The 57671-nt window shown below is 67.3% G+C and carries 47 protein-coding genes and 1 riboswitch (2 of these 48 cut by a window edge); of the genes, 21 read left to right on the forward strand and 26 right to left on the reverse strand.

Features of this window, described 5'->3' with window-relative positions; genetic code table 11:
* Nucleotides 1-2702, forward strand: partial view of an MMPL family transporter gene (locus AWB92_RS15125; RefSeq protein ID WP_085186685.1) — the 3' portion only. 235 nt of this gene lie to the left of the window's left edge; the window shows 2702 of its 2937 coding nt (coding positions 236-2937); its start codon lies off the left edge, out of view; the stop codon is at nt 2700-2702.
* Here AWB92_RS15125 and AWB92_RS15130 read toward each other — a convergent pair.
* The 3 genes from AWB92_RS15130 to AWB92_RS15140 all read right to left on the reverse strand — a co-directional run bounded on the left by AWB92_RS15130 (nt 2650) and on the right by AWB92_RS15140 (nt 5048).
* Complete coding sequence (locus AWB92_RS15130; RefSeq protein ID WP_085186687.1) at nt 2650-3081, reverse strand: SRPBCC family protein; 432 nt, start codon at nt 3079-3081, stop codon at nt 2650-2652. The genes AWB92_RS15125 and AWB92_RS15130 overlap by 53 nt on opposite strands.
* A gap of 139 nt (nt 3082-3220) precedes the next feature.
* Complete coding sequence (locus AWB92_RS15135; protein WP_085186689.1) at nt 3221-4024, reverse strand: SDR family oxidoreductase; 804 nt, start codon at nt 4022-4024, stop codon at nt 3221-3223.
* A gap of 4 nt (nt 4025-4028) precedes the next feature.
* Nucleotides 4029-5048, reverse strand: coding sequence for an SDR family NAD(P)-dependent oxidoreductase (locus AWB92_RS15140; RefSeq protein ID WP_085186691.1), 1020 nt, complete (start codon nt 5046-5048; stop codon nt 4029-4031).
* 222 nt (nt 5049-5270) lie between these two features.
* On the opposite strand from AWB92_RS15140, the gene AWB92_RS15145 reads away from it, so the two are divergent.
* Complete coding sequence (locus tag AWB92_RS15145; RefSeq protein ID WP_068104970.1) at nt 5271-5675, forward strand: group 1 truncated hemoglobin; 405 nt, start codon at nt 5271-5273, stop codon at nt 5673-5675.
* Here the strand turns inward: AWB92_RS15145 and AWB92_RS15150 are convergent.
* Together AWB92_RS15150 and AWB92_RS15155 are read right to left on the reverse strand one after the other, a co-directional pair.
* On the reverse strand, nt 5672-6877 hold the full coding sequence (locus AWB92_RS15150) for a DUF6596 domain-containing protein (protein ID WP_241523462.1): 1206 nt from the start codon (nt 6875-6877) through the stop codon (nt 5672-5674). The two genes, AWB92_RS15145 and AWB92_RS15150, sit on opposite strands and share 4 nt — an antisense overlap.
* 13 nt (nt 6878-6890) lie before the next feature.
* Nucleotides 6891-7271: a YciI family protein gene (locus tag AWB92_RS15155; RefSeq protein WP_085186693.1), complete on the reverse strand. Its 381-nt coding sequence runs from the start codon at nt 7269-7271 to the stop codon at nt 6891-6893.
* A 78-nt stretch (nt 7272-7349) separates the two neighbouring features.
* Between AWB92_RS15155 and AWB92_RS15160 the strand changes: the two genes are divergently transcribed.
* Nucleotides 7350-8108 carry a class I SAM-dependent methyltransferase gene (locus tag AWB92_RS15160; RefSeq protein ID WP_085186695.1) on the forward strand — a complete coding sequence of 253 codons (759 nt, stop codon included), beginning with the start codon at nt 7350-7352 and terminating at the stop codon, nt 8106-8108.
* A 111-nt stretch (nt 8109-8219) separates the two neighbouring features.
* Here AWB92_RS15160 and AWB92_RS15165 read toward each other — a convergent pair whose 3' ends face one another.
* Together AWB92_RS15165 and lspA are read right to left on the reverse strand one after the other, a co-directional pair.
* Complete coding sequence (locus tag AWB92_RS15165) at nt 8220-9146, reverse strand: RluA family pseudouridine synthase (protein WP_085186697.1); 927 nt, start codon at nt 9144-9146, stop codon at nt 8220-8222.
* Complete coding sequence (lspA, locus tag AWB92_RS15170; protein WP_085186699.1) at nt 9146-9703, reverse strand: signal peptidase II; 558 nt, start codon at nt 9701-9703, stop codon at nt 9146-9148. Before lspA ends, AWB92_RS15165 begins: the two co-directional genes overlap by 1 nt.
* 58 nt (nt 9704-9761) lie before the next feature.
* Between lspA and AWB92_RS15175 the strand changes: the two genes are divergently transcribed.
* The gene (locus AWB92_RS15175; RefSeq protein WP_085186701.1) at nt 9762-10721 is read left to right on the forward strand and encodes an asparaginase; all 960 of its coding nucleotides are present in this window, start codon (nt 9762-9764) and stop codon (nt 10719-10721) included.
* On the opposite strand, the gene AWB92_RS15180 is transcribed toward AWB92_RS15175, so the two are convergent.
* Nucleotides 10686-12074 carry a DNA polymerase IV gene (locus tag AWB92_RS15180; protein ID WP_173817428.1) on the reverse strand — a complete coding sequence of 463 codons (1389 nt, stop codon included), beginning with the start codon at nt 12072-12074 and terminating at the stop codon, nt 10686-10688. The genes AWB92_RS15175 and AWB92_RS15180 overlap by 36 nt on opposite strands.
* Nucleotides 12075-12123: 49 nt before the next feature.
* Between AWB92_RS15180 and AWB92_RS15185 the strand changes: the two genes are divergently transcribed.
* Nucleotides 12124-12693: a class I SAM-dependent methyltransferase gene (locus AWB92_RS15185; RefSeq protein ID WP_085186705.1), complete on the forward strand. Its 570-nt coding sequence runs from the start codon at nt 12124-12126 to the stop codon at nt 12691-12693.
* Nucleotides 12693-13175, forward strand: coding sequence for a hypothetical protein (locus AWB92_RS15190; protein WP_085186707.1), 483 nt, complete (start codon nt 12693-12695; stop codon nt 13173-13175). The genes AWB92_RS15185 and AWB92_RS15190 overlap by 1 nt, the downstream gene beginning before the upstream one ends.
* A gap of 61 nt (nt 13176-13236) precedes the next feature.
* On the opposite strand, the gene AWB92_RS29815 is transcribed toward AWB92_RS15190, so the two are convergent.
* From AWB92_RS29815 to AWB92_RS15220, 6 genes are all read right to left on the reverse strand, one after another.
* Complete coding sequence (locus AWB92_RS29815) at nt 13237-14295, reverse strand: hypothetical protein (RefSeq protein WP_158090377.1); 1059 nt, start codon at nt 14293-14295, stop codon at nt 13237-13239.
* A gap of 129 nt (nt 14296-14424) precedes the next feature.
* Entirely contained in the window at nt 14425-17550 is a 3126-nt protein-coding gene (gene ileS / locus AWB92_RS15200) for an isoleucine--tRNA ligase (protein ID WP_085186709.1), read from the reverse strand.
* A 287-nt stretch (nt 17551-17837) separates the two neighbouring features.
* Nucleotides 17838-18068: an Rv1535 family protein gene (locus AWB92_RS15205; protein ID WP_068104990.1), complete on the reverse strand. Its 231-nt coding sequence runs from the start codon at nt 18066-18068 to the stop codon at nt 17838-17840.
* Nucleotides 18069-18353: 285 nt separating this feature from the next.
* Nucleotides 18354-18523: riboswitch (M-box (ykoK) riboswitch) on the reverse strand.
* A gap of 94 nt (nt 18524-18617) precedes the next feature.
* Nucleotides 18618-19262, reverse strand: coding sequence for a TetR/AcrR family transcriptional regulator (locus tag AWB92_RS15210; RefSeq protein WP_241523463.1), 645 nt, complete (start codon nt 19260-19262; stop codon nt 18618-18620).
* On the reverse strand, nt 19259-20383 hold the full coding sequence (locus tag AWB92_RS15215) for a nitronate monooxygenase family protein (RefSeq protein WP_085186711.1): 1125 nt from the start codon (nt 20381-20383) through the stop codon (nt 19259-19261). Before AWB92_RS15215 ends, AWB92_RS15210 begins: the two co-directional genes overlap by 4 nt.
* 39 nt (nt 20384-20422) lie before the next feature.
* On the reverse strand, nt 20423-20998 hold the full coding sequence (locus tag AWB92_RS15220) for a carboxymuconolactone decarboxylase family protein (protein WP_085186793.1): 576 nt from the start codon (nt 20996-20998) through the stop codon (nt 20423-20425).
* A 987-nt stretch (nt 20999-21985) separates the two neighbouring features.
* On the opposite strand from AWB92_RS15220, the gene pks2 reads away from it, so the two are divergent.
* Genes pks2 through AWB92_RS15235 form a run of 3 tightly spaced genes read left to right on the forward strand, consistent with a single transcriptional unit; the run spans nt 21986 to nt 31083 of the window.
* Nucleotides 21986-28279, forward strand: coding sequence for a type I polyketide synthase (pks2, locus tag AWB92_RS15225; protein WP_085186713.1), 6294 nt, complete (start codon nt 21986-21988; stop codon nt 28277-28279).
* A 58-nt stretch (nt 28280-28337) separates the two neighbouring features.
* The gene (locus tag AWB92_RS15230) at nt 28338-29783 is read left to right on the forward strand and encodes a condensation domain-containing protein (protein ID WP_081665165.1); all 1446 of its coding nucleotides are present in this window, start codon (nt 28338-28340) and stop codon (nt 29781-29783) included.
* Nucleotides 29784-29832: 49 nt separating this feature from the next.
* Nucleotides 29833-31083 carry a glycosyltransferase gene (locus AWB92_RS15235; RefSeq protein ID WP_085186715.1) on the forward strand — a complete coding sequence of 417 codons (1251 nt, stop codon included), beginning with the start codon at nt 29833-29835 and terminating at the stop codon, nt 31081-31083.
* Nucleotides 31084-31096: 13 nt separating this feature from the next.
* Here AWB92_RS15235 and AWB92_RS15240 read toward each other — a convergent pair whose 3' ends face one another.
* The 3 genes from AWB92_RS15240 to AWB92_RS15250 are packed head-to-tail and all read right to left on the reverse strand — an operon-like array spanning nt 31097 to nt 33979.
* Nucleotides 31097-31930 (reverse strand): glycosyltransferase family 2 protein, encoded by an 834-nt coding sequence (locus AWB92_RS15240; RefSeq protein ID WP_085186717.1) that lies wholly within the window; start codon nt 31928-31930, stop codon nt 31097-31099.
* Complete coding sequence (locus AWB92_RS15245) at nt 31930-33177, reverse strand: glycosyltransferase (RefSeq protein ID WP_085186719.1); 1248 nt, start codon at nt 33175-33177, stop codon at nt 31930-31932. The genes AWB92_RS15240 and AWB92_RS15245 overlap by 1 nt, the downstream gene beginning before the upstream one ends.
* Before the next feature lie 16 nt (nt 33178-33193).
* The gene (locus AWB92_RS15250) at nt 33194-33979 is read right to left on the reverse strand and encodes a phthiotriol/phenolphthiotriol dimycocerosates methyltransferase (protein ID WP_085186721.1); all 786 of its coding nucleotides are present in this window, start codon (nt 33977-33979) and stop codon (nt 33194-33196) included.
* A gap of 178 nt (nt 33980-34157) precedes the next feature.
* On the opposite strand from AWB92_RS15250, the gene AWB92_RS15255 reads away from it, so the two are divergent.
* Nucleotides 34158-37883: an RND family transporter gene (locus tag AWB92_RS15255; RefSeq protein ID WP_085186723.1), complete on the forward strand. Its 3726-nt coding sequence runs from the start codon at nt 34158-34160 to the stop codon at nt 37881-37883.
* 2 nt (nt 37884-37885) lie between these two features.
* Here AWB92_RS15255 and AWB92_RS15260 read toward each other — a convergent pair whose 3' ends face one another.
* Nucleotides 37886-39640 carry an AMP-binding protein gene (locus tag AWB92_RS15260; RefSeq protein WP_085186795.1) on the reverse strand — a complete coding sequence of 585 codons (1755 nt, stop codon included), beginning with the start codon at nt 39638-39640 and terminating at the stop codon, nt 37886-37888.
* A gap of 160 nt (nt 39641-39800) precedes the next feature.
* Between AWB92_RS15260 and AWB92_RS15265 the strand changes: the two genes are divergently transcribed.
* Nucleotides 39801-41117 carry a hypothetical protein gene (locus AWB92_RS15265; protein ID WP_085186725.1) on the forward strand — a complete coding sequence of 439 codons (1317 nt, stop codon included), beginning with the start codon at nt 39801-39803 and terminating at the stop codon, nt 41115-41117.
* Here AWB92_RS15265 and AWB92_RS15270 read toward each other — a convergent pair.
* Together AWB92_RS15270 and AWB92_RS15275 are read right to left on the reverse strand one after the other, a co-directional pair.
* A complete protein-coding gene (locus AWB92_RS15270) occupies nt 41070-42035 on the reverse strand; it encodes a glycosyltransferase (protein WP_085186727.1) in 966 nt (321 codons plus the stop codon). The two genes, AWB92_RS15265 and AWB92_RS15270, sit on opposite strands and share 48 nt — an antisense overlap.
* Nucleotides 42036-42053: 18 nt before the next feature.
* Nucleotides 42054-42815: a GAP family protein gene (locus tag AWB92_RS15275; protein ID WP_085186729.1), complete on the reverse strand. Its 762-nt coding sequence runs from the start codon at nt 42813-42815 to the stop codon at nt 42054-42056.
* 201 nt (nt 42816-43016) lie between these two features.
* Here AWB92_RS15275 and AWB92_RS15280 point away from each other — a divergent pair, with 201 nt between their 5' ends.
* Nucleotides 43017-43964: a glycosyltransferase family 2 protein gene (locus AWB92_RS15280; protein WP_277622298.1), complete on the forward strand. Its 948-nt coding sequence runs from the start codon at nt 43017-43019 to the stop codon at nt 43962-43964.
* Here the strand turns inward: AWB92_RS15280 and AWB92_RS15285 are convergent.
* Nucleotides 43951-44931 (reverse strand): rhamnan synthesis F family protein, encoded by a 981-nt coding sequence (locus AWB92_RS15285; RefSeq protein ID WP_158090378.1) that lies wholly within the window; start codon nt 44929-44931, stop codon nt 43951-43953. The genes AWB92_RS15280 and AWB92_RS15285 overlap by 14 nt on opposite strands.
* Before the next feature lie 76 nt (nt 44932-45007).
* On the opposite strand from AWB92_RS15285, the gene AWB92_RS29820 reads away from it, so the two are divergent.
* The 3 genes from AWB92_RS29820 (at nt 45008) to AWB92_RS15295 (ending at nt 47101) form a co-directional block, all read left to right on the forward strand.
* Nucleotides 45008-45157, forward strand: a complete 150-nt coding sequence (locus AWB92_RS29820) for a hypothetical protein (RefSeq protein ID WP_158090379.1) — start codon at nt 45008-45010, stop codon at nt 45155-45157.
* A 136-nt stretch (nt 45158-45293) separates the two neighbouring features.
* Nucleotides 45294-46103 carry a TylF/MycF/NovP-related O-methyltransferase gene (locus tag AWB92_RS15290; protein WP_241523464.1) on the forward strand — a complete coding sequence of 270 codons (810 nt, stop codon included), beginning with the start codon at nt 45294-45296 and terminating at the stop codon, nt 46101-46103.
* A 242-nt stretch (nt 46104-46345) separates the two neighbouring features.
* On the forward strand, nt 46346-47101 hold the full coding sequence (locus AWB92_RS15295; RefSeq protein WP_085186733.1) for a class I SAM-dependent methyltransferase: 756 nt from the start codon (nt 46346-46348) through the stop codon (nt 47099-47101).
* Between the two features lie 6 nt (nt 47102-47107).
* Here AWB92_RS15295 and AWB92_RS15300 read toward each other — a convergent pair whose 3' ends face one another.
* From AWB92_RS15300 to AWB92_RS15310, 3 genes are all read right to left on the reverse strand, one after another.
* The gene (locus AWB92_RS15300) at nt 47108-48679 is read right to left on the reverse strand and encodes a DUF2029 domain-containing protein (protein ID WP_085186735.1); all 1572 of its coding nucleotides are present in this window, start codon (nt 48677-48679) and stop codon (nt 47108-47110) included.
* A 308-nt stretch (nt 48680-48987) separates the two neighbouring features.
* Nucleotides 48988-49479 (reverse strand): GtrA family protein, encoded by a 492-nt coding sequence (locus AWB92_RS15305; RefSeq protein ID WP_085186737.1) that lies wholly within the window; start codon nt 49477-49479, stop codon nt 48988-48990.
* A gap of 55 nt (nt 49480-49534) precedes the next feature.
* A complete protein-coding gene (locus AWB92_RS15310) occupies nt 49535-50425 on the reverse strand; it encodes a class I SAM-dependent methyltransferase (protein ID WP_085186739.1) in 891 nt (296 codons plus the stop codon).
* Nucleotides 50426-50741: 316 nt separating this feature from the next.
* On the opposite strand from AWB92_RS15310, the gene AWB92_RS15315 reads away from it, so the two are divergent.
* Nucleotides 50742-51602 (forward strand): glycosyltransferase family 2 protein, encoded by an 861-nt coding sequence (locus AWB92_RS15315; protein WP_158090380.1) that lies wholly within the window; start codon nt 50742-50744, stop codon nt 51600-51602.
* 14 nt (nt 51603-51616) lie between these two features.
* Here AWB92_RS15315 and AWB92_RS15320 read toward each other — a convergent pair whose 3' ends face one another.
* On the reverse strand, nt 51617-52534 hold the full coding sequence (locus AWB92_RS15320) for an NAD-dependent epimerase/dehydratase family protein (RefSeq protein ID WP_085186743.1): 918 nt from the start codon (nt 52532-52534) through the stop codon (nt 51617-51619).
* A gap of 3 nt (nt 52535-52537) precedes the next feature.
* On the reverse strand, nt 52538-53521 hold the full coding sequence (locus AWB92_RS15325) for a glycosyltransferase (RefSeq protein ID WP_085186802.1): 984 nt from the start codon (nt 53519-53521) through the stop codon (nt 52538-52540).
* 529 nt (nt 53522-54050) lie between these two features.
* Between AWB92_RS15325 and rfbF the strand changes: the two genes are divergently transcribed.
* The 5 genes in view from rfbF to AWB92_RS15350 are tightly spaced (each overlapping or abutting the next) and all read left to right on the forward strand, a layout consistent with a single transcriptional unit that may run on beyond the window.
* Nucleotides 54051-54824 carry a glucose-1-phosphate cytidylyltransferase gene (rfbF, locus tag AWB92_RS15330; protein WP_085186745.1) on the forward strand — a complete coding sequence of 258 codons (774 nt, stop codon included), beginning with the start codon at nt 54051-54053 and terminating at the stop codon, nt 54822-54824.
* A complete protein-coding gene (gene rfbG, locus AWB92_RS15335; RefSeq protein ID WP_241523465.1) occupies nt 54812-55900 on the forward strand; it encodes a CDP-glucose 4,6-dehydratase in 1089 nt (362 codons plus the stop codon). The genes rfbF and rfbG overlap by 13 nt, the downstream gene beginning before the upstream one ends.
* Nucleotides 55897-56448: a dTDP-4-dehydrorhamnose 3,5-epimerase family protein gene (locus AWB92_RS15340; RefSeq protein WP_085186747.1), complete on the forward strand. Its 552-nt coding sequence runs from the start codon at nt 55897-55899 to the stop codon at nt 56446-56448. Before rfbG ends, AWB92_RS15340 begins: the two co-directional genes overlap by 4 nt.
* Nucleotides 56445-57668, forward strand: a complete 1224-nt coding sequence (locus AWB92_RS15345) for a class I SAM-dependent methyltransferase (protein WP_085186749.1) — start codon at nt 56445-56447, stop codon at nt 57666-57668. Before AWB92_RS15340 ends, AWB92_RS15345 begins: the two co-directional genes overlap by 4 nt.
* Nucleotides 57665-57671: the 5' portion of a DegT/DnrJ/EryC1/StrS family aminotransferase gene (locus tag AWB92_RS15350; RefSeq protein WP_085186751.1), read on the forward strand. 1103 nt of this gene lie beyond the right edge of the window; only the first 7 of its 1110 coding nucleotides appear in the window; its start codon is at nt 57665-57667; its stop codon lies beyond the right edge, outside the window. Before AWB92_RS15345 ends, AWB92_RS15350 begins: the two co-directional genes overlap by 4 nt.

Here is a 57671-nt window from a genome sequence, read left to right on the forward strand (position 1 = left end):
TGATCGTCCTGGAAGGCGACAAGCCGCTCGGGGCGGACGCGCACAAGTTCTACGACGCGATGATCCGCAAGCTCGAGCAGGACAAGAAGCACGTCGAGCACGTTCAAGATTTCTGGGGCGACACCCTGACCGCGGCGGGGTCGCAGAGCAACGACGGCAAGGCGGCCTATGTCCAGCTGTTCCTGGCGGGCAACCAGGGCTCGGCGTTGGCCAACGAGGGCGTCGGCGCGGTCCGCGACATCGTCGAGCACATGCAGCCCCCGCCCGGCATCAAGGTCTATGTGACCGGCGCTGCGCCGCTGATCTCCGATCAGTTCGACGTCGGCAGCAAGGGCACTGCGAAGGTCACGGCGATCACCGTAGGGGTGATCGCGGTGATGTTGCTGTTCGTCTACCGTTCCTTCTTCACGATGCTGCTCGTGCTTTTCACCGTCCTCATCGAAATGTCCGCGGCCCGGGGAATCGTCGCCTTCCTGGGCAACGCCGGGATCATCGGGTTGTCCACGTACGCGACGAACCTCCTCACGTTGCTGGTGATCGCTGCCGGGACCGACTACGCGATATTTTTCGTCGGCCGCTATCAGGAGGCGCGCGGGACCGGCGAGAACAAGGAAACCGCCTACCACACCATGTACCGCGGAACGGCCCATATCGTCCTGGGCTCGGGGCTGACCGTCGCCGGTGCGGTCTTCTGTCTGAGCTTCACCCGGCTGCCCTACTTCCAAAGCCTGGGCATCCCAGCCGCTCTCGGCATCCTCGTCGCGCTTTTCGCCTCGCTCACGCTGGGCCCGGCGGTGCTCACCCTGGGCTCCGCGCTGGGTATGTTCGATCCGAAGCGCGTGATGCGGACCCGCGGTTGGCGGCGGATCGGCACCGCCATCGTGCGCTGGCCCGCCCCCGTGCTCACCGCCGCATGCGCCCTCGCCCTGGTGGGCCTGCTGGCCCTGCCCGGATACAAGACGAGCTATGACACCCGGCCGTATATGCCCGCCAGCGCCCCGGCCAACATCGGTTACACCGCGGCCGAGCGGCACTTCTCCCGCGCCCGCCTGGAGCCCGAATTGCTCATGGTCGAAACGGATCACGACATGCGCAACCCGGCCGACATGCTGATCCTGGACCGGGTGGCCAAGGCGGTGTTCCATGTCCCCGGCGTCGCGCAGGTGCAGACCATCACCCGGCCGTTGGGAACCCCGCTGATTCACAGCTCGCTCGCGTTCGTGATCAGCAATCAGAGCGCGGCCCAGCAGGAAAACCTGACCTACCAACGGGATCGAGCGGACGACCTGCTCAAGCAGGCCGGCGAGTTGGCGAAGACGATCAACATCCTCAAGCAGCAGTACGCCCTGCAGCAGCAGCTGGCCGACGCCACCCACAGCGAGACGCAGAGCTTTCACGACACCGTCGACACGATCCGGGACCTGCGGGACAAGATCGCGAACTTCGACGACTTCTTCCGGCCGATCCGCAGCTATTTCTATTGGGAGAGGCATTGCTTCGACATCCCCGCCTGCTGGGCGATCCGCTCGGTCCTGGACGCGCTCGACGGCGTCGACCAGCTCACGGAGAAGTTTGAGAACCTCACGGCCACCCTGGACAAGCTCGACGCGCTGCAGCCGAAACTGGTGGCGCTGATACCGCCTCAGATCGACAGCCAGGAGACCAACCGCGAGCTGGCGCTGGCGAGCCACGCCACCCAGGCCGGCATCAACGCGCAGACGCAGGCCGCGATCGACAACGCGACGGCGCTGGGCCAGGCCTTCGACACCGCGAAGAACGACGACAGCTTCTACCTGCCGCCCGAGGTGTTCAACAACCCCGACTTCAAGCGAGGGCTGAAACTGTTCCTCTCCCCCGACGGCAAGGCGGCCCGGATGATCGTCACCCATGACGGTGATCCCGCTACGCCGCAAGGCATCTCACACATCGACCCGATCGTCAACGCCGCGCACGAGGCCCTGAAGGGCACGCCGATGGCTGACGCCAAAATCTATGTCGGCGGCACGGCGGCGACGTACAAGGACATCCAGGACGGCGCCAAGTACGACCTGTTCATCGTGGGATTCGCCGCGCTGGCGCTCATCCTGCTGATCATGCTGATCATCACGCGCAGCCTGGTCGCGGCGCTCGTCATCGTTGGGACGGTGGCCCTTTCGCTGGGTGCATCGTTCGGGCTGTCGGTGCTGGTGTGGCAGTACCTGTTCGGCATCAAGCTTTATTGGGTCGTGCTGGCGCTGGCCGTGATCCTGCTGTTGGCGGTCGGATCCGACTACAACCTGCTGTTGATCTCCCGGTTCAAGGAGGAGATCCACGCCGGTCTCAAGACCGGCATCATTCGCTCGATGGCCGGTTCCGGTTCGGTGGTCACCTCGGCCGGGCTGGTCTTCGCGGTCACCATGTGCGCGTTCGTGTTCAGCGGTTTTCAGGTGCTCGGCCAGATCGGGACGACCATCGGCCTTGGTTTGTTGTTCGACACGCTGATCGTGCGTTCCTTCATGACGCCCTCCGTCGCAACGCTTCTCGGGCGCTGGTTCTGGTGGCCCCAACGGGTGCGCCCGCGCCCGGCCAGCACGATGCTGCAGCCCTACGGGTCGCGCGCCTCGGTGCGTCAGCTGCTGCTGTGGGACGACGACGACACCGCGGTGATGCCTACCCGTACAGATCGACAAACTGCTTCAGCGACTTCTGCACGTCTCCCTTGACCGCGCGGGCCGCGGCCGAGCCCACCGGACCGAACAACGCGCGCCCGCCCAGCTCGAGACGCAGGCCCAGGGTCGACCCGCCGTCGGCGGGCCGCACTGAGAGGGTGACGGCGTATTTCGCCCCGCCCTTGCCCGATCCGGACATCGCCACCTCGTGCGGCGGATCCCACTTGGTCACCGTCCAGGTCACCCGGTTGCGCAGTCCTTTGGAACGCGCGACGCCGACGATCTGGGTGCCCTCGGTGATCTCGTCGGGCAGCTCGCTGCGCCAGCCCTCGTGAAGCACCAGCCATTCCCCCAGCTCCGACAGGTCCGACACGTGGTCCCACATCTCCTGCGGGGCCATCGGCATGTCGGCGGTCATCTCAACGGCGGCCACTAGTCAAACGTAGCTGCCGGAGGAGTGTGCGCCCACGGCTTTCTGTGTGAGCCCATGGCGCGGATCTCGCGATTTTGTCGCCCTGCACTCACACACGGCGCCCAAGATTCACACTCGCCATCTCCCCCACCGCCAACTACTAGTGGCTGGGGCCGCCGCGGAATCGGTTGCCGATCCGCAGCCCGGGCAGCAGCAATGTGCGCGGCACGAACCGGCCGCCGGTGCTGACGACCTTGGGCACGATGCCCGGCACCACGCTGCGCTTGCCGGCCAGCATCCCGCCGATCGCCGCCTCGGCGACGTCGTGCGGCGAGACCTGTGCCACCGGGATGCTGAACCGCTCCGCGTTGGCGATCTCGGCCCACTCGGTGGGCACCGGGCCCGGACACAGGACGGTCACCGACACCCCCGTCCCGTGCAGCTCCTCGTGAATGGCTTCGGAAAACGTCTGCACGAACGCCTTGGTCGCCGAGTACACCGCCATGTACGGCAACGGCTGGAACCCGGCGATCGAGGCGATGTTCATCACGGCGCCGGCGCCGCGCTCCACCATGCCCGGCAGCGCGGCGTGGGTGAGCTCCATCAGGGCGAGCGCGTTGAGGGTGACCTCTTCGCTTTCACGCTCGAGCGGCAATTCGTGGAAGATCCCGCTGGTGCCGAAACCGGCGCTGTTGCACAGGCCGGCGATCGGCTCGCTGCGGAGCCGGTCCGCCAGTTTCGCGCGACCCTTGGCGTCGCTGAGGTCCAGCGGCAGGACCTCGACGGCCACGGAGTACTCCTGGCCCACCTCGTTGGCGAGGTCGTCGAGGCGGTCGCGGCGCCGCGCGACCAGCAACAGCGGGAAGCCACGGCGCGCCAGGCCGCGGGCCAGTTCGGCGCCGATGCCGGACGAGGCACCGGTGATGACGACGGTGGTGTCGGTGTCGGGTTTCGGAAGGCTCATGGTTTCACCAATGTATCCCGCGGGTCGCGCGGACAAACGTCTCGCTCCGCCTGTCGAAAGGCTCTGCGTCACTGGATGATTCGCCGCCCTTGGCCGCGTCGGAGTCTTTGAACATGGCAAACGCGCGGTTGCGGACGCGGTCCATCACGGCGGGGTTGACGGCGTCGGCGACGGCGGCGAACTGCCCGAACGGCGAGCTCGCGCGGCGGGGGCGGTGCACGATCGCGTCCGTGATCACGCCGGCCGCCTGGTCGGGCGTCAGCGCCGGGAACTTGTCGTACATCGTGGTCGGGCTGATCATCGGCGTGCGCACCAGCGCCATGTGCACGGTGGTGAACTTGACGTCGTCGTTGACCACTTCGGCCTGCAGCGCGTCGCACAGGCTGTCGAGGGCGGCCTTGCTGGCGATGTAGGCGCCGAAGCGCGGCGCGCGGGTCTGCACGCCGACCGAGGAAACGTTGATGATCTGGCCGAAGCCGCGCTCCCGCATGCCCGGGATGAACTTGAGGATGAGCTGGACCGCGCCGAGGTAGTTCAGTTGCATGGTCCGCTGGTAGTCGTGGATGCGGTCGTACGACAGCTCCAGCGATCGCCGAATCGAGCGCCCCGCGTTGTTGATGAGGATGTCGACGCCGCCGAGGTCGTCGAGCACCTGATCGGCCATCGTGGCGATGGCGTCCATGTCGGTCAGGTCGCACGGGTAGATGTGGGCGGTGCCGCCCTCGCCCTCGATCTCCGAGGCAACCTTCTCGAGGTTCTCCCGGGTTCGCGCCACCAGCACCACCACGCCGCCCGCTTCCGCGATCTTCTTGGCGGCGGCCGCGCCGATACCCGACGACCCTCCCGTGATGAGGACGGTGCAGCCCTCCACAGCGTCGCGCAGCGTGCGGCCCTGCACCGCGTCCAGCAGGTTCCGTAGATAGAACGGTCGATATCGCCCCGCCGAGTTGGGGGTGTTGATGATGTTGGAGACCGCCGCAAACGGCTTTTCCACCATGTGGGTCAAGTCGCCAAGCAGATTCATCGGCTGTCGCTCCTGAGGGGCAATGTGACGTGGGTCATAAAACCAACCTAGGGCATCGGCCGGCAGGCAGAGGCGGATTGCCGCCATGTGAACTCCGGTGCGCCAGCTCACCCGGGCGGCCACGCCACCGCCATCCGGGGGCAATCGGCTTGTTACACAGCGAAATCCGGGTGTGACCACGGACTAACTGACGGGCAACGCCCAAATGTTCCAATCGGCGTTATGAAAATGCTGGCGCACTTTCGCAAACCGGAGCCGCACACCATCTACGACCGGATCGGCGGACACGAGGCCATCGAAGTGGTCGTCGAGGACTTCTACGTTCGCGTGCTCGCCGACAGCCAACTGGCAGGCTTTTTCACCGGGACCAACATGAACCGCCTCAAGGGCAAACAGGCCGAGTTTTTCGCGGCCGCGCTCGGCGGCCCCGAGCCCTACACCGGAGCGCCGATGAAACAGGTGCACCAGGGCCGCGGCATCACCATGCATCACTTCAACCTGGTGGCCGGGCACCTGGCCGACGCGCTCGCCGCCGCGGGGGTGCCCGCCGCGACGGTCACCGAAATCCTCAGCGCCATCGCGCCGCTGGCGCCCGAGATCGCGTCGCCGGAAACCACCAAGGTCTAGGCGCGGCGCTCCCCCGCGACCTCGGCGAGCCTTCGACGCAGATACCGAATGACGCCGGCGTCGGCGGTGAGATCGATGGCCCTGCGGTAGGCCTCTGCCGCCGCCGCGGGCCTCCCCGCCTCGGCCAGCAAATGCGCACGCGCCGTCCAGGCCGGCTGGAAGCGCGCCATCGCCGGGTCGGTGATCCCCTCGAGCGCGGCCAGCCCCGCCTCCGGCCCGTCGAGCCGGCCGTCGACTACCGCCAGGGAAACCGCCGCACCCAAAGACGGCGCGACGTGCAGCAGCGCCCGATGCAGTTTGCGCAGCGCCGCCCAATCCGTTCGCCCGCCGTGGGCCCGCGCGCAGTGCGTCGATTGGATGGCCGCCTCGTACTGGTACCGCCCGGGGCGGCCGAGGGCGTGGGCCCGACCCAGCAGTGCCTCGCCGCGCGCGATCATCGCCGAATCCCACAGCCGGGTGTCCTGGTCGTCCAGCGGCACGAACTCGCCGCGCTTGGTGCGCCGCGCCGGCCGGCGCGACTCGGACAGGCAGATCAGCGCCGCTAGCCCGAGCGCCTCGGGCTCCTCGGGCAACAGGTCGGCCAGCACCAGCGCCAGATGCAGGGCCTCGGCAGCCAACGACTCGATCGGCAGACCCTGCGGCTCCAGCTGCCAATCGATCGCCCACGCACCGTAGACGGCCTCGAGCACGGCCGGCAGCCGGTCGTCGAAGTCCTCCGGGACCGCGAACGGGATGCGCGCTTCGCGAATCCTGCGTTTGGCGCGGACCAGCCGCTGGGCCAGCGTCGCCGGTGGCAACGAGAACGCCCGCGCGATCGCCGCCGAGTCGATGCCCAGCACCGTCTGCAGCATCAACGCGGTGCGGCAATTGGCGGCGATCGCGGGATGCGCACAGACCAACATCAGCTCCAGGCGACGTTCGGGGATCGCCTCCGGAGTCGGGAAATCGCCACTGATATCCCATGTTTCGGGCAGGGGGCCGGTCTTCCGGTGGGCGTGCGACTTCCACCGGTCGCGCTGCCGATTGCGGGCGACAGTAAGGACCCAGGCTTCGGGGTTGTCCGGTATCCCCTCGTCCGGCCAACGGGCGAGCGCGCGCTCCAGCGCGTCACCAATGGCATCTTCGGCCGTAGCGATGTCGGCACTCGGCGCGGCCAGCACCGCAAGCAACCGGCCGTAGGATCCGCGGACCAGCTCGGCCACCCGGGCCTGCGCCTCATTCAGGGCTGTACCATCCCTTGCCGCTCGCGTAAGTGACCGCGACAGGCCGGATTTCGATCGACCCCCACCCAGCAGCCGGGCACCGCTTGGCCCACGACAGGGCGGCGTCCAGGTCCGAAACATCGATGACGAAGATCCCGCCGAGGCGTTCCTTGGTGTCGGCGAACGGCCCGTCCTGGATCCTTGGTTCGCCGTCGCGCGCCGTGAAGGTGGTCGACGCGACGGCCGATTGCAGGACCTGGGTGCCGATCAGCACGCCGGCCGCGTCGAGGTCGTCGGCGTACTTGGCGAACGCCGCCCGCGCGGGGGCCATGTCTTCCTCGGTCAGCCCGAGCTCGCCGCCCTCCTGGTAGTGCATGAGCAGGCAGTACTGCATGATGACGCCCCTTTCTTCTCAATCGTTTCACCGCAATGACGATTGAGGCCACGTCCGATCGACACCACAATGCAATGCATGCCCCGCACATTCGAAGATCTGGTGGCCGAAGCCGACTCGGTCAACGTTGACGGCTGGGACTTCTCCTGGCTCGACGGCCGCGCGACCGAGGAACGCCCGTCCTGGGGCTTCCAGCGGCTGTTGAGCGGCCGCTTGGCGACGGTGTCGGCCGCGCTGGACATCCACACCGGAGGGGGCGAGGTGTTGGCCGGGGCGGGGCCGTTCCCGCCGACCATGGCGGCGATCGAGACTTGGCCGCCCAACGCGGCCCTGGCGACCAAACGCCTGCATCCGCTCGGGGTGGTCCTCGTGGCGATGCCCGACGAGCCGCCGCTGCCGTTCGCCGACGAGGCGTTCGACCTGGTGACCACCCGCCACCCGATCTCGGTGTGGTGGAAGGAGATCCTTCGGGTGCTCCGGCCGGGCGGCACCTACTTCGCGCAGCACATCGGTCCCGCCACCATGGGCGAGCTGGTCGAGTACTTCATCGGACCGCAGCCCGAGAAATGGGCCGAGTTTCACCCGGACGCCGTGCGCGCGCAGGTGCAGGCCGCGGGGCTGGAGGTCGTCGACGTGCGCATGGAGCGGCTGCGCGCCGAGTTCTTCGACATCGGCGCGGTCGTCTACTTCCTGCGCAAGGTGGTGTGGACGGTGCCGGACTTCACCGTCGAGCGCTATCGGGACCGGCTGCGGGAACTGCACGAGCGGATCGAGGCCGACGGGCGGTTCGTCGCGCACCCGACGCGGGTGCTCGTCGAGGCGCGCAAGCCCGGCTGAACCCGGTGATCCGTCGCCGATATCGCCGAGCCTGTAAATCTGCAGAAGAAGTGCGAGAGACGACCTGCAAAATTACAGGGTCGACGAATCGCATGGGGCGTTGAGCGTCCGTCAGCCCTCGTCGCGCAGTACGTCCAGCGCGTGCTGCAGATCCGCCGGGTAGGGGCTGACAATTTCGATTCGCCGGCCGTCGGCCGGGTGGGCGAACGCCAGCGAACGCGCGTGCAGCCATTGCCGTTCCAGCCCAAGTCTTTTCGCCAGTTTCGGGTCGGCGCCATAGACGAGGTCGCCGCAGCAGGGGTGGTGCAGCGCGGAGAAGTGCACCCGGATCTGATGCGTGCGTCCGGTTTCCAGGTGCACGTCGAGGAGGCTGGCGGCGACGTGGGCTTCCAGCGTGTCGTAGTGGGTGAGGCTGTGCCGGCCGTCCTTGGTGACCGCGAACTTCCATTCGCCGCCGCGGTGCCGCCCGATCGGCGCGTCGATCGTCCCGCTGGACGGGTCCGGGTGGCCCTGCACCAGCGCGTGGTAGCGCTTGTCGACGGTGCGCTGCTTGAACGCCCGCTTGAGCACCGTGTAGGCGCGCTCGGAGAGCGCCACCACCATCACCCCGGAGGTCCCGACGTCGAGACGATGCACGATGCCCTGGCGCTCCGGCACGCCGGATGTGGTGATCCGGTAACCGGCGGCGGCCAGGCCGCCGAGCACCGTGGGTCCGGTCCAGCCGACCGACGCGTGCGCGGCCACCGCCGCGGGTTTGTCGACCGCGACGATGTCGTCGTCGGAATACAGGATGGTCATGCCTTCGATGTCGACGGGCGTGTTTTCCGGCGGCGCCGGCGCGTCGGGCAGCCGCACGTGTAGCCAGGCGCCGCTCGTCAGGCGGTCGGACTTGCCGGCCTGCACACCATCCAATTCGACGCCGCCGTCCTCGGCCAGCGTCGCCGCCGCGGTCCGCGACAGCCCCAACAGCCGCGACAGCCCGGCGTCAACACGCATGCCCGCCAATCCCTCCGGGACGGGCATCGAACGTTCGGTCATCAGTGCTGATCGGCCTTGCGGCGGGCCACGGCATCCCCGTTGGGCTTTCGGCGGCCCACGGCATCGAAGTCGTAGCCGAAGACCGACAGCACCACCAACAGGATGGCCCCGCCGACCACGGAGGGGTCGGCGACGTTGAACACCGGCCACCAGCCGACCGACAGGAAATCCACGACATGGCCGCGCAGCGGCCCGGGCGACCGGAAGAACCGGTCGACCAGGTTGCCCATCGCGCCGCCGAGGATCATGCCCAGCCCGACCGCCCACCACGGCGACACCAGCCGCCGCCCCATCCAGAAGATGCCGACCACCACACCCGTCGCGATCAGCGTCAGCACCCAGGTGTATCCGGTGGCCATCGAGAACGCGGCGCCCGAATTGCGCACCAACGTCCACGTCACGGTGTCGCCGATGATCGACACCGGCTGGCCGGGCGGCAGCAGTTTGACGGCCAGCACCTTGGTCACGATGTCCAGGCTCAGCACCACCGCCGCGACCGACAGCAGCAGGCGCAGCCGCCTCTGCGGCTTGGCGGGTGCGGGTTCGGGTTCGGCCACCTCCGGGGCCGGTCCTGCTGGTTCGTCGGACACGTCACCATCATCCCCTAACCCGTACATGCGCGATGATGCCACCGTGACTTCCTCGACGGCCCGGCTCACCGTCATCGCCACCGGCGGCACGATCTCGACCGGCAAAGGGGTCGACGGGGTGCGGCGACCGGCGTACAGCGGGGCGGACCTCACGTCGGGCCTCGACGTGAACGTCGTCGACCTTCTGGCCCTCGACAGCTCCGAGCTGACGCCCGCCGACTGGGACAACATCCGCGTCGCCGTGCGGGCCGCGGTCGACGGCGGCGCCGACGGTGTGGTCGTCACCCACGGCACCGACACGATGGAAGAGAGCGCGCTCTGGCTGGACCTCACCCACGCGGGGAACGTCCCGGTGGTGCTCACCGGCGCCATGCGCAGCGCCGACGCCCCCGACGCCGACGGCCCCGCCAATCTGCGCGACGCGCTGGCGGTCGCGGCCAGCCCGGCCGCCCGTGACCTGGGGGTGCTGGTGTGTTTCGCCGGCCGGGTGCTGCAACCGCTGGGCATGCACAAGGTGGCCACCGAGGACCTCAGCGGGTTCGCCGGCGAACTGGTCGGCAGGGTGGACAGCGGCGGCGTGACCCTGACCGGGCCCAAGACGCGCCCGTATGTGGGCGATCTCGACGCCGCCGGTGCTCCCCGGGTCGACATCGTGGCGGCGTATCTCGGGAGCGACTCGGTGGCGCTGGACGCCTGCGTGGCTGCCGGCGCGCGGGGCGTGGTGCTCGAGGCGCTGGGTTCGGGCAACGCGGGAGCGGCGGTCGTCGACGGGGTGCGCCGCCACTGTCGCAATGGAGTGAACATCGCGGTGTCCACCCGGGTCCCGGGCGGGCGGGTCGGCGCGAGTTACGGTCCCGGCCACGACATGGCCACCGCGGGCGCGGTGATGGTGCCGCGGCTGCGGCCGCCGCAGGCGCGGGTGCTGATGATGGCCGCGCTGGCCGCGGGGCTACCCGTCGCCGACGTCATCGACCGTTGGGGTTAGCAGCGCATCGGCCTGCAGCGCGCCGAGATAATCCGGCCAGTCCAGCGAGTCGACCGGGTTGGCGCCGGTGAGGTCGGCGGTGCCGGCGGGAAAGGTGCGCGCCTGCCCGGGGCCCGATCCGCGGGTCTCGAAGCGCACCGTCACCACGCCATGGCCGGCGCCCTGCACCCAGCCGTGACCGAATTCGCGGTGCGCCACATCGTCGCCGATCCGCCAGGCCGAGGCCTCCTCGGTCGCCGACGCGAACATGGCCTCGGCCGCGGTCTCGATGTGCTGCTGCTCGGAAGTCTCCCCCGACAATTCGAGGTCGGGGAACAGCGATTCCTGTCGGACGTCGCTCAATCCCGAAAATCCCACGCCGAGAAGGCGAATCGGTCCGATTTCGCGCGGGTCGAGCAGCAGCCGGCGGGCCACCGCGGTAAGGGCGCCGGCCTCGGTGGTCGCGTAGGGCAACGTCGCCGAGCGGGTCAGCGTGCTCATGTCGGACTTCTTCAGCTTCACCGTGACGGTGCGCGCGCCGCGGCCGTCGCGCAGCAGGCGCTGGTGGGCGTGCTCGGCGATGGGGTCGATCGCGTCGCGCAGCTGCTCGAGGCTGGTCAGGTCCGCGGCGAAGGTGGACTCGGCGCTGATCTGCTTGGCCACCGCGCGCTCGGCGACGGGGCGGTCGTCGATGCCGCGGGCCAGGCGGTGCAGCGCCGGCCCGACCGTCGCCCCCAGGATGTTGGCCACCTCGGCGTCGGTCAGCGCGGCCAGCTGCCCGATGGTCTCGATGCCCAGCCGGTTCAGCTTCTCCTCGGCGACCGGGCCGATGCCCCACAGCCGCCGCACCGGCAACCCGCCCAGCAGGGCCTGCTCCTCTGCGCGCCCGACCACCCGCACGCCATCGGGTTTGGCCAGTCCGGACGCGATCTTGGCGATCTGCTTGCCCGAGCCCGCACCGACCGACGCGACCAGGCCGGTCTCGTCGCGAATGCGCCGCCGCAACTCCTCGCAGAACGCCACGACGTCCTCGGCCGCCGCCCCGGCGAGCTGCGTCGGCTCCCCGAAACCCTCGTCGACGGACAGCTGCTCGACGACAGGTATCAACCGCCGCACGGTGTCGAAGACCCGGCGGCTGGCCACCCCGTACACGACGCCGCGCGGCGGCAGCACCACGGCGGTCACGCCGATCAGCCGGCGGGCCTGATGCATCGGCATGGCCGACCGCGCACCGAACACGCGCGCCTCGTAGCTGGCCCCGGCCACGACGCCCCGCCCGCCCAGGCCGCCGACCAGCACCGGCCGCCCCCGCAGGGTCGGTCGGGTGAGTTGTTCGACGGAGGCGAAAAACGCGTCCATGTCCAGGTGCAGCACCCACCGGGACTCCACAACTGCAAATGCTATTGGGATAACGTCTTTGGGTATGGCAATGAACCTCGCGCACCGACGGATTTGCAGCTCGGATCGCTGGGCGAAGCAGGTGGAAGACGACCTGCTGCCGTGGGCGCTGGCCGGTGTGGAGCTGGGCGACAACACGCTCGAGATCGGACCCGGTTACGGCGCGATCCTGCGGGTGCTGGTCGACAAGACGCCGAGACTGACCTCGGTGGAGATCGACACCCCGATGGCGCAGCGACTGCAGCGGCTCTACGGCGATCGGGCCCGCATCATCAACGCCGACGGCACGGATACCGGGTTGCCGGACAACGAGTTCAGCTCGGTGGTGTCGTTCACGATGCTGCATCACGTCCCGACCGCGGAGCTGCAGGACCGGCTGTTCGCCGAGGCGTTCCGGGTGCTCCGGCCCGGCGGCGTCTTCGCCGGCAGCGACAGTGTGACGTCGCTGCGGTTCCGCCTCCTGCACTTCCGCGACACGTGCAACACGGTTTCTCCGGAAACCTTGCCGGATCGCTTGCGGGCGGCAGGTTTTCGCGATGTGGAGGTCGAGGTCCGCGGCGGCAGGCAGCGCTGGCGGGCGGTCAAGGGCGCCTGATGGTTGACGCGGCGCCATCACGATGGGCGCGGCTACGCCGCCAATGGGACGAGCGGCTGGAGCCCGGTGAGCAGGCCACCGTTCTGGCCTGGGCGTCGTTCACGCTCACGTTCGCCGGACTGCGCGGGCTCACCCACTGGATCCGTGCCGGCCACGGACCGTCGGGTGGCGGTATGAACTTGGGCGGCAAGCACTTTCACCACTACAACATCGGTATCGCGATGCTGGCGACGGTGGCCGGCGTGGGTCTGCGCGGGACTGAAAGGCAGCGACGACACCCCGCGGCGGCGGTCGCATACGGTGCCGCGAACGCGATGATCGTCGACGAGCTGGCCCTGCTGCTGGACCTCGAGGACGTCTACTGGGCGCGGGAGGGCCGCGAGAGCGTGGACGTCGCGGTCGGGGTTATCGCCACCGGCGCGACCGTCGTGGCCGGCATGCCGTTCTGGCCGCACGCCCACCGCGCGCTCCGAGCCCGCTAGCGATTCGCGGCAAGCGAAAGGGCGAGACCGGCTCACCTCCGGTCTCGCCCTACGCCCACCGTCACTTCTTGCCCGGGATCACCTGCGGGTGGAGCGGCTGTTGCTGGACGGGCTGCGGGTGAACCGGCTGCTGCTGAATCGGCTGCGGGTGAATCGGTTGCTGCTGGATCGGATGCTGCTGGCAGGCCAGGCACTCGATCGGTCCGTTGCCGCCACCTTGCTGCTTGCCACCACCTTGCTGCTGACCGCCACCTTGCTGCTGACCACCGCCCTGCTGCTGACCGCCACCTTGCTGCTGACCACCGCCCTGCTGTTGACCGCCGCCCTGCTGCTGGCCGCCACCCTGCTGCTGACCGCCGCCCTGCTGCTGGCCGCCACCACTCGGGTGATCGCCATCATGGTCCGACGGCACCGGAACGGGTATGGGCACGGGCACCACGACCGGCGGGATGTTCACCGTCACGTTCGGCGGTGGCGGCGGGGTGCCGGGGTCGGCCGGCGCGTCGGGCGGGGTGCCCGGGTCGGCGGGCGGCGCCGCGACGACCGGCGCCGGAGTCGGCGCAGGGGCGTTCCACACCGGCGCGCCGCCACCGCTGACCGGACCGCTCGGCAATTGCGCGGCGTCGGGCGGCGTGACGAGGGACGGCGGCGCCGGCGCCACGGGCGGCGGCGCGACCGCGGCGGCGGACTGGGGCGAAATCGGACTGACATTGGAGTTCGGCACGACGACGGCCGGCTTCTCTTGCTTCGAGCCCGTCCCGTTGATGAGCATCATGCCCAGCCCGCCGACCACTCCGAGCCCGGCGATCACGGCCGCGGCGATCAGGACGGTCGTGGCCCGCGAGCGCGGCTGCTCGGTCGCCGTAGTGGGCGAGAAGTCCTCGAAGTTTGCGGGTTTCGAGAGGGATCCGTCTTCAATCGAGGGGTCACCCAGCGGGCTCGACGCCCACGCCTCGCCTACCGTGAGGGCCTCGTGCGGGATGGCGGCGAACGTGGCAGATGGAAAGGCTTCGACCGCGGGGTCACCCAGCGGGCTCGACGCCCACGCCTCGGCGACCGTGAGGTCCTCGTGCGGGATGGCGGCGAAAGTAGCGGATTGGAAGTCTTCGATGGTGCTCATGGTGTGTTCCCTTAATGTCGTCGCGGCCCCCGTTGGGCCGCTGTCATAGGTACGAGCAGCCACCCACAATGGGTCGGACACTTTTTTGGAAACTTTTTTCCAGGCCGCTGAAAGCCTGGTCGCGAGCCGCTAGACCTTCGTGATGCTCACCCGCACGCCGTCGCCGATCTCCGAGCCGTCGGCGGGCTCACCGAACTCGAAGCTGGTGGCGAGGATCTCCCCCGCGATCAGGTCGCGGTGCGTCTGCGCCCAGTCGGCCCGCTCGCCGGGCACCGACATCACCACGCTGATGCGGTCGGACACGTCCAGCCCGGTCGACTTGCGCAGTTCCTGCAGCTCTCGGATCCGGTCCTTGGCCCAGCCCTCGGCCTCCAATTCCGGGGTCACCGTGCCGTCGAGGACCACCAGACCGGACCCGTCGGGCAGCGCCGCAGTGTAATCCGGGTCGGCGGCCACCAGCCGGGAGCTGTACTCGTCAGGCTGTAGCACCGCGGGACCCGCCGTCAGGGTGCCGTCGGGGTTGACGACGCCCTCGCCGGCCTTGACCGCCTTGATCGCCGCCTGCACATCCTTGCCCAGCCGCGGCCCGGCCACCCGCGCGTTGACCGTGAGCTCGAACCGGCCGTACGTGTCGATCGCGTCGGTCAGTTCGACCCGCTTGACGTTGAGCTCGTCGGCGATCAGGTCGACAAACGGCTCGAGCCGCTGCGGATTCTCAACGGCCACGGTCAGTTTCGGCAACGGCAGGCGCACCCGCAGCTTCTTCGCCTTGCGCAACGACGACGCCGCCGAGCAGACTTCCCGGACCTGATCCATGGCGGCGACCAGGCCGGCATCCGCGGGCAGCGCGTCCGCGTCCGGCCAATCGGTCAAATGCACCGAGCGCTCGAACGTCAGGCCGCGCCAGATGATCTCCGTCACCGAAGGCAACAACGGGGCGGCCAGGCGGGCGCTCACCTCCAGCACCGTGTGCAAGGTGTCGATGGCGTCGGCGTCTTCCTCCCAGAACCGCGAACGCGACCGTCGCACATACCAATTCGTCAGCGCCTCGGTGAACTGGCGCAGCTGTTCGCAGGCCCCCGAGATGTCGCAGACGTCCATCGACGCGGTGAGGTCGTCGCGCAGCTCCGACAGCTTGGCCAGGATGTAGCGATCCAGCACGTTGGCCGAATCCGTGTGCCAGTTGCCGACTTTCGGCGCGTAAAGGGCAAGGAAGCTGTAGGCATTCCACAACGGCAGCAGCACCTGACGGACGCCTTCGCGGATGCCTTGTTCGGTGACGATCAGGTTGCCCCCGCGCAGGATCGGCGAGGCCATCAGGAACCACCGCATCGCGTCGGAGCCGTCGCGATCGAACACCTCCGAGACGTCGGGGTAGTTGCGCAGCGACTTGCTCATCTTCTGGCCGTCGGAGCCGAGCACGATGCCATGCGCGACACACGTTTTGAACGCCGGACGGTCGAACAGCGCGGTGGCCAGCACGTGCAGGGTGTAGAACCAGCCGCGCGTCTGGCCGATGTACTCAACGATGAAGTCGCCCGGGTAGTGCCCGTCGAACCAGTCCCGGTTTTCGAACGGGTAGTGCACCTGGGCATACGGCATCGAGCCCGAGTCGAACCACACGTCGAGCACATCAGGGATGCGCCGCATCGTGCTGCGCCCCGTGGGATCGTCGGGGTTGGGCCGAGTCAGCTCGTCGATGTAGGGCCGGTGCAAGTTGGTGGGCCGCACCCCGAAGTCGCGTTCCAGCTCGTCGAGGCTGCCGTACACGTCGACGCGCGGATAGGCCGGATCATCGGACTTCCACACCGGAATCGGCGTGCCCCAGTAGCGGTTTCGCGAGATCGACCAGTCCCGCGCGCCCTGCAGCCACTTGCCGAACTGGCCGTCCTTGACGTGTTCGGGGTACCAGGTGATCTGCTGGTTGAGTTCGACCATGCGGTCGCGGAATTCGGTGACGGCGACGAACCACGACGACACCGCCCGGTAGATCAGCGGATTGCGGCAACGCCAGCAGTGCGGGTAGGGGTGCTCGTAGGTCTCGTGGCGGATCAGCACGGCGCCGTTGGCCGCCGCCGGACCGCTGCCGTTCTTCAGGTCGCGGATGATGTGCGGATTCGCGTCAAAAACCCGCTGCCCCTGGTAATCCGGGACGCTTGCGTCGAACCGGCCCTTCGAATCGACCGGGGTGACGGGCACGATGCCGGCCGCATCACAGGTCGCCATGTCGTCCTCGCCGTAGGCCGGCGCCATGTGCACGATCCCGGTGCCGTCCTCGGTGGTCACGAAGTCACCGGGCAGCACTCGGAATGCGTGGGGGGTGTCCATGAAATACGGGAACGGCGGAACGTAGCGCAGACCCAGCAGGTCCGCGCCCCGATAGGTACCCAGCACGTCCGGCTCTTCACCCAACTCCCGCGCGTACGCGGCCAGCCGCGCCTCCGCCAGCACGAAGCGGCGGCCGTCCGCCTCGACCGCCACGTAGGTCACCTCGGGGTTCACGGCCACCGCGAGGTTCGACGGCAGCGTCCACGGAGTCGTCGTCCACACCAACAGATAGGCGCCGTCGAGCTCACCCCCGGCCACCTTGAAGCCGACGGTCAGGGCCGGGTCCTGGCGGCTCTGGTAGACGTCGTCGTCCATCCGCAATTCGTGGTTGGACAGCGGGGTTTCGTCGCGCCAGCAGTACGGCAGCACCCGATAGCCCTCATACGCGAGGCCCTTGTCCCACAGCTGTTTGAACGCCCAGATCACCGACTCCATGTAGCTGGGATCCAGCGTCTTGTAGTCGTTGTCGAAGTCGACCCAGCGGGCCTGGCGCGTCACGTACGCCTGCCACTCGTCGGTGTAGCGCAGCACCGATTCGCGGCAGGCGTCGTTGAACGCGGCGATCCCCATGTCGTCGATCTGGGACTTGTCGTTGATGCCGAGCTGGCGTTCGACTTCCAGTTCGGCGGGCAGCCCGTGCGTGTCCCAGCCGAAGCGGCGCTCCACCTTGTAGCCGCGCATGGTGCGATACCGCGGCACGATGTCCTTGACGTACCCGGTGAGCAGGTGACCGTAGTGGGGCAGCCCGTTGGCGAACGGCGGCCCGTCGTAGAACACGTACTCCGGGGCGCCGTCGCGGCGGGCGATGCTGGCGCGGAAGGTGTCGTCGCGCGCCCAGTAGTCGAGAACCTCGACTTCGAGCGCCGGAAAATCGGGCGCACCGCCGGCCAGCTTCGGGTACGCCTTGACGTCAGCGTTCTCGGTCACGATCCGTGTCGTCTCCTGTGGCCATCATGCTCAGGCCGGGGACGACGACGCGCAAGGTGCGCGAGCGCCGCGGTACCACCCCGCTTGCCGCGCTCTCACGCGACCGCTCGATGAGGGCTGTGACGGGCCTACCCGTTCGGTTCTACTGAGCCTGCCGGCCGTTCTTCCGAAGGCTCCCCGGTGATCGCCGGATCGATGCCAGTGTCTCGATTCTACTCAAACCCTGCACTCCAAGGGGCTACCTGGTCTCAGGGAAGACCTGCGGCCGGGTAGCCCCTTGGAGGCGTTTAGGCCCGGACATCGAGCACGCCAACGCGCCACAGCGCGGCGTACACGTGACGCACCCCGATGGCCAAGAAGTGGGCGGCGCCGTCCACCAGCGGGTCGCTGATGACGATGGTCGTGCCCTCACGACGCGTTGCCTTCTTGGGCGCGGGAGCCGGGGTCGTGTCGCGCACCACGGTCAGCTTGCGGGCGGGCGCGACGGTTACCACTTCGTCGTGCAGAACTGCGGTCATGATCGTCTCCTGACGGAATCCAAACGAACGTTGACTGGACTGACGTGTCCCATCCCGTTGTGGTTCCGATCCGAGAACGCTTGGCGGGTAAGCCGATTAGCGTTGACGACTCAGCCGAGAACGTCGCGCTTCAGGTCGGATCGGGACGGAACACAGCCCGGACTTCGATCCGGACTATCGCTGGAACTCATACGTCCCTCACCTCCTCGACGTCACGACGCGTGCGGTTGCCCGCGCGATCCACGCGCACCAAAAGGAGTACAGAAACCGGCGAACCGCCGGAGATCCGCACCCCTCTCGTCAGAGCTTTGGCACTACACGACGTGTCCGATCCCTCGGAAGCCACCTGGGCTCAACCCTTAAGCCGGGAGGAGCTGTCCTGACCCGGGGCGTCTTTCGACGTTCGGGGTCAGTGGCCTGTATTCGTGTAGACGCCTCACCTAACGAGGTGCATACGCGACCGATCATGCATGACCGCCATGACACGGTCAATGTGATCTGTGCCGTGTGGCCGAATCTTTATGCAGTCATTACGCGGGCACTCAGGATTTAACAAGCTTCATCGGTGCCGCGCGGGCGTAGCCCGTCGAGCACCAGTGCCACCACGAAATCGGCCACCTGAGCAGCGGTGACGTCGTCGTCGGTGTTCAGCCGCCGTTGCGCCAGCTGGCCCACCAGCGCGGCAAGCGTGTACGCCACCATGCGCGGCGGGGCGCTCACCACTTCGCCGCGCTCCTGGGCGGCGACGATGAAGCTTTCGATGTCGTCGATGAACCGCTCGTAGATCCCGCCGAGATGTTTTTCGAAGCGCTCGCCCAGCGCGCAGGGATCCCGCAGCAACAGCTTGACCGTCGCCTTGTCGGACTCGAAGAACTCCAGCGTCGCCCGCACCGCGACCCGAAGCGACTCCTCCTGCCCGGCGTTCCCGGCCGGAGCCCCCAACGCCGCAGCGACATGGGCGCGCAGCGCGCCCTCCTCGGCCGCCATCAACGCGTGGAACAGCTCGTCCTTGGAGGCGAAGTACCAATAGACCGAGCCGTAGGCCAGGCCGGCCCGCTTCGCGATGTCGGCAATCGTCGTCGCATGAAAACCCTTGCGCGCGAACACTTCTTTGGCGGCCGACATGATCTGCTCGCGCCGCTGCGACTTGTCCTCGTCGCTGACCGCGCGGCGCCGTCGGGTCGCGCTGGTCACGTACCGACCAGGCCGTCGAGCCGGCCGATGGTGTCGATGAACTCCTCCACCATGTCGAGCACCACCGAGCGGACCGGGCGGACCCGGTCGAGCGAACCGACCACCTGGCCGACGAAGTACGTCGCCAGCTCACGCGCCTTGGAGTCCGGGTTGGTCGCGGCCTGGTTGATGCGCACCTGAGAGCCGGTGACCAGCGCGGTCTGCAGCGGCATGCCGAGCGGATCGGGGGCGTCGGGCCGCGCCCACTCGTCGGTCCAGGCCGTGCGCAGCATCCGCGCCGGCTTCCCGGTCATCGACCGGGAGCGCACCGTGTCCGAGGAGCTGGCCGCCAGGAACTTCTCCTTGACCACGGGGACCGTCTCGGCCTCCTCGGTGGTCAGCCACACCGAGCCGCACCACACCCCCTCGGCCCCCAGCGCCAGCGCGGCGGCGACCTGGCGGCCCCGCGCGATCCCGCCGGCCGCCAGAACCGGGACCGGCGCCACGGCATCCACCACCTCGGGCACCAGCACCATGGTCGCCACCTCGCCGGTGTGCCCGCCCGCCTCGGTGCCCTGCGCGACGATCAGGTCCACGCCCGCGGCCGCATGCCGCCGCGCGTGCTGCGTGGTGCCCGCCAGCGCGGCCACCACGACGCCCCGGTCATGGGCGCGCTGGACGAGGTCAGCGGGCGGCGGCCCGAGCGCGCTGGCGATCAGCCGGATGTCGTGCTCGAACGCCACGTCGAGCAACGGCTCGTAGCCCTTGGGCGAGATGTTCAGGCCCCCGGACGACGCCCTGGGCTCCTCGGCGGGGACCACGACGCCGTAGCGGGACAGGATGTCCTCGACGAACGCACGGTGCTCCTCGGGCAGCAGCTCGCGCGCCTGTTCGGCGTCGATCCCGCCCCGCTCGGCACCCACGTACTTGGGCGGCAACAGCAGGTCGACGCCGTAGGGCTTGCCGCCCGTCTGCTCCTCGATCCAGGTGAGCTCGTTGTGCAGGCGCTGGGGACTGTGCGCGACGGCGCCGAGGATCCCGAACCCCCCGGCGTTGGTTACCGCGGCCACCACGTCGCGACAGTGGCTGAAGGCGCAGATCGGAAACTCGACGCCGAGCATCTCGGCGACCCTGGTTCGCATTGCCCGACGCTAGGAGCTACTGACTGATAAGTCAATCGGTTAGGGCGACCGGCCGTCCGGCGGCCAGCTGGCCACGCCCTCTTCCAAGGGGACCTGGAGGCTGCGCAGGATCGACGAAACCATCCGCCAGGCCCCGATTGCGGTGATCAGCTCGATGAGAACCTTTGTGTCGCCGTGCAATTCGCGCTCGCACGCGGCCCAGCTCTCGGCGCTCACCGCGCCGTCGCGCACCACGTCGTCGGTGGCCGCCAGCACCGCGCGCTCGGCCGGCCCGAAGCCCTCATACCCGCGCCAATCGCGCACGCCGACGAGGTCGTCGGCGCTCACGCCCAACCCCGACGCGACCCGCCAATGCTGCGTCCATTCGTAGTCGCACGCGGTGAGCCAGCCGATCCGCATGATGACCAGTTCGCGCAGCCGCGGCTCGAGGGCGCCGTGCCAGAGCATCGTGGCCAGCAGGTCGTTGATGCCACGCGCCAGCGGCGGATGGTTGAGCAGAACCTGGAAGATGCTGAGCTCCGCCATGTAGTCGGGTACCGCGGCCTCGTCGGCGGCGGCCTTGGCCACGTCAAGCGGCAGTCGGGGGACCCGGGCCTGCCCAGTTGGTGGGGTCATGGTGTGGGCACTCCGTCCACTGGTGGACACCTCGCGTTCACCGGCAATGGTAGCCAGCGGCAGCAGACGCCAGAGGCGAAGAATCATGAACGAAAAGCCCGGAGCCCCAACGCCGCAACGCGGAACCGGGCGGTGAAAACCGCGGTTCCGGCACGGGTTGCGCCGGGGCCGCGCGTGCGAATGCCGTTGGCGCCCATCTGGATACCCCGACGCCGTCGGCTTCGTGCCGGTTCGCCGCGCGGGCCCAGCCCGTCCCTCCCCAGCGAATGAATTCAAAGCCGGGGGCTGCCGTGATCGGGCCGTGATCGGTCCCCCTGGACGGCGCCAACGCCCTGCGCCGGCCGCCACGGTTCGGCCCCGAACCGGACACGCCAATCACGACAAAGTATGAATCTCGCCACAATTCAGTTGGGACTTAACTTGCAATCTTAAAGATTTCAGCGATTTCCCTGCGGAGTTTCGCAATAGCCCCTAGCATGGCGTGATTACGCATCCTCGATGCAGGGCATCGGTGCGCCCAATTTCGTCTCTGTCTCGGCCCGCGCGGGTCGGGCTGCCTCAGCCCGCCCTCGGCGCCGCGCGCTGACAACGTCCCTGGTCACGCTTGTTCGGGCAGGTAAACGCCCGGACACCTTGGCGGACAGCGCCTCTGGCGGCGACGACGGTACGACGTTATGGCCAAATACCGTCCCAAAAGTATGCGTCTGGGCCTTTGGCCAAGCCGGACGTCGACCGGCCCTGGCCAGGGCATTGTTAAATTTCTGTACGTTCGCACGATTTTTCCACGCGTGAGAAGCGAAGCCGCTACGCTGCTGATCGCGCCATGTTCTTACGGGTGGGCTTCGATCCGGGGGTCGGTGGGTTTTTTGCGCGTTGCGGCGGAGTTGCCAGCTCGCACAAAAAAATTCGACGAGATTTCTCGAAGCCCGGATAAGAGCGAGCAGCAGTGATAGGAACTTGTGGATAGGCAAGGAGAGGTGAAGGACAGTGGATAAGGCAGGCGTGACTCCGGTTGCCGTCATCGGGATGGCATGCCGGCTGCCAGGGGGTATCAACTCACCTGACCTCTTTTGGGAAGCGTTGCTCCGCGGAGACGACCTTGTCAAGGAAATTCCCGCCGAACGCTGGGACGTCGACTACTACTACGACCCCGAGCCGGGCGTCCCGGGCCGGTCGGTCTGCAAGTGGGGCTCGTTCCTGGACAACGTCGGCGACTTCGACCCCGAGTTCTTCGGCATCACCGAAAAAGAAGCCACCGCGATGGACCCGCAGCACCGGTTGCTCATGGAAACCGCGTGGGAGGCCATGGAACATGCCGGCCTCACCAAGGACACGATGGCCGAGGAAACGGGCGTTTTCGTCGGATTGAACTACGGCGACTACCAATTCGTCCACGCCGCCACCGACGCCTTCGACGGTCCCTACGGAAACCCGGGGACCATCTCCTGCATGGCCTCCGGGCGCATCGCCTACGCACTCGGCCTGCACGGTCCTGCGGTCACCATCGACACCGCGTGCTCTTCCGGCCTGTTCGCCATCCACCAGGCCTGCCGCAGCCTCAACGACGGAGAGAGCAACCTCGCGTTCGCCGGTGGCGTGAACGTGATGATGGAGCCGCGCAGGTCCGCTTCCGCTTCGGCGGGGGGGATGCTGTCCGGCACCGGGCACTGCTTCGCGTTCGACGTGAAGGCCGACGGCTTCGTCTCCGGCGAGGGCTGCGTGGTGTTGCTGCTCAAGCGCCTGACCGACGCGCAGCGCGACGGCGACCGGATCCTCGGTGTGATCCGTGCCACGGCCGCCAACCAGGACGGCCACACCATGAACATCGCGATGCCGTCCGGCGAGGCGCAGGCGGCGGTCTACCGCACCGCGCTCGCGGCGGCCGGCGTCGACGCCAGCACCGTCGGCATGGTCGAGGCGCACGGCACGGGCACCCCGGTCGGCGACCCGATCGAATACGGCAGCCTGGCCGAGGTGTACGGCATCGGCAACCCCTGCGTGCTCGGCGCCTCGAAGACGAACTTCGGGCACACCCAGGCGGCCGCGGGTGCGCTGGGGATGATGAAGGCGGTTCTCTCCGTCCAGCACGGCGTGGTTCCCAAGAACCTGCACTTCGAAAGCCTGCCCGACGAAATGGCCCGGATCGACACCGGATTGTTTGTGCCGCAAGAGAATACGCCGTGGCCGCTGAATGGCGATCAACCGCGGCGCGCGGCGGTGTCGGCGTACGGAATCTCCGGCACCAACGTGCACGCCATCGTCGAGGAAGCCCCAGAACCGTTGTCGCGCAACGGCGCCGCGACCCGGCCCGGCCGCGACGGCACCCTGCTGTTCCCGCTGTCGGCCACCTCGGACGACAGCCTGCGCGAAACCGCCGCACGGCTCGCGGACTGGGTAGAGGCCCACGCCGGCGAGCTGGCGGCGCCGGACCTGGCCTACACGCTGGCCCGCAAGCGGGGGCACCGCTCCGTGCGCACCACCGTGCTGGCCAGCGACACCGCGGAGCTGCTGACCGCCCTGCGGGACGTCGCGAACGGTGACGCCCTGTTCCAGGAAGTCGTCGGCCAGGAGGAGCGCGGCCCGGTCTGGGTGTTCTCCGGGCAGGGCTCGCAGTGGGCCACCATGGGCACCGACCTGCTCGCGAACGAGCCCGCCTTCGCGGCGGCCATCGCCGAGATCGAGCCGCTGATCGCCCACGAGTCCGGGTTCTCCGTGACCGAAGCGCTGACCGCGCCCGAGAAGGTCACCGGCATCGACCGGGTCCAGCCGACGATCTTCGCCATGCAGGTCGCGCTGGCGGCCACGATGAAGTCCTACGGGGTCCGGCCCGGCGCAGTGATCGGCCACTCGATGGGCGAGTCCGCGGCGGCCGTGGTCGCCGGGGCGCTGTCGCTCGAGGACGGGGTGCGGGTCATCTGCCGCCGCTCGCGACTGATGACCAAAATCGCCGGCTCGGGCGCCATGGCATCCGTGGAACTGCCTGCCCAGCAAGTGCTTTCGGAGCTGATGGCGCGCGGCGTCAACGACGCCGTGGTGGCGGTGGTGGCCTCTCCGCAGTCCACCGTCATCGGCGGCGCGACCGAGACGGTCCGCGAACTGGTCGCGGTGTGGGAGCAGCGCGAGGTGATGGCCCGCGAGGTGGCCGTCGACGTGGCATCGCACTCGCCGCAGGTCGACCCGATCCTCGACGAGCTGTACGACGTGCTGGCCGAGATCGAGCCGCTGACCCCGGAGGTCCCCTACTACTCGGCCACCTCGTTCGACCCCCGCGAGGAGCCCTACTGCGACGCCAACTACTGGGTCGACAACCTGCGTCACACGGTCCGTTTCTCGGCCGCGGTGCAGGCGGCGCTGGAAGACGGCTACCGCGTCTTCGGCGAGCTGTCGCCCCACCCGCTGCTGACCCACGCGGTCGACCAGACCGCCCGCAGCCTCGACATGACGGTGGCTGCGCTCGCCGCGATGCGGCGCGAACAGCCGCTGCCCCACGGCCTGCGCGGCTTGCTGGGTGACCTGTACGCCACCGGTGCCACGGTCGACTTCTCCGTGCTGTACCCGGGCGGTCACCTGGTGGACGCACCGCTGCCCGCATGGACGCACCGTTCGCTGCTGTTGAGCCGCGAGGGCCACAGCTCGCGCGCGCTGGCTTCCAGCGTCGCGGTGCACCCGCTGATGGGCCAGCACGTCCGCCTGCCCGAGGAGCCGGAGCGCCACGTCTGGCAGGCCGACATCGGCACGGCGACGCTGCCCTGGCTGGCCGACCACCAGGTCCACGGCACGGCCACGCTGCCGGGTGCGGCCTACTGCGAAATGGCGCTGGCCGCCGCGCGCACCGTCTTCGGCGAGGCATCCGAGGTTCGCGACGTCCGCTTCGAGCAGATGCTGATGCTCGACGAGGAAACCCACATCAGCCTCACGGCCACCGCTGAGACGCCCGGCGCGCTCACCTTCGTGGTGGAAACCAACGAGGACGGCGTGCAGGCCCGCCGCGCGTCCGCGGTGCTGCACGACGTCGACGACGAAGACCAGCCGTCCGCGCAGGACATCGACGAGCTGCTCGACGCCCACCCGAGCCGCCTGGAGGGCGCCGACCTCCGCGACGCCATGGACCTGTGCGGCATCCAGTACGGTCCCGCCTTCACCGGCCTGGCCGGCGCGCACACCGCCGAGGGAACCGGCACCACGGTGCTGGCCGAGATCGGGCTGCCCAGCGTGATCCGGACCCAGCAGACGAATTACGGGGTCCACCCGGCGCTGCTCGACGCCTGCTTCCAGTCGGTCGCCGCGCACCCCAGCGTCGCGAACGCCAGCCTGGGCGGCCTGCTGTTGCCGCTCGGTGTTCGCCGGCTTCGGGTCCACGGCCCCGTCAGCACCGCCCGCTACTGCTACTCGCGGGTGACCTCGGCGAGCGGCGGAGCGGTCGAGGCCGACCTCGACGTGCTGGACAAGCACGGCACCGTGCTGCTGACCGTGCGCGGGCTGCAGATGGGCACCGGAATCTCGCCGAGCGGCGAGCGGGCCAAGGTGATGGCGGAGCGCCTGCTGACGGTGGAATGGCAGCAACGCCAGCTGCCCGAGGCCGCCGCCGCCGAGACCGGCGCATGGCTGCTGATCAGCACCTCCGACGCCGCCGACCTGGTGGCCGCGGCGTTCACCGACGCGATGAAGCTGCACGACGCGGAATGCAAGACCCTGTACTGGCCGCACCAGGCCGACCACCAGGCCATGGCCGGACGGCTGCGCGACGAGGTCGAGAAGGGCGAGTTCGCCGGCGTCGTCGTGGTGACGGAACCGAAGAACGGCAACCCGGACGACGAAAGCGCCGTACGTGGCGGTGATTTGGTGCACCACGTGGTGCGCATCGCCCGCGAGCTCCCGGAACTGCAGGGCGAGTCGCCCCGGTTGTTCGTCGTCACCCGGAACGCCCAAAAGGTGCTGTCGGAGGACGTTCCCAACCTCGACCAGGGTGGCCTGCGCGGCCTGCTGCGGGTGATCGGTGCCGAGCACCCGCACCTGCACACCACCCACATCGACGTCGACGAGCAGACCGGCGCCGAGCAGGTGGTGCGCCAGCTGCTGATGACGGCCCCCGGCGAGGACGAGACCGCCTGGCGCAACGACGAGTGGTACAGCGCGCGCCTGTGCCCCACCCCGCTGCGTCCCGAAGAGCGGCTGTCCACCATCGTCGATCACGAGACCGACGGGATGCGGATGCAGATCCGCACGCCGGGCGACCTGCAGACGATGGAGTTCGCCGCGTTCGACCGGGTGCCGCCGGGACCGGGGCAGATCGAGGTGGCGGTCACCGCGTCGAGCATCAACTTCGCCGACGTGCTCAACGCGTTCGGCCGCTACCAGAGCCTGGACAACATCCTGCCCCAGCTGGGCACGGACTTCGCGGGCGTGGTCACGGCCGTCGGACCCGACGTCACCAACCACAAGGTCGGCGACCACGTCGGCGGCATGTCCCCCAACGGCTGCTGGGCCACGTTCGTCACGTGTGACGCGCGCCTGGCCACCACGCTGCCCGAGGGGCTGAGCGACGCGCAGGCGGCCGCGGTGACCACCGCGCACGCCACCGCCTGGTACGGGTTGAACGAACTGGCCCGGATCAAGGCCGGCGACAAGGTGCTGATCCACTCGGGCACCGGCGGCGTCGGGCAGGCAGCAATCGCCATCGCCCGCGCAGCGGGGGCGGAGATCTTCGCCACGGCCGGCAGCGAGCAGCGTCGACAGCTGTTGCGCGACATGGGAATTGAGCACGTCTACGACTCGCGCACGGTCGAGTTCGCCGAGCAGATCCGGCGCGACACCGACGGCTACGGCGTGGACATCGTGCTCAACTCGGTGACCGGTGCCGCGCAGCTGGCCGGGATCAAGCTGCTCGCCCTGGGCGGACGGTTCGTCGAGATCGGCAAGCGCGACATCTACGGCGACACCAAGCTGGGTCTCTTCCCGTTCCGCCGCAACCTGGCGTTCTGGGGCGTGGACCTGGGCCTGATGTCGGTCAGCCACCCCAGCCAGGTCAGCCAGGTGCTGAGCACCGTCTACCGGCTGACGGCCGAGGGCGTGCTGCCGATGCCGGAGAGCACGCACTACCCGCTCTCCGAGGCCGCCACCGCGATTCGCGTGATGAGCGCGGCCGAGCACACCGGCAAGCTCATCCTCGACATCCCGCGGGCCGGCCGCAGCAGCGTGGTGCTGCCGCCCGAGCAGGCACCGGTCTTCCGGCGTGACGGCTCCTACATCATCACCGGTGGTCTGGGCGGCCTGGGGCTGTTCCTAGCCGAGAAGATGGCCGCGTCCGGTGCGGGCCGGATCGTGCTCACCTCGCGTTCCGAGCCCTCGCAGAAGGCGCTTGAAACGATCGAGCTCGTCCGAGCGATAGGTTCTGACGTGATCGTGGAGTGCGGTGACATCGCCCAGGCCGACGTCGCACAGCGGCTGGTGGCCACCGCGACCGCCACCGGCCTGCCGTTGCGGGGCGTGCTGCACGCCGCCGCGGTGGTCGAGGACGCCACCCTGACCAACATCACCGATGAGCTGATCGACCGTGACTGGGCGCCAAAGGTGTACGGCGCGTGGAACCTACACGAGGCCACCGCTGGCCAGTCTCAGAAAGCGGACCTGGACTGGTTCTGCTCGTTCTCGTCGGCGGCGGCCCTGCTGGGCTCGCCGGGCCAGGGCGCCTACGCCGCGGCCAACAGCTGGCTGGACGCGTTCACCCACTGGCGGCGCGCGCAGGGCCTGCCGGCCACCGCGATCGCCTGGGGCGCCTGGGGCGAGATCGGCCGCGGCGCGGACTTCGCCGAGGGCAGTGGCGCCGCGATCGCTCCCGACGAGGGCGCCTACGCGTTCGAAGCGCTGCTGCGCCACGACCGCGCGTACACCGGCTACAGCCCGCTCATCGGGACGCCGTGGATCGCGTCCTTCGCGGAGCGCAGCAAGTTCCTCGAGATGTTTAAGTCGGCCGGCGAAAAGCGTTCGGGCTCAAGCAAACTGCGCGCCGAGCTGTCCGACCTGCCGCTCGACGAGTGGCCCACCCGGCTGCGGCGTCTGCTCTCCGAGCAGATCGGCCTGATCCTGCGCCGCAACATCGACGTGGACCACCCGCTTTCCGAGTACGGCCTCGACTCGCTGGGCAATCTCGAATTGCGCACGCACATCGAGGCACAGACGGGGGTACGCATCACCTCGGCCGACATCACCACGGTGCGCGGCTTGGCGGATCACCTGTTTTCGAAGCTGGCTCCTAAGGAGGACGCTGCGGCACCCGCGTGAGATTGGTCCTACGTCAAAGTCGACTGCACTGCTTAGGCCGGTATTTAAGGAGGGAAACGTGTTCATAGGTGGAGGCTCTGAGCACGACAGCCTGCGAGTGGGCAACGCGTACGACTGGTACCCGGGCGCGGGTTCGGTCGTGACGTGGCAGCCCACGCCCGGCTGCATCGCGAAGGCTCGGCAGGCGCCGGTGAGCCCGGTGCCGCCCAGCTCCATGCAGGCGGGTCACCTTCGCGGGTTCGTCGAGTTCGGTGAGCGTGGGCTGGATTATTCGCGAGCGATCATGGGGTCCTGGGATGTGCCCGGACGCTGCGACATCCGCGCGATGACCTACGTCATCAACGCGCACCTGCGCCGCCACGCCACGTACCACAGCTGGTTCGAGTACACCGACGACAAGAACATCGTCCGGCACACCCTGAAGAACCCGCGCGACATCAACTTCGTCGCGAAGGAATACGGCGTGATGACGGAGCTCGAGTGGCGGGAACACGTGCTCGCCACGCCCGATCCGCTGCAGTGGGACTGCTTCCGGTTCGGCATCGTCCAGCACGAGGACCACTTCGCGCTGTATGCGGTCGTCGACCACCTGCACTGCGATCCGATGTTGCTCGCCGGGCTGTACGTCGAGATCTTGATGAACTACACCGCGCTCATCGAGGGCAAGGCGCCGGTCTCGCTGCCGCCGGCGGCCAGCTACGACGACTTCTGCATGCGGGAGCACAACATCGTGTCGGGGATGACGCTGGAGTCCCCGGAGGTGCGCAAGTGGATCGAGTTCGCCGAAGCCAACGGCGGGACCCTGCCCGACTTCCCGCTGCCGCTGGGCGACCAGTCGATTCCGTGCGGCGGCGACACCCATGTCGAGCGGTTGCTCGGCCCCGACCAAACGGCCCAGTTCGAGGCGCTGTGCCGGCAGGCGGGGGCCCGGTTCAGCGGTGGCCTGTTCGCCTGCGCCGCCCTGGCTCAATACGAATTGACCGGTGCGGAAACGTATTACGGGCTTACCCCCACCGACAAGCGGAAGAGCCCGGCGGACTTCATGACGGTGGGCTGGTTCACCGGTGTGGTGCCGTTCACCGTTCCCGTCGACCCGAACTCGTTCGAGGAAACGGCCCGCGCGGCGCAGGCCTCCTTCGACGCGAACATGGATCTGGCGAACGTGCCGTTCGACCGCGTGCTGGAATTGGCGCCCTGGCTCCGTAAGCACGGACCCCAGTTCACCATGATGAGCTACATGGACGCGGGCCTTCCTCCCCTGTCCGGCATCGTCGCCACGGCCCTGGACGGCGTGAACGCGACCGCGTTCACCGATGGCCGCAGCCCGGCGTACATGTACTCGACGGTCTTCCGGCTGTTCGACGAGGTCTCGATCATGGTGTCCTACCCGAACAACCCGGTCGCCCGCGAATCCGTGATTCGCTACACGGAGGCCTTGAAGTCAGTGTTCGACCGGGTCGTCGCGGGCAAGCTGGCCGAGGTGCCGGTTCGCGTAGCCAGGTAAGCTGCGAAGCGCTTCGTCTTCGAGCGAAGTGGAAGGCTGAGCTCCGTCGATGAAGTTTGTCTTGGCGGCCCACGGTACCCGCGGCGACATCGAGCCCGGTGCCACGGTCGGCGTGGAACTCCGGCGCCGGGGCCACGATGTCCGAATGGCGGTGCCGCCCAACCTGGTTGACTTCGTAGAGTCGGCCGGGGTGCCCGCCGTCTCCTACGGGCCGGACACGCGTGAGCAGGTGGTGGCCGTCGCCGACTTCACCCACAACGCCTTCAAACCCCAGAACCCGGCCGACTTCATGCGCACCTTCAAGTCGCTCTTCGTCGAGGGCTGGGCGGAGATGAGCCGGACGCTCACCTCGCTGGCCGACGGGGCGGACCTGCTGCTGACGGGCCAGACCTACCACGGGGTGGTGGCGAATGTCGCGGAATACTATGACATTCCGGTGGCGGGGCTGCATCATTTCCCGGTGCGGGTCAACGGTCAGATCGGCGTTCCGTTTCTGCCGTCGCCGGCGCCGATCGTCCGCACCACGCTGTCGGCGGGCTGGTGGCTGTATTCCCGCTTCACCAAGGCGGACGAGGATGCGCAGCGCCGCGAGCTGGGTCTGCCGCCCACGACGGTTCCCGCGTGGCAGCGGATGGCCGACGGCGGAACGCTCGAAATCCAGGCCTACGACCGGGCCTTGTTCCCCGGGCTGGCGGCGGAGTGGAATGGCAAGCGCCCCTTCGTGGGTTCGTTGACCCTGGAGTTGGCCGCGGAGACCGACGATGAGGTCGCGTCGTGGATCGCCGCGGGAAAGCCGCCGATCTACTTCGGGTTTGGCAGCACCCCGGTCAGCTCCCCCGCCGAGACGGTGGCCATGATCTCCGACGCCTGCGCCGAGTTGGGCGAACGCGCGCTGATCTATTCCGGCGCCAACGGTTCCGAGCCCGCTCCGCATCGTGAGCACATCAAGCTGGTCGGACACGTCAACTACAGCACGATCTTGCCCATGTGCCGGGCGGCCGCCCACCACGGCGGAGCGGGCACGACGGCGGCGAGCCTACGAGCCGGGCTCCCGACGCTCATCCTGTGGGACGTGGCCGACCAGTTCATCTGGGCGACCCAGGTCAAACGGCTGAAAGTCGGCTCTGCCAAAAAGCTTTCGACCATCACCCGCAAATCGTTGGTCAGGCAGCTGCGCAAGATCCTCGCGCCGGACTACGTGGCCCGGGCCCGTCAGATCGCGCCACAGATGTCCAAACCGGCCGTCGGGGTGGTCACCGCCGCCGACCTCCTGGAGCAGACCGTCCGCGTCGGCGTCTGAACGGCCGGTGCCGCTACGGCTGCCGGCTGGCGGCCGCGTCGCGCTGGACGAGCGGGTAAGACTTGTACCACTTGCGGTGGTGCGCCGCCCCCATCTCGCGCAGGATGCCCATGGCCGCGAACCAGCCGTGCGTCTTGCGCAACCCCAGAATCATCGCCCGGCTGGACCCCCAGTGGTACTTCAGGCCGCCGAAGTGAACCTTGGCGGTCCTGCGCCCGAAGTGGTTGACGTAGGCCATTTCCGTTGTGTACACGCCGAATCCGGCTTTTCGCGCCCGCAACGCGAGGTCGAGGTCGAGCCCCCAGCCGTAGCGGCCGAAGGTGTCGAGATCCATTCCCCCGACGGCGTCCCAGCATTCCCGTGACATCACCAGCGCCGTGCCCTCGATGGCGGGCACCACCCGATACTGCGGCCGCGGAACGTAGCTCGCGGCGTCCGGTATTCCCTCGACCACCGCGTAGGGGAATCCGATGTTGAACAGCGGCCCCACCATCCCGACGTCCGCGGGCAGGCGCGGGTCGAGCAGGGCGGCGACGAATCCCCGGGACAGCCGGGTGTCGTTGTTGAGCGTCATCGCGTGGGAGTAGCCCTCCGCGAACGCGGTTCGGAAGCCGAGCTCGCTGCCCCCGGCCCACCCCAGGTTCGTGCCCGGCGTGGCGACGCGTTCGTTGCCGATCTTCGGGTAGTCGCCGCGATTGTCGACGATCAGGTAGTCGGCGCCCTCGCGCTCCAAATCCGCTACGAGCGCGTGTGTGTACTCGTGCTGGCCGAAGACCGGCACCGTGATCAGTAGGGACACACCGGGAGCGTACCCCGAGCCGTGCAACCCCGCGGGGCGTTCCGGCATCAGTCCAAACCCCCGCGTCGGGCGGCTTTTTCCAGCAGATCGGCGGCGCTGGCGACGCTCTCGGCGGGCTTTGTCATCCGCGAGGCGACATCACGCGCCCGGCTGACATAGGCGGGCGCGAGGACCGACCTGAGGTCGGCGACCAACGTTTTGCGGGTGGTGCTCGAGAAGCGGCGGCCCGAGCCGACTTTCAGCTGTTTGATCTGGGCCGCCCAGATCGGCTGGTCGGAGGTGATCCAGAGGATCAGCGCGGGGACGCCGGCCCGCAATCCCGCGGCCGTGGTGCCGGAACCGCCGTGGTGCACAACGGCGCGACAGGTCGGAAATATCGCGGCGTGATTGACCGCCGGGACAACCTTCACATGGTCGAATGCGGGGACGCCGCCGTCCTGCGCCCGCGAGCAGATCAGCGCTCGCTCGCCCAGCTCCGCGCAGGCCCCGCCGATCATCGTGACGAGATCCGCGAGCGACCCGACGGGCATGCTGCCGAACCCGAAATAGATCGGCGGCGTTCCGGCGGTGATCCACGACGCGACCTCGTCGTCGGCATCGGTGGGCGACTCCATGGTCAGCGCGCCGACGAACGGCCGCCGGGCGCCCCATTCCTCGGCCAACCCGGGAAAACAAAGCGCGTCGTAGGCCTGGATCTCCAGCGCTCCCAGTTCCGACATGCGTTGCGGCGCAGGGCAAGTGGCCTTCGGCAGACCAAAATCCCGGCGCTGCGCGTCGTCGGCGCCCCGGGTGAACCGCCAATACATCCAGTCGAGGGTCTTCATCGTCGAGCGCACCAGCGGCGCGGGCAACCGCGCGGGAAACGCCACGTGGCCGTTGGGCCGCATCGGGTAGAAGTGCAACGCGGCCAACGGAATGTCGTAGCGCTCGGCGACGTTGGCGGCAATCTCCTGATAGAGCTGGCCGGTCAGCAGCAGGTCGACCCCGTCCACGAGCGAGTTGAGCGCGGCGCCCAGCTCTTCGAAGCCCGCCCGGACCGGCTCCATCGCCTCGCGCGCCAGCTTGACCGGGTTTTGGAACTTCCACGAATTATGCAGGAAATCCTCGTCCAGCTGCTGCTGGGAATCCCGCTGCCCGTAGGCGACGGCGGGCAGCCCGGCCGACTCGACGAAGCCGATCAGGTTGGGCGGCACCGCAACCCGCACGTCGTGCCCCCGGCGCTGCAGCTCCCGGCCGATGGCGGCGCACGGCTCGATATCGCCGCGAGTTCCGTAGCTCGCCAACGCAAACTTCATGACGGAGTCGAGCCCATCAATCCTTGACGAAGTGGTAGACGCGGTAAGAGAAGCCCCCGGCGCGGCGCAGATCCCAGTCCATCACCCCGACGCCGTAACGGATCAGGGAGTTCATGAATCCGGGCAGGCGGTCACCGATCTGCTGCTGGGTCCGCCGCGTGTTGGCGTCCAGCCCGCGCTTGGCCTCCGCGTCGATGTCCCGTTCCGAGACCTTGCGCAGCGGGGCGGCGGCCAGCGCCGCCTCCCACTCGCCGACGACCGGAGCGCGGCGGGAATCGGTGTACAGGAAATCCCCCCCGGGCCGCAGCACGCGCGCCACCTCCTCGAGGAAGCGGGAGAAGTGGGGGTACTGATGCGAGGCCTCGACGTTGACCACCGCGTCGAAGGAGCCCTCACCGAAGGGCAGGTTTTCGGCATCGCCCTGTACGAAATCCAGGCCGGGCAGCTGGTGGCGTTCCCGGCACTTGTCGATGCTGGCGGGGTTCAGATCCAGCCCGGTGTAGGAGGCCGGGCCCAGTTTCCGCACGATGTAGGACGCGCCCCCGCCGGCCCCGCAACTGACCTCCAGCACCTTCTTGCCGGTGAGATCCACCTGCGAGGCGGTCACGTGATAGAGCTGGATGCAGTAGCGGTTGGGTTCGTCGGACGGCGCCAACGGCAGGCCCATCGGAGGGTCCTCTTCGTAGCCGAAGTTGAAGAAGACCACGTCGTCGCCGACCTGGCGGGTGCCGAGGGGCAGAAAGTACTTCGTGGTGAGCTTGCCGACGAGCGGGTTGGATTGCAGGCGGTATTTGAGAGCCACGGGGAGAGTGTTGCACGGATCCGCGGCGCTACACGGCGAATAGCCGCCTTGACCGCTTCGCGACCGGCAATTGCGGGCCTGACCAGCGCGTTCACCATAAGATCACAGCAATGTCACGGTCACCGCCCAGATCTTGATTAGCCCACGCGAGTGTGCCCCGGATTGTAGGGTGGTTGGCGTGTCGAGCCGGACTGGCACGGGCGAGGCAGCCAAGCCTGGGGGAATCTTCGACCGCATAGGCGACATCGTCGTGCGGTGGCCCCTGCTTGTCATCGCGGGCTGGATCGGGGTGGCGGTCACCCTGGCACTGGTCTTTCCGCCGTTGCCGGTCCAGGCCAGCAAGCGCGAGCCGAAGGCCCTCCCGGACAACGCCCCGACGGTGGTCGTCAACCAGGAAATGGCCAAGGCCTTCGCGATGCCCGGCGCCCCTAAAGCCGGCGGAGACGCCAAGAAGGCCCCGGACGCCGCCGGGGACGGGGGCGGCGACAATCCGCTGGGCGGCGGCGGTTCCCTGCTGATGATCCTGCTCAGCGACGAGAACGGCATCACACCCGCCGACGAGGCCGTCTACGCCAAGCTGGTGGACAAGCTGCGCCAGGACAAGACCGACAAGCTGACGGTGCAGGACTTCCTGAGCAACCCCCAGATGCGCGAGGTCCTGGCGAGCAAGGACGGCAAGGCCTTCATCCTGCCGGTCTCGTTCCCAGGCGCCGGGACCGCGCCGTCGACGATCGCGGCATATCACCACGTCAAAGACATCGCCAAAGAGGTCACCGCGGGAACCCCGCTGACCGCCCACGTCAGCGGACCGCTGGCCACGATCGCCGACGCGACCGAAATGGCGCTGGAAGACGCGCATTTCATTGAGATCGGCACCGTGGTGTCCGTGCTGGCCATCCTTTTCCTGATTTACCGCAACATCATCACGATGTTGGTACCGCTGATCAACATCGGTGCGTCGATCGGAACGTCGCAGGGCGTCCTGTCCGGTCTGAGCGAGATCGGCCTGCCGTTCGCCCTGCAGACCCTCGTCCTGATGACCGCCGTCATGGTCGGTGCGGGAACGGACTATGCCGTCTTCCTGATCAGCCGATATCACGACTATGTGCGAAAGGGCCACACGTCCGACGAAGCGGTCAAGATGGCGCTGATGTCGATCGGCAAGGTGATCGCCGCGTCGGCGGCCACCGTCGCGGTCGCGTTCCTCGCGATGGTGTTCACCAAGCTGGAAGTGTTTTCGACTGTCGGTCCGGCGATCTCGATTTCGGTCATCGTGGCATTCCTGTGTGCGGTCACCCTGTTGCCCGCGCTGCTGGTGCTCGCCGGACGTCGTGGCTGGATCAAGCCGCGTCGCGACCTCACCACTCGGATGTGGCGAATCATGGGCACGCGCGTCGTGCGCCGGCCGCGCATCCACCTGATCGGAAGCCTAATCGTGCTCATCGGTTTGGCCAGTTGCACGGCCGTGATGCGCTTCAACTACGACGACCTCAAGACGATGCCCGCCTCCGTGGACAGCTCCAAGGGATATGACGTGATGAATCGCCATTTCCCGGCGAACGCGCTGACACCCATGGTGCTGTTCGTCAAGTCGCCCTCCCACGACCTGAGGACGCCGGCCGCCCTCGCGGACCTGGAACAGATGGCCGCCCGGGTGAGCCAGCTGCCCGACATCACGATGGTGCGGGGGTTGACCCGGCCGAACGGCGAACCGCTGGAACAGACGAAGATCTCGTTCCAGGCCGGTGAGGTCGGCAATAAGCTCGACGACGGATCCCGTCAGATCACCGAGCATGGGAGCGATCTGGACCGCCTGGTCAACGGCTCCAATCAGTTGGCCGACGCCCTGGCAATGCTGCGCGATCAGGTCACCGGCGCCGTCACCAGCCTCGGCCCGGCGGTCTCGGCGCTGACGGCGATGGAGCAGATGGCGGGCGGCGATAGCACCATCGCCGCGCTCGACCAGGGCGCCGCCCTCACCGGGCGAATGAAGACGCTCGGCGACAACCTCAACACGTCCACCATGAACGCCGAAAACATCGCTGCGTGGGCCACGCCGATGTTGAACGCCCTCAACAACAGCCCGGATTGCAACGCCGACCCGGGCTGCGTGAGCTCACGTTCGGGGTTGGCCGCGATGGTGCAGGCAAACAATGACGGCACCCTCAACTCGATCAAGATCATGGCCCGCAACCTGCAAGCGGCCGGGAAATCGCAGACCGTCGGGCAGACGCTGAACACGGCCCAGCAAACGCTGACTCAGGCCTCCAGCGCCATGAAGACGATCAGGGATCTGCAGACCACGATGGGCCAGGCGCAGCAGGGCGCCAACGCGCTTGCCGACGGCAGCCGCGCGATCGCCGGTGGGGTGAAACAACTCGTCGATTCCACCCGACAGATCGGCAGCGGCCTCAACGAGGCGTCGCAATTCCTGCTGAGCATGAAGCACGACACCGACAACAAACCGTCGATGGCCGGGTTCAACATCCCACCGCAGATCCTGACGAGGGACGAGTTCAAGCAGGGCGCCGCGATCTTCCTGTCCCCCGATGGGCACGCGGCGCGGTACTTGATCCAGAGCGCGCTCAACCCGTTCTCCACCGACGCCATGGATCAGATCCCGAAGATCATCAAGGCCGCGCAGTCGGCGCAGCCAAACACGGAACTGTCGGACGCCACGGTCCAGGTAGCGGGTGTGCCGAGCGGGCTCGCCGACACGCGTAGCTATTACAACAACGACATCGGCTACATCGTCTTCGCCACGATCATGATCGTGTTCCTGATCCTGGTCGGCCTGTTGCGTGCGGTCGTCGCGCCGCTGTATCTCATCGGTTCGGTGCTGCTTTCCTACCTGTCGGCAATGGGTTTGGGCGTCCTGGTGTTCCAGCTGCTGCTCGGGCAGAACCTGCACTGGAGCCTGCCCGGGCTGTCCTTCATCCTGCTCGTCGCGGTGGGGGCGGATTACAACATGCTGCTCATCTCGCGAATCCGCGACGAGTCGCCGCACGGCGTGCGGGTCGGCGTCATTCGCACCGTGGGTTCGACCGGCGGCGTGATCACGTCGGCCGGCCTGATCTTCGCGGCCTCGATGTTCGGGTTGATGAGCGCCAGCATCTACACCATGGCCGAGGCCGGCTTCATCCTCGGGATGGGCATTCTGATCGACACGTTCCTGGTGCGCTCGATCACCGTGCCGGCCATGGCCGCGATGATCGGCCAAAAGAACTGGTGGCCTTCACACCTCGGCAAGACCCCCGCCCAGGTTTACGCGGCCCACCAGAAGAAGCAGCACCAGCTCAATCAGCTGACCGATCAGCTGGTCAAGATGAAGGTGATTCCCAGCCCGGCCGCCCTGGGACCGGCGGCCGCGTCCTCGGCGACGAGCGCGCCGAGCGAGCCGTTGATTCCCGACGACCTGCTCGTTCGCCTGAAACTCGTTCCGCCCGGGCACAAGCCGCGGATGAAGTCGCGTCGGACACGGCCCAACGGCGCCGCCAAGACGGCGTCCGGCGCCGCGGCCGCCAAGAACGGAAAACGGTCGAAGAGACAACGACTTTCCAACCACGCGCTCCCGCTGTTCGACCTCAGCGGCCTGCCGAGCCACCTGACCGACGATCTCCGCGATCCGGGGTTGGATTCCGCGCCGCCCACCAACGGCAACGGCAAGGGCAACCACAAGGGCGATCGCTATTCCGGCCACCCGCTGCCGCTGTTCGGCCAGGACTTCCTGTCGCCCCGGCCAATCACGGTCGGCGCCAACGGAAACGGGCATTCGAACGGCAACGGGCACAGCGAACAATCAGCGGACGACGACCTCGGCAATCCGCTGCCGCTGTTCGGGACGGGCGCCCCGGCGCAGCAGCCCACCAACGGCAACGGGCACGGCAAGCACCCGCTTCTCTAGCCCTAGCCGTCCAAGCGGACGAACTCGTCCTGCCGGTAGAGCTCGACGCACTGCGATCGCCTGATCTTGCCACTCGTGGTGATGGGTATCGAACCCGGTGATACGAGAACGAGATCCGCCACCTTCAGCCCGTGGGACTTCGAAATCGCGGAGGTGACTTCGCGTTTGACGCCGCGCAGCTTGTCCGCTGCCTCCTCCTCGGAGGCGCCGCGCTTCTTCATCTCGATGATCGCGACCAGCTTCTCGACGCCCTTGTCGGGAACGGCGATCGCCGCACAACGTCCCGCGGTGATCTCCTGGATGGTCGCCTCGATGTCGTCGGGAGAATGGTTGCGCCCGTAGACAATCAACAGGTCCTTGATCCGTCCGATGATGAACATCTCGCCGCTGGAGAAGAAGCCCGAGTCGCCCGTCCTCAGCCAGGGGCCTTCGGGTGTGCCCTGCGACGGCTCGACGATCGTCGCCCCGAACGTCCGCGCCGTTTCTTCGGGCTTCTGCCAATAACCGGCGGCGACGTTCTCGCCGTGCACCCAGATCTCGCCGACCGTCCCCTCCGGGCACTCGCGACCGGTATCGGGGTCGACGATGCGGTGCAGCATCGATGTGGGGTTGCCGTAACTGACCAGCGGTGTGCCGCTTCCGCTTTCACACCGCACCGCCTCGCCGCCGGGCAGCTTCTCGGAATCGAAATATCCGATCTCGGGCGGATCGCCCACCTGGCGGGTCGACATGTACACCGTGGCCTCCGCCATGCCGTAGCAAGGCCGCAGCGCCCGAGGGTCGAAGTTGAACGGGGCGAACCGGTCCGTGAATCGCTTGAGCGTTGCCGGCTGCACGCGCTCGCTGCCGTTGAGGATCGTGTGAACGACGCCGAGGTCGTGCCCGACCATGTCGTCGTCGGAGGTCTTGCGCACCGCGAGCTCGTAGGCGAAGTTCGGCCCCGCCGAGATCGTGCAGTCGTTCTGGGCCATCATGTGCATCCAGCGGGCCGGTCGCTGCAGGAACCCCACCGGGCTGGACAGCACCGTCGGTACGCCGGCCAGGATCGGCATGATGATGCCCAACAGCAGACCCATGTCGTGGTAGAGCGGCAGCCAGGTCACCACCGTCATCCCGGGAGGCGCCACCCCGCCCTCGGGCGCGAAGAAGTCGCCCATGATCTGCTCGAAGTTGGCGAAGACGTTCCTGCTGGAGACCATGACCCCGGCCGGCGTGCGGGTGGATCCGGAGGTGTACTGCAGATAGATGAAGTCCGACCCGTCGCCGGCGCCGGCGCGCGGTCTCGGGCCGGTGGGGCGCTGCCGAGTTTCGAGGTCCAGCAAATCGAGTTCGACGATCGAGGGCGCGGATTTCGCCTGTCCGGTCTGCACCGACGCGGCGACGTTGTCGACGACCGCGGATGTCGTGAGGACGACGGCGGGCGAGGTGTCGGCCAGCACCGAGATGGTGCGTTCGTCGTGCGCACCGCCATAGGGAACCGAAAGCGGAACCGCGACCAGCCCGGCCTGCAGGGCGCCGAGAAAGCCCAGGACGTAGTCGAGTCCATTGGGGGCGAGGATCAGGGCCCGGTCACCGGGCGACCCGCTGGCCCTGAGCTGTTCGCCGAGGTTGACCACGCGCTTGTACAGCTCCGACCACGTCAGGGTCTGTCGGACGCCGTCCCAATCCTGGTCGTAGTCAAGGTATGTGAACGCTGCGTCGTTGGGCTGCAGGCTCGCGCGTTCGCGCAGCACACCGGGTATGGATGACTGAACCACGGAGAACACACTACCTTCGTCGAAAGCGTTTCCGGCCCGGAACGGCCAGGTTACAACCGCACGGCCCCGCGCCCGCCCTCCGTCTTCCCCACGGGCAAAGCGCTCCGCCGCTGCTGGCAAATAAACTACCGTGTACGCGGTGGACAATCGACTCGCACACATGGACCAGGCGTCTTTCCTCGGTCTGCGGGCGCTTGGCTACGGGGCGCACGTGCAGTTCAACTGGATTTACAACCGTCCCGCAAACGTTGACGGATTGCGCCGCTTCCACCGAAACCTCGGATACGGGTTGCTGGGACGGCTGGTCGAACCGTCGCCGCTGCCTTTCGCGCGTGACCGCTGGGTCGTCTCGCGCGGACCCCGCGACATCGAGATGGCCGAAACACCGCGCTCCCGTGCGGATCTGAATGCCTGGTTGCATGAGCGGGCGTGCCTGCCGCTGGATCCCGAATACGGGCCCGGCTGGCATCTCGGGGTCCTCCCCCTCGACGACGGCGGGACCGCGGTTTGCCTGACGACATCGCACACCCTGGTCGACGGGCTCGGGATCCTGCAGGCCATCTCCGACGCGGCGGAGGGACGAACCCGCCACCTGGGCTACCCGGGCCCCGGTTCGCGCACCCGCGGACGGGCGGCGTTACAGGACGCCCGGCAAACGATCGCGTCGGCGCCCGAGCTGGCGCGCGCGGTGGGGGCCACGGTGCGCATCGCCCGACACCGGCGCAAGGACGTCGTCGCCTCGATGACCTCGCCACCGCCTTCGCCGCGCAGGGCCGCCCACGATCGGCCCGTCGTGGTGCCCTACCTGACGGCCTACGTCGACGTGGCGGCCTGGGATGCGTGCGCGAAAACCATTGGCGGAAACAGCTTCACGCTTCTCGCGGGATTCGCGGGCAGGCTCGGCGTGCGAATGGGGCGTGTCTGCGACGACGGAACGGTCACGCTAGCGTTCCCGGTCAGCGACCGCACGGAAGACGACACGCGTGGCAACGCAGTGGTATTCCCCACCATTTCGGTCGACCCGGCGCGCCTCTCCTCCGACCTCGGGGAGGTCCGTCTCAAGTTCAAGCAAGCGTTCGCCGACCTCACCGAGATCACCGAGGAGCTGCTGGGGCCGCTGCCACTCGCCTCGCTGGCGCCCAAATGGGCTGCACGGCGCGCGGCGGGAATGGGATTGGGTGTCGCCAGCCTTCCCATCGGCTGCTCCAACGTCGGGGATATGCCTCCGGCGACGAACCGCCCGGACGGGACCGACGCCGACTACGCATTCGGGCGGCTGATCGAACCGGGCATCAACCGGCGCGCCCTCGAACGCATGGGCGGGCAACTGTTCGTCGCTTCGGGGCGGGTGCACGGAAAGATCTTCCTTGCGGTCAACGCCTACCTGGCCGGCCGGACCAACTCCCAAACCGCACTGCGCGAGGACGTCTTACGCACGTTCGACGAATTCGGCCTGACCGCCGAGATTCACGGCTAGCGCCCGGGCGCGGGGGAACTCGCGAAAAGTGGCTTGCGCCAAGGTCTTCAGATGTTGCGCCCGCTGCGGCCCGAAGGCCGCGATCTCCACGACCAGCGCCAGCCATGCGGGAAACCACCAGAGCCGCGCGATGATCCGGATCGAGCGGGATGACGCCGGGTCGACGGCCAGCCAACTGAGAATCCGCAGCTGATCGAGCACGTAGCCCCGCGACGTCATCAGATGCGTCGTTTCGGTCCCCTTCATGTGACTGCGCACCGACAGCTCGCGTGGCACAAAGCAAACCGTCGATCGCAACATCAGGCGCAACCAGAAGTCCAAGTCAACGAGCTGGTAGATGTCGTTGCGCAGGCCCCCGACGTCGAGTGCCAGGCGGCGCCGGAACATCACGCAGGTGGGTTCGCCGACCCAGTTGTCCCTCAGGCCGCCCAGCGCGGCCTGCCGCACCAACTCGCGCCCGTCATTGCGTTCGCGGAGGTTCCGAAAGTGCGTGTACATCTTGCCGTACATGCGCTGCCACCGCTCGTCGTCGCCCACGACCTGCCGCGGCGCGAACGCGAGCCCGACGGCCGGGTCCTCGAAGTATGGGGCGAGCGTCGCCAGTGCGCCGGGCAGCAGCCAGTCGTCGCCGTGTACGAACTGAACGCAGGTGCCGCGCGCCAGTTCCAGGCACTTGTTGTGGTTGCCGCTGAGCCCGAGGCGCGGTTGATTCTTGACCAGCCGGTCCCCCGGCCGCAGCATCGCGGCGGCGACGGCGGCGCCGTCGTCCGACGAGTCGTCGTCGACGACGATGATCTCGAAGTCGACGCCGTCCTGGTCCAGGATGCTGCGCAGGCAGCGCTCGATCGTGGCGGCGTTGTTGTACATCGGCACACAGACCGAGACCAGCGGGGTCGCGGGCGCATCGTCAGCATGCATCGCCGGGTACAGGCAGCCTCAGAGAGCGGCGATACCCTGGCTCAGCAGGAGGATCCCCGTGCCACCGAATATCAGCTGGGTGATCTGCAGGCGGTAGGTGCGTAGCCCATTCTGCACCCGTAGCATGATCGCCTCGGTCTTCTCCGGCACCGCCAGGAAGGCGACCAGGGGAATCTCGATCAGCGCGAGCACCAGAAGTGTGAAGATGATGAATGCGCTGAACTGCGTGCTCACCCCCACGCCCGACGCCATGATGACCGCCAGCAGCACCGCCCCCTCGTAAGGGGGGAATGAGGAGGCGGCGCCGACCACGAACGCCGGCCACAGCAGGTCGGAGTCCAGCATGGCCTGCGCACGGGCGCCCAGCCGCACGAAGGGGTTGCGCGAACGCGGCTCGTCCACCAGTGTTGCCGCGCCGCCACCCACGGTCACCGGCGTGACGGGCTCGCGCGCCGCCGCCCGCGCGCGCGCCGTTACGACGGCGACGAGCAGGAGCGCGAGCAAACCAAAGGTGATCTGAAGGCGGCCGCCCGAAAAGATGATGACCTCCGACCTGACCGCCGCGATCACGGCAGCGGCCTGCCGAATAGCTCCCAGCGCGGCTTCGTGCATCAGCACCAGCACGCCGATCGCGATGGCGACCCCCGAGGCGATACCGCCCAGCCAGAAAGCCAGCAAGTTCACCATGGGCCGCTTACGCGACAGCAAGACCACGACCAGCCCCAGGCGCACCGGGTCAATCGCCAGCCCCAACCCCATAATCAGTACGCACGTCCACATCAGGGGGAACGCTACCGTGCGCGCGCGTATCCCGTGGCGTAACTGAAGAATTCGTTTGTCTGGCACCTGACCAGGTGCGACGGGCCGAGCGGTTCGCACCGCGCACGGCGGCAGGGGTGACTCGCGTCACGTTGCCCCGAAAATGGCGCATCTCGGGGCGCTATGCTCATGCCGGTTCGCTGAAGGACAGAAGGGGCAGCTGTGCTCGACGACCCGCCCGCAACCCCCGCGATCTCGGTGTGCGTGCCGATGTACAACAACGGCGCCACGATCGAACGGTGTCTGCGCAGCATCCTCGACCAGGACGGTGCGGATTTCGAGATCGTGGTCGTCGACGACGATTCGTCGGACGACTGCGCCGCGATCGCCACATCATTGCTCCGTCCCGGGGATCGACTGGTACACAACCAATCTCGGCTCGGTCTGAACGGAAACCACAACAAGTGCCTCGAACTCGCGCGCGGCACTTGTGTCCAGTTCGTGCACGGCGACGACTGGTTGCTCCCGGGGGCGCTGAAGACTCTCGCCGCCTGCTTCGACGACCCCGCCGTCGGGATGGCGTTCGCTCCCAGGCGTGTGATCCAGGACGAAAACCTTCCGTGGCGGCGGCGCGTCGGCCCTGCGCACAAGCACTATTTTCGGCTCCGCGGACGCAACAGCGGACGTTGGCTGCTCAGCCAGCAATTGCTGCGCGGCGGTGCGGGCAATTGGATCGGCGAACCGACCTGCGTGATGTTCCGCCGCCGCCTCGCGCTTGAAATCGGTGGGCTTCGCAACGACATCTATCAGCTCGTTGACCTGGATTTTTGGTATCGCCTGATGGTCCGCTCGACGGTCTGTTTTTACCCCCAGGAACTGTCGGTGCGCACCCACACGGCGTCGACCGAATCGATGCGGATCGTCAAGGCGGGCGGCAATTGGCTCGACCAGCTGCGGATTCTCACCTGGCTGATCGTCGATCCGGCCTCGTCGGCCCCGATTCGCGGCATCGCGGGCGTCTGGTGGTCGATTACCTGGCTGGCGCTGCCCCTTCGGGTGCTGGCGTTCGGACCCGAGCGGTCGTCGCGGTTGAAGACCCTGGCCCGGGCCCCGGTCGACGAGTTCGCCCGTGCCCGTCGCTGGCGTGACGGCCTGCCTACGGCGGTTTGACCCACGTTGACGGCCCGCTGCCGAGCCTGTCCACGTTCGACTGGATGAGTTCGTAGGGATAGTCGGTGTGCTGTTCGATGAAGTCGCGCAACTGTGCCATGGAATCGTGCCAGGGCTCGTTGTATCGCGGCAGGCTCGCCTTCAGAAAAGGGAACCGGAAGTGTTCGATGAGGCCATCCCAGAAGAAAAGGGTGTGGTTGAACGGTTCCCCCGAAAACTTGCCGGCCCACTGATGATCCGGTGAGCGCCTGTACGTTGCCCGGATGTCGGCGACCGAAACGAACGGCTGCAACGTGAGCCCCGCCTCGCGGGCGCGCCGGGACAGGCCGATCTCGTATTGATCGACGATGTTGACTTTGTCGACGATGTACTGGAAACCGTTCCAGAACTCGGTGAGGAACGGACGGGTGCGCGAATTGAGGTCCCAGGCCAGGAAAAATGACTGAAGATGGACGCCGAACTCGGCGCTTTCGATCGCGCCGTACATGTCGGCGCCCCGGAACGCGCTCCACATCTCTTCGATCGGAAACAGCGGAGCGAACACGCTGTCGTTGGCCACGACCAGGCGGTCGAATTGATCGAGCGACCACCCGCGGGACGTGAGGATGCACCACGCGAGGTGCCAGGAACCGAAGTCCAGTGCAAGGGTGCGCCTGGTGTAGATGCCGGCACAGAGGGGCCGGAGGGGATCGACGGACGCCGGGGTCAGCTTGGGCGACGCGGAGATGAAAATGATCGTCGCCCCCAGCCCGTGGAGGGCCTTGAGGTAGTGCACGACATAAGGATCGACGACCCCTTGCGGATCGAAGTGAGCGAAGAGCACGAGCGTGGCTCGACCGGGCGAGGGCCGCGGGGGAAGCTCTTGATGTGTCTGGCGGATGAAGCGTAGGGCGTTGCCGCGCAATCGGTACGGGACGGCGGCCAGATAGCGGCGGGCGCGCCCCGACTCGGCGCGCAGCCTGCTCACCAGTTCCAAGGTCACCTCGCAGCGTCCCGATCACGATATCCGATGTAGCGCATGGTATTCGGTTCGGGAGGCGGTCATGCCCCAGGCAGTCAAAGCCCGATTTCCGGCGACGGGTGATCCCGCGGCGGTCGGCACGTTGCCCGTCCTGACCCCGATGAACATCCCGCGAAGGTTTGCCTGGCGGGTCGTCGCGGATCGGCCCGTGCACCGGACGCCGACCGTCTAACATGTCCCCTGACCTAGTCACCGCGGCGAATCGCCGATGCGAGTTGACATTCGACAGGAAGAACGTGGATGCGGATCGTAATTCCCTGCGGGCGCCCAAGCCGTAGCAGCCGTCTTCGCCCGCAGCGGGTAATTCCGTGAAAATCCTTGATGCCATTCGCTATAACCCGAGGGTGCGGCGCCTCGGCCTGGGCCTGCGGGTGCTGTCGCCGCAAACCTACGCGCAGGACGGCCTCGTCAGCGTCCACTCGCACGCCTTCATGCAAGAGCCCAGGTTCGTCGCGGCGTACGCCCGGGGCGTCCAGGCGATCGGCGGGGCGGACCTCTACCAGTTTCACTGGCGTGTCCATATCGCCCTGTGGGCAGCCTCCATCGCGTCGCGGCTGGATGGCGATTTCGTGGAATGCGGTGTCAACAAGGGGTTCGTGAGCAGCGCGATCATGGAATTTCTCGACTGGAACCGCCTCGACCGCGATTTCTACCTGCTCGACACCTTCGCGGGGCTGGACGAACGATTCGTGTCCGCGAGCGAACGCGAGGCCGGCTCGCTGGAGAAGAGCGCGAAGAGCCTCGAAAGCGGGTTTTACATCACGGGAGCCGACTCGGTTCGCGCGAACTTCGCACAATGGCCGCGTGCGGTCATCGTCCAGGGCGCCATCCCAGAAAGCCTCGCGCAGGTGACGCCGCGCCAGGTCGCATACCTGCATCTCGACATGAATTGCGCCCCGCCCGAGATCGCCGCGCTCACCTACTTCTGGGACCGACTGGTCGCGGGCGCTCCCGTCCTGCTGGACGACTACGCCTACCGCGGCTACACCCCGCAACGGCTCGCGTTCGACGAGTTCGCGCGGTCGCACGACATCACGGTTTGCGCGCTCCCCACCGGCCAGGGCTTGATCATCAAGCCGACCCAACCCGCCCGGCGGAGTCGGCCGTCGGCCGATTAGTTGTCGTCGACTGTGTTTCGTGACCGGACCGGGCGCGGTAGTGTCTGCTGGACGTCCACGGCTGCGCGAGTTCCTTCGGGTACCTCGAGACCCGGCAGCCGACACTTCCGACGCGAACAAGGTGTGGTGTGCCCTCAAAGTTGAACAAGCGTGTCCAGGAGTCGTTGCTTGCCGCCGGAGTTGAGCTGTCGGCACGACCGCCGTTCGTGACGCGGTATTCCGCCTACCGGGGCCGGCGTCGCATGCTGCGGGCGCTCGGCCCCGACCTGGGTAAACAGGTCGCCTGGACGACGTCGGATGCGCCGGCCTCCGACGGCGAGCTGGCCGCGATCTTCGCGGAGACGCCGAACATCCACAAGATGCTCCACTATCTGCCGGCCTATGAGTCGGCGCTGTCTTCGTATCGGTCTCGGCCGATACGGATGCTCGAAATCGGCGTGGCGCGTGGTGGCTCGCTGCAGATGTGGCGGCGTTACCTCCATCCGGAGTCGACAATCGTCGGCATCGACATCGACACAACCACTCGGCAGTTCGACGATCCTTCGCGGCGGGTGCACGTTCGCATCGGCAGCCAGACGGACAATTCGTTCCTGCAACAAGTGGTGAGCGAACTTGGCCCGTTCGATGTGATCCTCGACGACGGCAGCCACATGAATTCGCACATCGTGCACACGTTTCAGTTTCTCTTTCCCAACGGGCTGGCCTCGGGCGGCGTCTACATCGTCGAGGACCTCCACTCGAACTATTGGCGGGCATACCGCGACAGTCCCATGTCGTTCGCCGACTTCACGAAGTGGCTCATCGACGCGATGCACGCGCACTACCAAACAGCCGGTAGCAAAGAGCTCGACTATCGGGCGAACGATCCGCACCGACTGAAGGAACTCCACGTTCCGCTTGCCACAACGCTTGTGGAGAAGGTCGAATTCTACGATTCGATAGCGGTTATCCATCGGGCAAAGGGCCGCCGGGAAGTCCCCACCAGCGTTTTCCGCTGAAGGTATTCAGCCCGGCGGTTGCTGCGCCGAGACTTCGGTCGAACCCGCGGTTGTGAGTTGGCCATCGGCCGCCGCGTTCGCAGCTGCATCCTGCTCCGGCCCGTCGTCGTCCGGGCTTGGTAGGGCCGGTCGGCGTGCGTAGGAGATGATGATCGCCGCACAGGCGATCAACCACAGCAGCGGCGTAAGCGAGGCCGTGGTACCGACAAGCGCCCTGGTTTGAACGATCGAACTGACCCCCAGCTGTGCCGGCCCGGCAATCTGCGCCGGAACCGGTGGGCTGGGTAACGCAATGTGCGCGATGCTGAGTGCCGCGGCGACACTCACACAAATGCCGACTCCGCGCCGCCGATCGCCGACGGCTGCGAGTCTCTCGAAGATTCCCGTTCCCGGTGGCCCCTGCGGGTCCCGGGCGACCAACGCGGCGATCGGCAACGCGAATACCAGGTAGTAGGGCAGGCTCACAGCGGTGAAGAGAGCGGCCGTGGCCAGCAGCACGATGCCGACCATGACGGGCGAGATGCGCCGTCCCAGAGCGAGAACGCAGACGACGACGAGCGCGAGGATGACGTACCCGATCATCGATCGCACACCGGCGAGATAACCGTCCGGTATCGAGCCGCCGTTTTCGCTGGCCTTGATGCCGTCGGGGACCATCAAGAGCCCCCTTGCGAAGGACACGTTGAGCGACGTAGCCGCCTGAAAAACTCCGCCGTAACTGACGGTGTGGCGGATCGACTGCATGATCGTGTCCGGAAAATCCCGGGGCCACAAGAGATATGCCGCGGCATTGGACGCCACCACCCCCGCCACCGCGACGCCTCCCCATCGCCACTGTCGGGCAGCGAACAACGCGACACCGAGAATCGCGAATTGCGGTTTCACCATCGCGGCAAGCACCACCATGACGGTGACAAGACCCCACCGTCGCCGGGATAGCGCCACCAAGAAAACCAACGCGATAGGCACCACGAAGCCCGCCGAGTTGCCTCGATCGACCGCCATCCATGCCGGGATCGCCGCGCTGCCGCAGGCCACGAAGACCACCACCCGCTCAAGGCCGCGTGCACCCCGGGCCGCCCACAGGGCGGGACTCAACACTGCAACCGTCAGGACGAGCAGATACGTCAACAATCCCAGCCGCGGCGCGTGCAGCCACTGCCCGAGCAGCCAAAAGCCCCTGTGCGGCAGCATGCCGGCCGCCGGATAGTTACTCTCCACGATGGCCGGGACGTAGCCGTGCAGGTGGGGCTGGTGCGACGACAGCGGCGGCACCGGGTAGGGCTCCCATGGATTGGCTCGCTGCGCGAAGTCCATTGTCAAGACGGCGTCGCTGAAGCAGTGGCGGCCAAGGTTTGTAGCCCAATCAAAGGTGCAGTCATCCGGGACGAAAACGAGCGAGGAAAGCACGTCGATCGAGAAGTACTGCGTGAGAACAAAGCCCGTCATAGCCGAAATAGCCGACGCCAGCAGGACGCCGCCGAGCAAGATGGTGCGTGCCGGTTGGTGGGTGAACGCCGACAGCCGAGCCCGGGCAGCCGCGATCGGGTGCCGTAGGACGTCGAGGGGTTCCCTCACTGCGTTCTCCCCGGTTCTGGCGGACACTAGCGGGGGCGAGGCGCCCGACTCCGCCGCGGGCAGTTTACCCAACGCTCCCCTCGCCGACCTGGCATTCACACCGTTTGGGTAAGCCGTGCGAAGACGCATGAAGCGGCTGGTGTCGCGCTTCTTGGCGCCGACGGGCGCCGCTGCGGCGGTAGTCGGCGGCAAGCCTGTTCAGGATTCCCTTGCGCCGCAGCCGAAGTAAGGCAGTGCAATGTGCGAAATTTCTCCCACCCCCGTCGCGTGGATCCTTGGCGGCACGAATCTCGCTGGCGGACAACGGCCTAGGTGCGCGAGGTCCCGTCCCGAGCGTCGGCGGCGCTACGCCGAAACGAGAAGTACCGATGGCCGAGATAGTTCAGCACCAGGATCGGCACAAAGACGATTATTTGCGCCGGGATCCGGTGCACACCGAGTTCTACCAGCACTGTCAAGGCGACGGCGTTGAGGCCGAACGTCGTGAGGTAGACACTCTCGAAGCGCACGAGATCGCGCAGCACGTGGCCCCGAACGCGGAACACCAACCGGCGATGCATGACGAAGGCGAACAGCACGCTCAGCACGTGCGAAACGGTGACCGTCACCAGCGATCCGGCGACCGTGCCGAACCGGCGGTCGACGGCGTGACCCACCGTCTCCGAGCACGCGACGAACATCCCCAACCCCACGACGGTGTTGATTGCCCCGACGATCAGGAAGGCCACGCGCTGGTCGCGGATGAGCCGGATCAGCGGTCCAGGGGGCGCCGATTCGGGCGGTAGGTCGAATTCGGTCATTCGATGCCTTCCACCCTTCCGGATCCCTCGTCACGTCGACTTCAGGGGAGCGCAATCACTCGGGGACGCGCCCCGCGAATACCATTTCGGCGCCCGTGCCATCGTCGGAGCCCGCGTAGACCTCGGGCTCGAAGCCGGCCTTGCGAACGTAATCGACTATGTCCCGGCCGAATTCGGTGAACGTCAGCATGTCGACACCCACCGGAATGAACCGATAAGCCCCGCTGCCCCTGCCGTGATAAAGGGCCGGCATCCGGTGCACGATCTCGCCGTCGTCGCCCAGCTCCGCCCGTGTTTCCGTGGTCTGGCGCGTCCAGAGCACCGGCACCGTGAAGACATGCCGGCCCCCGGGCCGCAGCACGCGCCGCGTCTCGGCCAGCGCGACCCGGAAGTCGTGCACGTGCTCGAGGGTGTCGGACGACAGGACCAGGTCGAAGGCGGCGTCGGGGTAGGTGAGTCGACAGATGTCCTCGTTGCGGTTGCCGTCGACCATCTCGCCCAGCCGCTCCGGTCCGCGATAGTCGGAGAACGCGAGCCGCGGGAGCCGCCGCAGCAACGCGTGCAGCGATCCGAGCGAGCCGATCGTGTTCACCTCGGCGACGTCGAGTTCGCGGAACGCGGGGTCATCCACGAGCTCGGCGAAGGACCCGCACCCGGGCGGACCGTAGATGGCGACGAGGACCTCGGCGATCCGCCGCACTCTCAGGTTGCTGCAGCAGGACCGGCAGAACATGCTCTCGCGCCGGTTATATGCGCGCGACACGTCCGCGTTGGCCCAAAATTCGTGCAGTTCGTCGGGGGTGGTCCAGGAATTGAAGGCGAAGGTGGTTTCGGCGCCGCAGACCACGCAGCGGCCCGCCTCGTCGGATCGGCGGTCGCGCAGCGGGCGCAGGTTCAGAAGCACGGGCCGCCCCACCCGCGCTTTCACCGCCGCCGCCAGGCTCACCTGGGGGAATCCGCCGTCGGCGCGGCCACCGGGAGCGCGGCGTGGAAAGCGGTCATGGCAGGATCCGGTCTCAGAAGCGGCGTCTGCGGCATGGACACATTCGTAACACGTCGGCGCACCACCCGGATGTGATATTTGAAAAGCCCAGCGCCAAGGCAAGTTAGGAACTACATTACTGAGCTGCCGGAGTTCACCCGGCTGTCGCAGCCGGTCATCGCCGCGGTGACGGCGGGTACAGCCGATTTGTTCAGGGGGCGCTTGTCATCGCACAGCTATCCCGCCGAACTCCACCCGGTCGAGCAGTAGGAGGGGCGTCGTGACGCCAGCGGTATCGGTCGTCGTGCCGGTGTACAACGGCGTCGCGTTCATCCACGAGACGATGCAGTCGATCTTGGCGCAGACATTCACCGACTTCGAACTGCTGGTTTCCGAGCGGTATTCCACCGACGGCACCTGGGAGGCATTGCAGCGGTACGCCGACGATCCCCGCGTCCGGCTGACCCGACTGGATGCCCCCGGTCCCGCACCGGTGAACTTCAAGTACGTCACCGAGCTCGCCACCGGCGAGTTCATCAAGGCCGTCTGCGCCGACGACGTGCTGTATCCCGACAACCTCGAGGTGCTCGTGAGGGAATTGCGAGCGCACCCGTCGGCCGTGCTGGCCGTCAGTTCGAGGGATGTCATCGACGCGGCGGGGCGCACGGTGATGCGCAACCGCGGCCTGGCCGGACTGCACGGTGAAATCAGCGGGCCCGACGCCATCCGGCGCACCGTGCTGGCGGGCACGAACATTTTCGGCGAACCGCCGACGGCCCTGTTCAGGCGCCAGGCGCTGCTCGACGCCGGAGGTTGGGAACCCAACCGCCCCTTCCTCTTTGATCTCGCGACCTACTCCAGGGTGCTGCTGCACAGCAAGGGCACCCTCGTCGCGGTGCCCCGGCCGCTCTGGGCATTTCGGCTCAGCGGTTTCCAGGAGACCGTGAAGACGTACAACCACACTCAGACGGACGACGTGATCAGTTTCTTCCGGGAGTTGTCCGCCGCGAACCCGGGGCTGCTCAGCCGGCGGCAGCTATTGGTCGGCAGCACGCGGGCCCGAGTGAACACCCTCGGTCGACACGCGGTGTACCGCTGGCTGGGCCGGTCGCGCCTCGAGGTGGCCGCCGCGGGCGGCTAGCGAACGAGCCGCACCTAGTTGGACAGCGCTTGGTGCCGGAGCAGGTCGTCGTACACGCGCTTCACCGCCACCGGAAACGGGGTGAGCGCGACGCGCTGGAAGTCGTGCGAAAAGTTCGTGCAAAGGCGCAGGTCGCGAACGTGATAGTTCGAGGACGGGCTGGTCCCGAGCGCGATGCGGACAGTGCGGTGGGCAACCTGTTGCACGGTGCGCAGGACCGTGCACACGGACACGGGCTGGCGCGACGAGATGTTGCGCAGCACCGGCGTCGACGGCTGGTCGTGAACCGCGTTGTCGACCAGCGTCCGCACCATCGCGGCGGCATCGTCGATGTACAGGTAGTCGCGGAGCGTCTCCATCGGAACGAACACGTTCAACGATTGCCGCGTGATCGCGGCCCTGCACATCTGGCTGACGAGACCCTGCGGTTTCACCAGGTTTTGGCCGGGCCCGGCGAGGTTTGAGAACCGTCCGATTACGAGCGGGATGCGGCCCGCGAGCGCCGTCTGGAACATCTCCTCTTGGGCAAGCTTCGTCTCGCCGTACGAGCTCAGCGGCCGTGGCGCCGTCGACTCGCTGAACGGCGGATGAGCCGACCCGGCATAGACGCCGCCTGCCGACGACGAGAGGAAGAACGCGCCCCGCCCGGTCGGTCGCGAATCGCACAACCTGGTGAGCACGTGAGACATGATGCGCGTCTCCGCGGCGAGCTTGTCGGCCGTGGTGCCGACGACGCCGCTGCCGGCGGCCCAAATGATCGACCAATCATCGCTTCCGGCCTCGCGAATGAACCGCTCGAGGTCCGAGTCGAGCACCTCTACCGCCGCATCGTGGTTCTCCCATGGCACCCGCAGTCCCACGAATTCCGGGCCGACCGCACGCGATACGGCGCTGCCGAGTAGCCCGCCGCGACCCACGATCCAGGTGAGCACCCGTCAGTCCTCCCGGCCGTCGAATACGTCAGAGGGATCGCGCACGATGACATACACCGGCTTACCCATCGCCATATTCGCTGCGGCCGCTATGTATTCGGCGATGATTCCCAGCGCGAACAAAACCGCTCCGCCGACGACAAGCACCGCCACGAACACCGACGTCCACCCTTGCACGCTGATGTCGCCGACCGCTTTCTGGATCGCGCTGTAGGTCGCCACCGCGAAACCGAGCAGAGCGAACAGAATTCCCATCATGGAGACGAAACGCAGGGGCCGGGTACCGGATGAGATGACCAGCCGCCAAAAGTGCGCGGACAAGCGCCGCAACGTGTACGCGCTCGCCGGTCGTCCCTCTTCGCGCATCAACACCGGACATGCCGAAGGATTCGCGACGACCCAGCACAGGGCGACGTCGAGAAACACGCCCGCGCCGGTGTACGCCGCGACGCTGCGCCCGGCCTCGCCCAACATCAGCCGAAAACTGTTGAAGGCTTTGGGCCCGTCGGACGACATCAGCACATGGACGAACAACCACTTCGTCAGCCAAGACGCCGCGTTGCGGAAGGCGCCGTGTGGTGGCTTGTTTGTCGGCGAGGCGTACACGAGCTGGGTGCGATCGCGGTACGCCATGTCGAGCATGTCGCCGATGTATGCAGGATCGTGCTGTCCGTCTTCGTCCATCGTGACGATCCAGTCCCCGCCGGATGACGTCATGCCCGCGAGTGTGGCGGGATGTTGTCCGAAGTTGCGAGACAACCATATTGGGCGGATCCATTCGTCGCGCCCGGCCAGCTCTCGCACGACTCGATCGGTACCGCGAATTCCCCGATCCCACACGAGGAGCACCTCGCCGACGCAAAACTGTCGACCGTCAGGGGTTTTCTGGGGTGATCGAAGCTGTTCGAGCTCCTTCACCACGCCAGCCAACGTCTCGGCTCCGCTGTATACCGGAATCACAACGCTGACCGAATCGATGCGGCTCAATTGACCGTCACCAGTCACGCCTTAGCCTCCCCAACGGACAGCTTCAGTGAGGTGACTTTACCCAGGGATTGCCGAATATGTGGCGCAATTGTGATTTCGCGTGAGCCGAGCCGAGTTACGGGGCCGGGAATGTCCGGTAACTGTCACGGTTCGCCGCCGTCCACGCGCGTGACTCCCCCTCAGGGCGTTGGCCGTTCGGATGCGTCTGTCTCACCGTTTCCGCCCTCGGGGCGGTCGTCGGCGGTGTACGCTCACCGCGTGCCGCTCCCGGCACCCCGTCGCGGTGCCCGGGGCGGCGCGGGCGCATCCTGCGCTCGAAGGCAACGTGAAGGGTGAAGGCGCGAAGTATCTACCGTTGGGGGTCTTTCTTCCTGCTTCCTCATCTCATGGAAAAGTACTCAAATAATCCTGCCGATAGATTTGGATACATGACTGTCACTGTGGAAGGTAGCTCGAGTTACCATCATGGATTAGCTGAAGGGCCAAGGAATTGGCCGGGCTCGTCTTATCCCAATCGTCAGCGAGTCCAATGAAAGCCGTGCTATTGGCCGGCGGGGCCGGCACGCGACTGAGGGAAGAGACCGTCATCCGCCCCAAACCGATGGTAGAGATCGGTGGGCGGCCAATCCTCTGGCATATCATGAAGCTCTATTCCCACCACGGTATTAACGATTTTGTGGTTTGCTGCGGTTACAAGGGCTACGTGATCAAAGAATACTTCGCCAACTATTTCCTGCACATGTCTGACGTGACCTTTGATATGTCCGCTAACCGGATGGAAGTGCATGAGCGCCACGCAGAACCGTGGCGGGTGACGCTGGTGGACACCGGCGACGACTCCATGACGGGCGGACGCCTCAAGCGGGTGGCAACCTACATCCAAGACGAAGAGGCTTTCTGCTTCACCTACGGCGACGGGCTCAGCGACGTGGACATCAGCGCCAGCATCGAATTCCACCGCCGGCACGGACGGCACGCGACCGTCACGGCGGTCCTTCCGCCGGGGCGCTATGGGGCCATCGAGTGCGACGGTGACCAGGTCTCGCGCTTCGTCGAGAAGCCGCGTGGCGATGGCGGCCTCATCAACGGCGGATTTTTCGTTCTCTCCCCCGCGGTGCTCGATTACATCGAAGGCGACCACACCTCCTGGGAGGGCGCGCCCCTGGCCCGTCTCGCGGCCGACGGCGAGATGATGGCGTTCGAACATTCGGGTTTCTGGCAGCCCATGGACACCCTCCGAGAGAAGAACCTGCTCGAAGAACTGTGGAGCAGCGGCAAAGCGCCGTGGAAATGCTGGAATTGAACGCGTTCGGGGCCGCTTATCGCGGGCGCCGGGTGCTGGTCACCGGCCATACGGGATTCAAGGGCAGCTGGTTGTGCATGTGGCTGCAGGCGCTGGGCGCCGAGGTCACGGGCGTCGGGCTGGACCCGTGGACCGAGCCCAGCCACTGGGATCTGCTGAAGCTGTCCATCGAGGACCGCCGCGTCGACGTGCGCGATGAAGCGGCCGTCCGCAAGGTCTTCGCCGAGGCAAAGCCGGAAATGGTTTTCCACCTGGCCGCTCAGCCGTTGGTCCGTCGGTCCTACCGCGAGCCGGTCACTACTTGGGCCACCAACGTGATGGGCACGGTGAATGTACTCGAGGCCGTCCGGCACACCCCGGAGGTGCGTGCGGTCGTGGCGATCACCAGCGACAAGTGTTATGAGAATCGTGAATGGCCTTGGGCCTACCGGGAACGAGACCGGCTGGGCGGTCACGAGCCCTACAGCGCGTCCAAGGCCGCCGCCGAGTTGGTTTCCGCGAGTTACCGGGCCGCGTTGCTGCAAGACCCGTCGGCCCCGTTGCTCGCAACCGCCCGGGGCGGCAACGTGATTGGCGGTGGCGACTGGTCCGAGGACCGGCTGGTGCCCGACTTGGCGCGCTCGGTCGCTGCCGGCGAGCCACTGATCATTCGCTCGCCGCATGCCACGCGGCCCTGGCAGCATGTGCTGGATCTCCTCAGCGGGTATCTCCTGCTAGGTCAGCGCCTTCTGGCGCGCGACACCACTTGCGCCACTGCGTGGAACTTCGGCCCCGACGAAGCAGGCAACCGCACGGTCGAGCACGTGCTCGGACACCTTGCTCGCGCGTGGCCACAGATCCGATGGGAAGTGACATCCAGTCCGCAGCCGCACGAAGCGGGCCTGCTGCATCTCGACAGCGCCAAAGCGCGGATGCATCTCGGGTGGCGTCCCGTTTGGGATCTGGAAAAGACGGTCCACCACACGGCCAGTTGGTATCGCCAACTGCTTGAGGCCGGCGCCGTGTCGAGCGCGGACCAGCTGGCTGCCTACCTCGCCGACGCGGCCGACTCCGGCCAGGTTTGGGCAACGGCATGAACATCTCCGACACCCCGATCGCCGACCTGAAGCTGGTACGGTCCGTGCCACACGAGGATGCCCGCGGCACGTTCCTCCGCCTCTTTTGCGCCCAGGAACTTCAGCCCCTGCTGGGCCACCGCCAGATCGCGCAGATCAATCACTCCAAAACCAGCCACGCCGGGGCCGTGCGCGGCCTGCACTTTCAACACCCGCCGCACGCGGAAATGAAGATGATCCGCTGCCTTCGCGGCCGGGTGTGGGACGTGGCGGTCGACCTGCGGCCCAACTCACCCACGTTCTTGCAGTGGCATGCCGAGGAACTGGCGCAGGGCGACGCGCAGATGTACGTGCTGCCCGAGGGATTCGCGCACGGGTTCCAGGCCTTGGAGCCCGACAGCGAATTGCTGTACCTGCACACGGCGTTCTACCACCCTCCCGCCGAAGGAGGGTTGCGTCACGACGATCCCCGCCTCGGCATCACCTGGCCTTTGCCGCCCCAGGACCTTTCGGCTCGTGACCTATCCCATCCGCCACTGGACGCCGACTTCACAGGAGTCGCACTATGAAATGCCGGCACTGCGGCAATCCCGTCGAGCACACTTTTGTCGACCTCGGCTTTGCGCCCCCCTCGAACGCCTACCTGCGGGCCGACGACCTGTCCAACCCGGAGGTGCACTATCCACTGCGCGTAAAGGTGTGCGATCGCTGTTGGCTGGTGCAGACCGAGGACTACACCCGTGCGGAGGAATTGTTCAGCCCCGACTATGCCTACTTCTCCAGCACGTCGAGCACTTGGCTCGAGCACGCGGCCCGCTACGTGCGCATGATCACCGAGCGGCTGCAACTGGGGCCCGAGAGCTTTGTCATCGAAGTGGCTTCCAACGACGGCTACTTGCTGAGGAACTTTGTGGCAGCGGGCATCCCGTGCCTGGGCATCGAGCCGACGGTCGGGACGGCCGAGGCGGCCGAGGCGCTGGGGATCCCGGTCATCCGCGAATTCTTCGACGAAGCCCTCGCGCGCCGGCTGGCCGGTGAGGGACGGCAGGCGGATCTCATCCTCGGCAACAACGTGTATGCCCACGTACCGGACATCAACGACTTCACCCGCGGACTGGCTGCCGTGCTGAAGCCGGAAGGCGTTGTCACGCTGGAATTTCCGCACATCGTGCCGTTGATCGAACACACGCAGTTCGACACCATCTACCACGAGCATTTCTCGTACCTGTCGCTCACCACAGTGACCCGGATATTTGCCGCCGCAGGCCTTCGGGTGTGGGATGTCGAAGAACTGCCGACCCACGGGGGCAGCCTGCGGGTTTATGGCTGCCGCGCCGAGGCGGCGATCGCCACCACAAACAACGTCGACGCGCTGCTGGCGCGCGAGGAACAATTCGGGGTGACCCGGCTTGGCACATATACCGAGTTCCAGAAGCGCGCCGACCGGGTGAAGACGGATCTTTTGGGCTTCCTGGTCGACCAGAAGCGTGCCGGCCGGCGCGTGGCGGCCTACGGAGCCGCCGCGAAAGGAAACACCTTGTTGAACTACGCCGGCGTCAGGCCGGACTTGCTGCCGTATGTGTCCGATGCCGCGGGGTCCAAACAGGGGAAATTCATGCCGGGAAGCCACATTCCCATCCATTCGCCTGAGGCGCTCCGGGAAGACCCGCCAGATTATGTGGTGATTTTGCCCTGGAACATCGCGCACGAAGTCCGCAGCGAGTTGAGTGACCTTGTTGAAGCCGGAGTGCGTTTCGTCAAGGCGGTTCCCGAGTTGAGCGTGCTGTGACGC

The sequence above is a fragment of the Mycobacterium sp. IEC1808 genome, from assembly GCF_002101935.1.
In the GTDB taxonomy this organism is placed as follows: domain Bacteria; phylum Actinomycetota; class Actinomycetes; order Mycobacteriales; family Mycobacteriaceae; genus Mycobacterium.

Bases quoted from the DNA above. Each gene is read 5' to 3' on its own strand.
- AWB92_RS15135 (WP_085186689.1), bottom strand. From the start codon at position 4,024: ATGAGCCTTCCGAAACCCGACACCGACACCACCGTCGTCATCACCGGT.
- AWB92_RS15140 (WP_085186691.1), bottom strand. From the start codon at position 5,048: ATGAATCTGCTTGGCGACTTGACCCACATGGTGGAAAAGCCGTTTGCG.
- AWB92_RS15145 (WP_068104970.1), top strand. From the start codon at position 5,271: ATGAAAATGCTGGCGCACTTTCGCAAACCGGAGCCGCACACCATCTAC.
- AWB92_RS15155 (WP_085186693.1), bottom strand. From the start codon at position 7,271: ATGCAGTACTGCCTGCTCATGCACTACCAGGAGGGCGGCGAGCTCGGG.
- AWB92_RS15160 (WP_085186695.1), top strand. From the start codon at position 7,350: ATGCCCCGCACATTCGAAGATCTGGTGGCCGAAGCCGACTCGGTCAAC.
- AWB92_RS15165 (WP_085186697.1), bottom strand. From the start codon at position 9,146: ATGACCGAACGTTCGATGCCCGTCCCGGAGGGATTGGCGGGCATGCGT.
- AWB92_RS15175 (WP_085186701.1), top strand. From the start codon at position 9,762: ATGCGCGATGATGCCACCGTGACTTCCTCGACGGCCCGGCTCACCGTC.
- AWB92_RS15185 (WP_085186705.1), top strand. From the start codon at position 12,124: ATGGCAATGAACCTCGCGCACCGACGGATTTGCAGCTCGGATCGCTGG.
- AWB92_RS15190 (WP_085186707.1), top strand. From the start codon at position 12,693: ATGGTTGACGCGGCGCCATCACGATGGGCGCGGCTACGCCGCCAATGG.
- AWB92_RS29815 (WP_158090377.1), bottom strand. From the start codon at position 14,295: ATGAGCACCATCGAAGACTTCCAATCCGCTACTTTCGCCGCCATCCCG.
- AWB92_RS15205 (WP_068104990.1), bottom strand. From the start codon at position 18,068: ATGACCGCAGTTCTGCACGACGAAGTGGTAACCGTCGCGCCCGCCCGC.
- AWB92_RS15215 (WP_085186711.1), bottom strand. From the start codon at position 20,383: ATGCGAACCAGGGTCGCCGAGATGCTCGGCGTCGAGTTTCCGATCTGC.
- AWB92_RS15220 (WP_085186793.1), bottom strand. From the start codon at position 20,998: ATGACCCCACCAACTGGGCAGGCCCGGGTCCCCCGACTGCCGCTTGAC.
- AWB92_RS15235 (WP_085186715.1), top strand. From the start codon at position 29,833: ATGAAGTTTGTCTTGGCGGCCCACGGTACCCGCGGCGACATCGAGCCC.
- AWB92_RS15240 (WP_085186717.1), bottom strand. From the start codon at position 31,930: ATGCCGGAACGCCCCGCGGGGTTGCACGGCTCGGGGTACGCTCCCGGT.
- AWB92_RS15245 (WP_085186719.1), bottom strand. From the start codon at position 33,177: ATGAAGTTTGCGTTGGCGAGCTACGGAACTCGCGGCGATATCGAGCCG.
- AWB92_RS15265 (WP_085186725.1), top strand. From the start codon at position 39,801: ATGGACCAGGCGTCTTTCCTCGGTCTGCGGGCGCTTGGCTACGGGGCG.
- AWB92_RS15270 (WP_085186727.1), bottom strand. From the start codon at position 42,035: ATGCATGCTGACGATGCGCCCGCGACCCCGCTGGTCTCGGTCTGTGTG.
- AWB92_RS15275 (WP_085186729.1), bottom strand. From the start codon at position 42,815: ATGTGGACGTGCGTACTGATTATGGGGTTGGGGCTGGCGATTGACCCG.
- AWB92_RS29820 (WP_158090379.1), top strand. From the start codon at position 45,008: ATGCCCCAGGCAGTCAAAGCCCGATTTCCGGCGACGGGTGATCCCGCG.
- AWB92_RS15295 (WP_085186733.1), top strand. From the start codon at position 46,346: ATGCTGCGGGCGCTCGGCCCCGACCTGGGTAAACAGGTCGCCTGGACG.
- AWB92_RS15305 (WP_085186737.1), bottom strand. From the start codon at position 49,479: ATGACCGAATTCGACCTACCGCCCGAATCGGCGCCCCCTGGACCGCTG.
- rfbF (WP_085186745.1), top strand. From the start codon at position 54,051: ATGAAAGCCGTGCTATTGGCCGGCGGGGCCGGCACGCGACTGAGGGAA.
- rfbG (WP_241523465.1), top strand. From the start codon at position 54,812: ATGCTGGAATTGAACGCGTTCGGGGCCGCTTATCGCGGGCGCCGGGTG.
- AWB92_RS15340 (WP_085186747.1), top strand. From the start codon at position 55,897: ATGAACATCTCCGACACCCCGATCGCCGACCTGAAGCTGGTACGGTCC.
- AWB92_RS15345 (WP_085186749.1), top strand. From the start codon at position 56,445: ATGAAATGCCGGCACTGCGGCAATCCCGTCGAGCACACTTTTGTCGAC.